Annotated in this window: 47 protein-coding genes and 3 tRNA genes (2 of these 50 running past the window's edge); 29 read left to right on the forward strand and 21 right to left on the reverse strand. The window is 40.1% G+C overall.

Annotated features, from left to right (window positions below):
- Both feoB and glnS read left to right on the forward strand, forming a co-directional pair.
- Window positions 1–1,707, forward strand: partial view of a Fe(2+) transporter permease subunit FeoB gene (gene feoB / locus L2735_RS00990; RefSeq protein WP_248982934.1) — the 3' portion only. 588 nt of this gene lie to the left of the window's left edge; 1,707 of the gene's 2,295 nt are visible here — the last part of the coding sequence; the start codon falls outside the window, past its left edge; the stop codon is at window positions 1,705–1,707.
- Window positions 1,708–1,863: 156 nt separating this feature from the next.
- Window positions 1,864–3,534 carry a glutamine--tRNA ligase gene (gene glnS, locus L2735_RS00995; RefSeq protein WP_248982935.1) on the forward strand — a complete coding sequence of 557 codons (1,671 nt, stop codon included), beginning with the start codon at window positions 1,864–1,866 and terminating at the stop codon, window positions 3,532–3,534.
- 94 nt (window positions 3,535–3,628) lie between these two features.
- Here the strand turns inward: glnS and L2735_RS01000 are convergent, their stop codons facing one another.
- Entirely contained in the window at window positions 3,629–4,612 is a 984-nt protein-coding gene (locus tag L2735_RS01000) for a glucosaminidase domain-containing protein (protein WP_248982936.1), read from the reverse strand.
- Between the two features lie 153 nt (window positions 4,613–4,765).
- Window positions 4,766–5,362: a Yip1 family protein gene (locus L2735_RS01005; RefSeq protein ID WP_248982937.1), complete on the reverse strand. Its 597-nt coding sequence runs from the start codon at window positions 5,360–5,362 to the stop codon at window positions 4,766–4,768.
- A gap of 325 nt (window positions 5,363–5,687) precedes the next feature.
- Here L2735_RS01005 and miaE point away from each other — a divergent pair, with 325 nt between their 5' ends.
- Window positions 5,688–6,440, forward strand: coding sequence for a tRNA isopentenyl-2-thiomethyl-A-37 hydroxylase MiaE (gene miaE / locus L2735_RS01010; RefSeq protein ID WP_248982938.1), 753 nt, complete (start codon window positions 5,688–5,690; stop codon window positions 6,438–6,440).
- Window positions 6,441–6,616: 176 nt separating this feature from the next.
- Here the strand turns inward: miaE and L2735_RS01015 are convergent, their stop codons facing one another.
- Both L2735_RS01015 and L2735_RS01020 read right to left on the reverse strand, forming a co-directional pair.
- On the reverse strand, window positions 6,617–7,339 hold the full coding sequence (locus L2735_RS01015; protein ID WP_248982939.1) for a UDP-2,3-diacylglucosamine diphosphatase: 723 nt from the start codon (window positions 7,337–7,339) through the stop codon (window positions 6,617–6,619).
- A gap of 6 nt (window positions 7,340–7,345) precedes the next feature.
- Window positions 7,346–7,840 carry a peptidylprolyl isomerase gene (locus L2735_RS01020; RefSeq protein ID WP_248982940.1) on the reverse strand — a complete coding sequence of 165 codons (495 nt, stop codon included), beginning with the start codon at window positions 7,838–7,840 and terminating at the stop codon, window positions 7,346–7,348.
- Between the two features lie 142 nt (window positions 7,841–7,982).
- Here L2735_RS01020 and cysS point away from each other — a divergent pair, with 142 nt between their 5' ends.
- Window positions 7,983–9,365 carry a cysteine--tRNA ligase gene (gene cysS, locus L2735_RS01025; protein WP_248982941.1) on the forward strand — a complete coding sequence of 461 codons (1,383 nt, stop codon included), beginning with the start codon at window positions 7,983–7,985 and terminating at the stop codon, window positions 9,363–9,365.
- Window positions 9,366–9,531: 166 nt separating this feature from the next.
- Here the strand turns inward: cysS and folD are convergent, their stop codons facing one another.
- On the reverse strand, window positions 9,532–10,386 hold the full coding sequence (gene folD / locus L2735_RS01030) for a bifunctional methylenetetrahydrofolate dehydrogenase/methenyltetrahydrofolate cyclohydrolase FolD (RefSeq protein ID WP_248982942.1): 855 nt from the start codon (window positions 10,384–10,386) through the stop codon (window positions 9,532–9,534).
- A 255-nt stretch (window positions 10,387–10,641) separates the two neighbouring features.
- Here folD and L2735_RS01035 point away from each other — a divergent pair.
- The 11 genes from L2735_RS01035 (at window position 10,642) to L2735_RS01085 (ending at window position 21,471) form a co-directional block, all read left to right on the forward strand.
- A tRNA-Pro gene (locus L2735_RS01035) sits at window positions 10,642–10,718 on the forward strand.
- 109 nt (window positions 10,719–10,827) lie between these two features.
- Window positions 10,828–10,904 (forward strand) — tRNA-Arg (locus tag L2735_RS01040).
- Between the two features lie 7 nt (window positions 10,905–10,911).
- Window positions 10,912–10,987: transfer RNA gene (locus L2735_RS01045), tRNA-His, on the forward strand.
- A 284-nt stretch (window positions 10,988–11,271) separates the two neighbouring features.
- Window positions 11,272–12,576 (forward strand): trigger factor, encoded by a 1,305-nt coding sequence (tig, locus tag L2735_RS01050; RefSeq protein WP_153916031.1) that lies wholly within the window; start codon window positions 11,272–11,274, stop codon window positions 12,574–12,576.
- Window positions 12,577–12,664: 88 nt separating this feature from the next.
- Window positions 12,665–13,276 (forward strand): ATP-dependent Clp endopeptidase proteolytic subunit ClpP, encoded by a 612-nt coding sequence (gene clpP, locus L2735_RS01055; RefSeq protein ID WP_153916032.1) that lies wholly within the window; start codon window positions 12,665–12,667, stop codon window positions 13,274–13,276.
- Window positions 13,277–13,405: 129 nt separating this feature from the next.
- Window positions 13,406–14,686: an ATP-dependent protease ATP-binding subunit ClpX gene (clpX, locus tag L2735_RS01060; RefSeq protein WP_153916033.1), complete on the forward strand. Its 1,281-nt coding sequence runs from the start codon at window positions 13,406–13,408 to the stop codon at window positions 14,684–14,686.
- A 130-nt stretch (window positions 14,687–14,816) separates the two neighbouring features.
- Window positions 14,817–17,168 (forward strand): endopeptidase La, encoded by a 2,352-nt coding sequence (gene lon, locus L2735_RS01065; RefSeq protein WP_248982943.1) that lies wholly within the window; start codon window positions 14,817–14,819, stop codon window positions 17,166–17,168.
- 265 nt (window positions 17,169–17,433) lie between these two features.
- Window positions 17,434–17,706: an HU family DNA-binding protein gene (locus L2735_RS01070; RefSeq protein WP_055023877.1), complete on the forward strand. Its 273-nt coding sequence runs from the start codon at window positions 17,434–17,436 to the stop codon at window positions 17,704–17,706.
- Window positions 17,707–17,927: 221 nt separating this feature from the next.
- Window positions 17,928–19,799 carry a SurA N-terminal domain-containing protein gene (locus L2735_RS01075; RefSeq protein ID WP_248982944.1) on the forward strand — a complete coding sequence of 624 codons (1,872 nt, stop codon included), beginning with the start codon at window positions 17,928–17,930 and terminating at the stop codon, window positions 19,797–19,799.
- Window positions 19,800–19,914: 115 nt separating this feature from the next.
- Window positions 19,915–20,508: an HAD-IB family hydrolase gene (locus L2735_RS01080; protein WP_248982945.1), complete on the forward strand. Its 594-nt coding sequence runs from the start codon at window positions 19,915–19,917 to the stop codon at window positions 20,506–20,508.
- Window positions 20,509–20,580: 72 nt separating this feature from the next.
- Complete coding sequence (locus L2735_RS01085) at window positions 20,581–21,471, forward strand: AraC family transcriptional regulator (protein WP_248982946.1); 891 nt, start codon at window positions 20,581–20,583, stop codon at window positions 21,469–21,471.
- Between the two features lie 48 nt (window positions 21,472–21,519).
- Here L2735_RS01085 and L2735_RS01090 read toward each other — a convergent pair whose 3' ends face one another.
- The 3 genes from L2735_RS01090 to L2735_RS01100 all read right to left on the reverse strand — a co-directional run bounded on the left by L2735_RS01090 (window position 21,520) and on the right by L2735_RS01100 (window position 24,927).
- Window positions 21,520–22,767 (reverse strand): DUF819 family protein, encoded by a 1,248-nt coding sequence (locus L2735_RS01090; RefSeq protein ID WP_248982947.1) that lies wholly within the window; start codon window positions 22,765–22,767, stop codon window positions 21,520–21,522.
- A gap of 39 nt (window positions 22,768–22,806) precedes the next feature.
- Window positions 22,807–23,682, reverse strand: a complete 876-nt coding sequence (locus L2735_RS01095; protein WP_248982948.1) for a LysR family transcriptional regulator — start codon at window positions 23,680–23,682, stop codon at window positions 22,807–22,809.
- 180 nt (window positions 23,683–23,862) lie between these two features.
- Window positions 23,863–24,927, reverse strand: a complete 1,065-nt coding sequence (locus L2735_RS01100; RefSeq protein WP_248982949.1) for a porin — start codon at window positions 24,925–24,927, stop codon at window positions 23,863–23,865.
- A 375-nt stretch (window positions 24,928–25,302) separates the two neighbouring features.
- On the opposite strand from L2735_RS01100, the gene L2735_RS01105 reads away from it, so the two are divergent.
- Window positions 25,303–27,078 (forward strand): flavocytochrome c, encoded by a 1,776-nt coding sequence (locus tag L2735_RS01105; protein WP_248982950.1) that lies wholly within the window; start codon window positions 25,303–25,305, stop codon window positions 27,076–27,078.
- 187 nt (window positions 27,079–27,265) lie between these two features.
- Here L2735_RS01105 and fabV read toward each other — a convergent pair whose 3' ends face one another.
- The 7 genes from fabV to pspF all read right to left on the reverse strand — a co-directional run bounded on the left by fabV (window position 27,266) and on the right by pspF (window position 35,055).
- Entirely contained in the window at window positions 27,266–28,468 is a 1,203-nt protein-coding gene (fabV, locus tag L2735_RS01110) for an enoyl-ACP reductase FabV (RefSeq protein WP_248982951.1), read from the reverse strand.
- A gap of 105 nt (window positions 28,469–28,573) precedes the next feature.
- Window positions 28,574–29,359, reverse strand: a complete 786-nt coding sequence (locus tag L2735_RS01115) for a peptide ABC transporter ATP-binding protein (RefSeq protein WP_248982952.1) — start codon at window positions 29,357–29,359, stop codon at window positions 28,574–28,576.
- On the reverse strand, window positions 29,340–30,347 hold the full coding sequence (locus L2735_RS01120; RefSeq protein ID WP_248982953.1) for an oligopeptide/dipeptide ABC transporter ATP-binding protein: 1,008 nt from the start codon (window positions 30,345–30,347) through the stop codon (window positions 29,340–29,342). Before L2735_RS01120 ends, L2735_RS01115 begins: the two co-directional genes overlap by 20 nt.
- Window positions 30,348–30,350: 3 nt before the next feature.
- Window positions 30,351–31,241 (reverse strand): ABC transporter permease subunit, encoded by an 891-nt coding sequence (locus L2735_RS01125; protein ID WP_248982954.1) that lies wholly within the window; start codon window positions 31,239–31,241, stop codon window positions 30,351–30,353.
- The gene (locus L2735_RS01130; RefSeq protein ID WP_248982955.1) at window positions 31,231–32,259 is read right to left on the reverse strand and encodes an ABC transporter permease; all 1,029 of its coding nucleotides are present in this window, start codon (window positions 32,257–32,259) and stop codon (window positions 31,231–31,233) included. The genes L2735_RS01125 and L2735_RS01130 overlap by 11 nt, the downstream gene beginning before the upstream one ends.
- On the reverse strand, window positions 32,259–33,887 hold the full coding sequence (locus L2735_RS01135; protein ID WP_248982956.1) for an ABC transporter substrate-binding protein: 1,629 nt from the start codon (window positions 33,885–33,887) through the stop codon (window positions 32,259–32,261). The genes L2735_RS01130 and L2735_RS01135 overlap by 1 nt, the downstream gene beginning before the upstream one ends.
- Before the next feature lie 73 nt (window positions 33,888–33,960).
- Complete coding sequence (pspF, locus tag L2735_RS01140) at window positions 33,961–35,055, reverse strand: phage shock protein operon transcriptional activator (RefSeq protein ID WP_248982957.1); 1,095 nt, start codon at window positions 35,053–35,055, stop codon at window positions 33,961–33,963.
- 178 nt (window positions 35,056–35,233) lie between these two features.
- On the opposite strand from pspF, the gene pspA reads away from it, so the two are divergent.
- The 6 genes from pspA to L2735_RS01170 all read left to right on the forward strand — a co-directional run bounded on the left by pspA (window position 35,234) and on the right by L2735_RS01170 (window position 39,806).
- Window positions 35,234–35,929: a phage shock protein PspA gene (gene pspA / locus L2735_RS01145; protein WP_248982958.1), complete on the forward strand. Its 696-nt coding sequence runs from the start codon at window positions 35,234–35,236 to the stop codon at window positions 35,927–35,929.
- A 19-nt stretch (window positions 35,930–35,948) separates the two neighbouring features.
- On the forward strand, window positions 35,949–36,188 hold the full coding sequence (pspB, locus tag L2735_RS01150) for an envelope stress response membrane protein PspB (protein WP_153916050.1): 240 nt from the start codon (window positions 35,949–35,951) through the stop codon (window positions 36,186–36,188).
- Window positions 36,175–36,570: an envelope stress response membrane protein PspC gene (gene pspC / locus L2735_RS01155; protein WP_248982959.1), complete on the forward strand. Its 396-nt coding sequence runs from the start codon at window positions 36,175–36,177 to the stop codon at window positions 36,568–36,570. Before pspB ends, pspC begins: the two co-directional genes overlap by 14 nt.
- Before the next feature lie 195 nt (window positions 36,571–36,765).
- A complete protein-coding gene (locus L2735_RS01160) occupies window positions 36,766–38,208 on the forward strand; it encodes a YcjX family GTP-binding protein (protein ID WP_248982960.1) in 1,443 nt (480 codons plus the stop codon).
- Entirely contained in the window at window positions 38,208–39,314 is a 1,107-nt protein-coding gene (locus L2735_RS01165) for a TIGR01620 family protein (protein ID WP_248982961.1), read from the forward strand. The genes L2735_RS01160 and L2735_RS01165 overlap by 1 nt, the downstream gene beginning before the upstream one ends.
- A gap of 150 nt (window positions 39,315–39,464) precedes the next feature.
- The gene (locus L2735_RS01170; protein ID WP_248982962.1) at window positions 39,465–39,806 is read left to right on the forward strand and encodes a ComEA family DNA-binding protein; all 342 of its coding nucleotides are present in this window, start codon (window positions 39,465–39,467) and stop codon (window positions 39,804–39,806) included.
- A 126-nt stretch (window positions 39,807–39,932) separates the two neighbouring features.
- Here the strand turns inward: L2735_RS01170 and L2735_RS01175 are convergent, their stop codons facing one another.
- Entirely contained in the window at window positions 39,933–40,670 is a 738-nt protein-coding gene (locus L2735_RS01175) for a YciK family oxidoreductase (RefSeq protein WP_248982963.1), read from the reverse strand.
- Window positions 40,671–40,929: 259 nt separating this feature from the next.
- On the opposite strand from L2735_RS01175, the gene L2735_RS01180 reads away from it, so the two are divergent.
- From L2735_RS01180 to L2735_RS01190, 3 genes are all read left to right on the forward strand, one after another.
- Window positions 40,930–43,428 (forward strand): VolA/Pla-1 family phospholipase, encoded by a 2,499-nt coding sequence (locus L2735_RS01180; protein ID WP_248982964.1) that lies wholly within the window; start codon window positions 40,930–40,932, stop codon window positions 43,426–43,428.
- Window positions 43,429–43,549: 121 nt separating this feature from the next.
- Window positions 43,550–44,563 (forward strand): protease SohB, encoded by a 1,014-nt coding sequence (gene sohB, locus L2735_RS01185; RefSeq protein WP_248982965.1) that lies wholly within the window; start codon window positions 43,550–43,552, stop codon window positions 44,561–44,563.
- 16 nt (window positions 44,564–44,579) lie between these two features.
- Window positions 44,580–45,605, forward strand: a complete 1,026-nt coding sequence (locus L2735_RS01190) for a helix-turn-helix transcriptional regulator (protein WP_248982966.1) — start codon at window positions 44,580–44,582, stop codon at window positions 45,603–45,605.
- Window positions 45,606–45,657: 52 nt separating this feature from the next.
- Here L2735_RS01190 and L2735_RS01195 read toward each other — a convergent pair whose 3' ends face one another.
- The 4 genes from L2735_RS01195 to L2735_RS01210 all read right to left on the reverse strand — a co-directional run bounded on the left by L2735_RS01195 (window position 45,658) and on the right by L2735_RS01210 (window position 51,939).
- The gene (locus L2735_RS01195) at window positions 45,658–46,824 is read right to left on the reverse strand and encodes an SO2930 family diheme c-type cytochrome (protein ID WP_248983030.1); all 1,167 of its coding nucleotides are present in this window, start codon (window positions 46,822–46,824) and stop codon (window positions 45,658–45,660) included.
- 377 nt (window positions 46,825–47,201) lie between these two features.
- A complete protein-coding gene (locus L2735_RS01200) occupies window positions 47,202–49,850 on the reverse strand; it encodes an SO2930 family diheme c-type cytochrome (protein ID WP_248982967.1) in 2,649 nt (882 codons plus the stop codon).
- Between the two features lie 240 nt (window positions 49,851–50,090).
- Entirely contained in the window at window positions 50,091–51,158 is a 1,068-nt protein-coding gene (locus L2735_RS01205) for a DUF3083 family protein (protein WP_248982968.1), read from the reverse strand.
- Window positions 51,159–51,375: 217 nt separating this feature from the next.
- Window positions 51,376–51,939: an arylesterase gene (locus L2735_RS01210; RefSeq protein ID WP_248983031.1), complete on the reverse strand. Its 564-nt coding sequence runs from the start codon at window positions 51,937–51,939 to the stop codon at window positions 51,376–51,378.
- Between the two features lie 67 nt (window positions 51,940–52,006).
- Here L2735_RS01210 and L2735_RS01215 point away from each other — a divergent pair, with 67 nt between their 5' ends.
- The 4 genes from L2735_RS01215 (at window position 52,007) to L2735_RS01230 (ending at window position 56,696) form a co-directional block, all read left to right on the forward strand.
- Window positions 52,007–52,759 (forward strand): ABC transporter ATP-binding protein, encoded by a 753-nt coding sequence (locus L2735_RS01215; RefSeq protein ID WP_248982969.1) that lies wholly within the window; start codon window positions 52,007–52,009, stop codon window positions 52,757–52,759.
- Window positions 52,759–55,242, forward strand: a complete 2,484-nt coding sequence (locus L2735_RS01220; protein ID WP_248982970.1) for an ABC transporter permease — start codon at window positions 52,759–52,761, stop codon at window positions 55,240–55,242. Before L2735_RS01215 ends, L2735_RS01220 begins: the two co-directional genes overlap by 1 nt.
- Before the next feature lie 101 nt (window positions 55,243–55,343).
- On the forward strand, window positions 55,344–55,637 hold the full coding sequence (locus L2735_RS01225) for an antibiotic biosynthesis monooxygenase family protein (RefSeq protein ID WP_248982971.1): 294 nt from the start codon (window positions 55,344–55,346) through the stop codon (window positions 55,635–55,637).
- A 180-nt stretch (window positions 55,638–55,817) separates the two neighbouring features.
- Window positions 55,818–56,696 carry a LysR family transcriptional regulator gene (locus L2735_RS01230; RefSeq protein ID WP_248982972.1) on the forward strand — a complete coding sequence of 293 codons (879 nt, stop codon included), beginning with the start codon at window positions 55,818–55,820 and terminating at the stop codon, window positions 56,694–56,696.
- Between the two features lie 144 nt (window positions 56,697–56,840).
- Here the strand turns inward: L2735_RS01230 and L2735_RS01235 are convergent, their stop codons facing one another.
- Window positions 56,841–57,671, reverse strand: partial view of a TIGR01777 family oxidoreductase gene (locus L2735_RS01235; RefSeq protein WP_248982973.1) — the 3' portion only. Its footprint extends 69 nt past the window's final position; the window shows 831 of its 900 coding nt (coding positions 70–900); its start codon lies off the right edge, out of view; it ends in the stop codon at window positions 56,841–56,843.

Consider the following 57,671-nt stretch of genomic DNA (forward strand, 5'->3'; position numbering starts at 1 on the left):
CACTCAGAAGATCTAAGCCGAGGTCGTGCACTCGCCATGTTAGGTAATGGCAATGGCTGTGGTCAGTGCGATAGTACAAGCTTAAAAGATGTTGTAAATAACTGCACTCAAATTGCAGAACAGTCAGGAACAGATATCGAAGTATTAGTTGCTACTACTCGTTTCGATTTTGTTCAGAAAGTATTTGATAGTTCGGTTAATGTTGCTGGTCATGAAAGTGCTAGTGATAAATTAGATAAAGTATTGCTTCACCCTGTACTCGGTATACCTGTATTCCTATTTGTTATGTACTTGATGTTTATGTTCAGTATCAATGTCGGTAGTTCATTCATCGACTTCTTTGATATTGCAGCAGGTGCGGTATTTGTTGAACAATTCGGTGCATTACTTGAGTCAATTGGCTCACCTGTTTGGCTAGTAACCATTCTAGCTGGCGGTATTGGACAAGGTATTCAAACTGTTGCTACCTTCATTCCTGTTATTGCTGCGCTATTTTTGGCTCTGTCAGTACTTGAAGCATCTGGGTATATGTCTCGAGCGGCTTTCGTTGTCGATGGATTGATGCGCCGTATAGGTTTACCTGGCAAAGCATTTGTTCCTATGATTGTTGGTTTCGGTTGTTCTGTACCTGCGATTATGGCGACAAGAACGCTAGGCAGTGAACGAGAAAGAATCGTTACAGGTATGATGGCGCCATTCATGTCTTGTGGTGCGCGTTTACCTGTGTATGCATTATTTGCAGCCGCTTTCTTCCCTGAGTCTGGTCAGAACTTAGTATTCCTGCTTTATATTATCGGTATTTTAGCCGCTGTTGGTACTGGCCTATTGTTACGTAGCACAGTATTACCTGGCAGTAGCAGTGCGGTTGTCATGGAACTTCCAAGCTATGAAATGCCTAAGCTAAAAGCGGTATTCTCTCGTACAACTAAACGTACTAAGAGTTTTATTATGGGCGCAGGTAAAACCATTGTCATTGTGGTTACCTTACTTAACTTTGTTAATGCGATTGGTACTGATGGTAGCTTTGGTCATGAAGACAGTAAAGAATCTGTGTTGAGTGTACTGAGCCAAAAAATAACACCGCTATTTTCACCAATGGGTGTTGAGCAAGAAAACTGGCCTGCGACAGTGGGTATTATTACCGGTATTTTTGCTAAAGAAGCGGTTGTTGGTACTTTAAACAGCCTTTATTCTGACCCAAGTGATGGTGATGAAGAATTAGCGAGTTTATCTGAAAGTTTCTCTGAGGCTTTAAGCACTATACCTGAGAATTTATTTGGTATTGCGCCGGAAGATCCTTTATCACTCGATGTCGGTAATGTTGAAAGCATTGAAGAAGCAGCCGAAGAGCAGGGCGTAGATAGCTCTACCTTTAGTGCACTTCAAGCAGGCTTTACAACTAAGGTTGCTGCTTTCTCTTATTTACTGTTTATTTTGTTGTACACACCATGTGTTGCAGCGATGGGCGCATTAGTGAATGAGTTTGGTAATAAGTGGGCACGATTTGCCGCATTATGGACTTTTGCATTAGCTTACGGTAGCGCAACAGTAGTTTATCAAGGTGCAAATATTGCTAAGCATCCAGTGCAATCTATCAGTTGGATTTCGTTCTTTACCATTGCACTAATGGGCTATTACCTGTGGCTTAAGAAGCAAGGTAAAAAGAACCAGCAAATTATACCAGGTGTAAGAGTAATCACTGAATAAGCGATTTTAATGTTCAAAATAAAACCAGCATTTTAATAAATGCTGGTTTTTTGTTTTTAGGCTACTATTTTTATCAAACAGGCATTGTAACTCGTGTAAAACTGTAGGATCATCGAAGGTCTGACAATTTTACCATCGTGCACTAAGAGGAACTCCATGAGTCAAGTGGACAACGAAGTACGTCCAAGTAACTTCATACGTAATATCATTGATGAAGACTTAAAAAGTGGCAAGCACAACAGTGTGCAAACCCGTTTCCCGCCAGAGCCAAATGGTTTTTTACACATTGGTCATGCGAAGTCTATTTGTTTAAATTTTGGTATTGCGAAAGATTACCAAGGTCAATGTAACTTACGCTTTGATGATACGAACCCTGAAAAAGAAGACATAGATTATGTTCATTCTATACAGGATGATGTTCGTTGGTTAGGTTTCGAGTGGTCTGGTGAAATTCGTTATTCGTCTAATTATTTTGACCAGCTGCATCAATATGCTGTTGAGCTGATCACTAAAGGATTGGCTTACGTTTGTTTCTTAAATGCAGAAGAAACTCGTGAATACCGTGGCACCTTAAAAGAGCCAGGTAAAAATAGCCCATATCGTGACACTTCGGTTGAAGAGAACCTAGCGTTATTTGAAAAGATGCGTAAGGGTGAATTCAAAGAAGGTGAATGTGCACTTCGTGCCAAAATAGACATGGCTTCACCGTTTATGTGTATGCGCGATCCAGTTATTTATCGTATTCGTTTTGCTCACCATCATCAAACCGGTGACAAATGGTGCATTTACCCAATGTACGATTTCACACATTGTATTTCTGATGCGATTGAAAACATTACTCACTCTTTATGTACATTAGAGTTCCAAGACAATCGTCGTTTATACGATTGGGTGCTTGATCATTTAGATGATTTCAATTTACCAAATCGCACAAGACAATATGAGTTTTCAAGACTAAATCTTGAATACACGATGATGTCGAAGCGTAAGCTGAATGATCTTGTAACTCGTAACTTGGTTAATGGGTGGGATGATCCTCGTATGCCTACGATTGCTGGCTTACGTCGTCGAGGTTATACACCTGCATCGATCCGTGAGTTTTGTCAGCGTATTGGTGTGACTAAGCAAGAAAACTTAATCGAAGGTGGCGTACTTGATGCGTGTATTCGTGAAGAATTAAACGAATTTGCACCTCGTGCTATGGCCGTTTTGAAGCCGATTAAAGTCGTTATTGAAAACTATCCTTCAGATACGCCTGAAATAATTAATGCACCAATGCATCCGAATAAACCTGAAATGGGTACTCGTGAATTAGCATTTGGCAAAGAGTTATTTATTGATGCTGAAGATTTCCGCGAATCAGCTAATAAACACTTCAAACGTTTAGTATTAGGCAAAGAAGTTCGTTTACGTAATGCTTATGTCATTAAAGCTGAGCGCTTTGACCAAGACGACGAAGGTAACGTCACTACTGTTTATTGTACCTATGACAATGAAACTTTAGGTAAGAATCCAAGCGATGGTCGTAAAGTTAAAGGTGTGATTCATTGGGTTGAAGCTTCAACAGCAAAACCAGCTGAATTCCGTCTTTACAATCGTTTATTTACCGAAGCGACACCTGCATCATTTGAAACAGTAGATGAAGTGCTAAATGATGAATCATTAGTCGTTCTAAACGGTGTAGCTGAAGCTGGTTTAGTTAATGCTGAGGTTGAAAAAGCTTATCAGTTTGAACGTGAAGGTTACTTCTGTGCGGACAGCAAAGATTCTTCAAAAGAACATTTAGTGTTTAACTTAACTGTGCCATTACGCGACTCTTTTGCATAAGACCGTGTTATAGCTTTTGTTTAGATAAAGAAATGCCAGAGCGAAAGCTCTGGCATTTTTGTTTTTAGTGGTAATCCATCACCTGATTATGAATTTATTGATTAGCTGATATTAAATGAATTGGTGCGTCGTCACTTAAATAAGCCTCATCAACTTGATCTAATTTATTGAAGCGGATCATCCCTTGGATACCATCAATATAAGCTTGACCACGCTCAGAGTATTTATCTAAGGTGTTAGCTAACTCTAATCCTGTTATTGGCTGTTTATCAGCTCTTAAGTCTCTTCTTAGCTCGCGTAACTTTATATAGGAAGCGTTTGTATTAATATTTAACATATAGCCTTCAACAGATGCTTGAGGTGTGTCAAATCTCGCTAAACCATAATTACCTAATTCTTTGCGCTGCTGTTTAGGTACCATGCCATTTCCACTAAAATCCCACTGCCCAAAGAATGCGTTCCCTTCAAGGGTAAATCGTGATGTTGCCCAGCCACTTTCTTCAGCTGCTTGAGCGAGAACAAGTGAAGGAGGCATGATATCGACTCGTTTTAATAATTGCTGACGTTGTTCATCAGTGATAGCGTCTACTGATTCATTTATCACTCGGTATTTTTGTGCAATTGCTATCAGCTCTTTATCATTCAACTGAGCTTGTTTTACAACTTTTCTTTCGATAGTGATATTTTCATTACTGATTAAAATTAACGGTGCCATCAATCTAAAGAAAACCATTTTTTTAAGCTGTACTGGTATTTCATTTGATGTTTGCTGCCATTTTTCACTAACACTTTCAAAGGTGAGTCTAGGTACTTCTCGCACACCCGCTTGCCAACTTTCTGTGTTGTAGTTGAGGGAATTAAACAGCTGGACAAGCTCATCTAAGGAGTTAAGGCTAATATATTTGGGTTCTAAAAGTGCTGATGAAGGTTTCTCAACTTCTGAAACTGTGATTTGTGCATCAGTGGAAGATTGAACCAAATCAGTTTGGTTAGAAGATTTAACCCAATGGTTTATTGCAAATAAGCCAACTAGCAACAAGATCACAAAGAGAAGTTTTTGATAAGTGTTTTTGGTCATATTTTATCCTAAAGACTGTTGCAAGTTTTTGTAAACGTTGAGCGTATTGTAAGTGCGACAAAATGAGTGGTTTTAATTAATGAATTTGGTAAAACGAAATGAAAACACATTAAAAAAGGCGCGTAAGCGCCTTTAATTATAGTCTAGAAAATATCATTGCATCATTGGGCCAAAACCTAAGCTCCATAAAATAACGCTGCTTCCCATTAATCCGACTAATAACACTAATCCAGCAGTAACCACTGAACTGGCATAGATAAAGCCTTTTTCTTCAGGAATATTCATAATAATAGGCACGCCTGCGTACAGTAAGTAAATCGAATAGGCTAAGCCAGCTAAACCAACGAGCATGATAAACCAAAGTACTGGGTACAATACAGCAATACCCACCATAAATAATGGTGTTGCTGTATAGGCTGCTAACTCTAACGCTTGAGTAAATGTTGGAGAAGCATCAAATGTTTTTGCCATCCAAAAAGATAAGTAAGCGAGAGCCATGACACCTGCAATAAGACCGAAATACATCCCTACAGACATAAACATCGCACTTTGTGGTGTGAGAAATAATGGTTCTCCGTTAGCAGGATGCCAACCGATATAAGCTGTTGCGATAAAGCTACATACTGCGGGAATTAATGCGATAAGTAAGATATGACTGAGACTGCTTTTAACTGCCTCGTGATTACGTTCAATTGTTTTCCACTCTTGTTTAGGATGAGTGTATAGCCCCATTAAGTGATTTAGTATCATTTTTATTATCCTTGTTTAGCATTCATACATAGCTCGCCAAACTTCAGACGAACTGATCATAGCCCCATATATCAATCGACTTAATCAGCCCTACACATACTCAACTCGCTTAACCACTAGCTCATTAAGTAATAACTTCATCCCTTTCGAAGTTTATCCATTTAAGAAGATTGAAATACAACTTTAGCAACTATTGTTACGAAGATGTATAGACTATTTATTGAACATAAGCATCGATTCGTCAAGGGTTAATCGTGTTTTATCTGTAGAAAAGTCCTTAACACAGGTAAAATACGTTCAAACCCTTATAAAAGTTTAGAACAAAATGCAGCAATTACTGGCGCCCATTTATCGTTTTTTAAAATGTGAAACCCCTGACAGTTGGATAGAAATGGCGAGTAATCCTGATAATTTATCGATAATTCTTCGAGACCATTTACTTTGCGAGCTTAAAGCGGCGCAAAGTGCCATGTTTTTGATACGAAAATATGCAGTAGATAAGGAAAGTGCGAGTCGATTAACTGAATGGGTGAAACCTTATGAAGAGTTTGCCTATAAAAGGGTTGGCGGTTTAACAAGCTTAAAAGGTAAAAGTAATATCACTAAACAGGTCACAGTTAGAGATAATTGCCCTTATGGACAGGATTTAGTAGATAAAATGGTGCTGCTGATAAAGGAAGAGTTACACCATTTTTATCAGGTCATGGAGTTAATGGATAAAAAGAATGTGCCTTATGAACTCTTAGAAGCTGGCCGTTATGCTAAAGGGATGATGAAACATGTTAAAACCTTCGAGCCTGATGCATTGGTTGATAAGCTTATTATCGGTGCATTTATTGAGGCAAGATCCTGTGAGCGTTTTGCCAAATTAGCGCCGCATCTTGATGCTGATTTAGAAAAGTTTTATATCTCTTTGCTCCGCTCTGAAGCTCGTCATTATCAAGATTATTTATCACTTGCAGAGTCAATCTCGAATAAAGATATCAGTGAGCGCGTCGCGCATTTTGCCAAAGTAGAAGCTGAATTGATTTTATCACCCGATGAAGACTTTAAATTTCACAGCGGTACCCCAGCTTAATAAAGTGATTTAATTATACATCAGGGGGGATGAAATACCTGCTTGACTAGTTACTAAATTTTAGTTGCTAAATTATTATCTAGGATTAGTTTTAGGGGTAGTTGTAAGGGTTGTATTTAGAATTAATTATTGATGCAGTTTGGATAATTGGTTTATTTAATTAACTACTCAGTTAATTACTTTTTAGCAGAGAAGGGCAGTTGCTGTAATTCAGCACTGTCTTTTTTTACAATCAAAATACTACCTTGCTCATACCAGTCGCCGACGACGATACGTTGCTTATTGTCATCTAATTCATGAATAGCTGGGCGATGAGTATGGCCGTGGATCATTCTTTGGCTATGGGTATCGTTTAATAAAGCATCAACGGCAGACTGTTCTACATCCATGATGACATAGCTTTTATCTTGATTTCCATTTTGGCTTTTATGCCTGATATCAGCAGCGATTTTTTGTCGAGTCGATTTTGGTAAGTGACAATAAATCCATTTAACGATTGCTGAGTTTCTAAAGCGGCGGAAGCGTTGGTAAGACTTATCTAAAGTGCATAAGCTGTCGCCATGAAGCACTACGGTTTTAACACCATATAAATCGAGAACTTTTATTTCAGGTAGCAATTGCATACCTGATTTAGCTGCAAACTCTTTACCTATCATAAAGTCACGATTGCCATGAATAAAGTAAATTGGCATTCGCTTTGAAACTTGTTTGATATGCGCAGCTATGTCGTCGGTAAAGGGGTCAGCGATATCATCACTGGTCCATACTTCAAACAAATCACCAATAATATACATAGCCTCAACGTCAGATAAATCCGAGTTGAGATAGTCTATAAAGGCTTGGGAGATATCAGGACGATCGGCACTTAAGTGCAAATCGCCCATAAATACAGTGTGCACTATTGCTTATTCAGCAATGCTAGCACTGTTGATTACCACAGCTTCCAGTGGTACATCTTGATGCATACCACGGTTACCCGTGCTTACCGCTTTAATTTTTTCAACAATATCGAAGCCTTCAACCACTTCAGCAAATACACAGTAACCCCAGCCTTGGCCAGTTTCAGCTTTGTGATCTAAGAAAGTATTGTCGCTAACGTTAATAAAAAATTGCGCCGTTGCTGAATGCGGATCAGAAGTACGCGCCATTGCTAATGTGCCAACTTTGTTTGATAAACCGTTGTTTGCTTCATTTTTAATAGCAGCATTAGGTGTTTTCTGAACCATATCTTCAGTAAAACCACCACCTTGAACCATGAATCCATCAATTACACGGTGAAAAACAGTGCCATCATAAAAACCGTCTTTAACGTACTTGATGAAGTTTTCAACAGTTAGAGGTGCTTTTTCAGCATTAAGAGCAATTTTGATATCGCCCATGTTTGTGTGCAAAGTGATCATATTAAAATACCTAGATAAAAATTGTTGCGCGATTCTAACTTATCTAACGTGAGGCTTAAAGTGCAGTGTTCAAAACAGTGTTGCTCATGGTAGACTTTGGCTCCATTATATTGGTATTAAAATGAGTAAAAGAGAACCATCGATGTTGAAAATTTACAATAGTATGAGTCGTGAAAAGCAAGAATTTAAGCCGATTAACCCTGGCAAGATAGATATGTATGTATGTGGTATTACCATATACGATTTATGTCATATTGGTCATGGTCGTACTTTTGTTTCTTTCGATATGATTGTTCGTTACTTGCGTTACCGTGGTTATGAAGTGAATTACCTGCGTAATATTACTGACGTCGATGACAAAATCATTAAACGTGCTGCTGAAAATAATGAAAGTTGTGATTCATTAACTGAGCGATTAATTGGCGAAATGCACAATGATTTTGACTCACTCAATATGATGCGTCCTGATTTTGAGCCAAGAGCAACATTGCACATTGAAGAAATCATCGAGATGGTGCAAACACTTATTGCTAAAGACCACGCTTATGTGTCAGAAAGCGGTGATGTATTGTTTAGTGTATCTTCATATGCTGAGTACGGACGTTTATCTGGTCAAAATCTTGAACAGCTCCAAGCTGGCGCACGTGTAGAAGTAGAAGATACGAAACGCGACCCGATGGACTTCGTATTGTGGAAAATGTCAAAGCCAGGAGAACCAACTTGGGAATCTCCATGGGGACCAGGCCGTCCAGGCTGGCACATTGAATGTTCAGCGATGAATAGCAAACATTTAGGTAATCACTTTGATATTCATGGCGGAGGTAGCGATTTACAGTTCCCACATCATGAAAATGAAATTGCGCAATCATGCTGCGCCCACGGCACACAATACGTTAACTATTGGATGCACACCGGTATGGTGATGGTTGATAAAGAGAAAATGTCTAAGTCGTTAGGTAACTTCTTTACGATTCGTGATGTTTTAGCTCACTACGATCCTGAAACAGTGCGTTATTTCTTATTATCTGGTCATTATCGTAGTCAACTGAACTATTCAGAGGATAATTTAAAGCAAGCAAAATCGGCTCTTGAGCGTATTTATACCTCTCTAAAAGGCTTAGATTTGACTGTCGCTGCTGCCCCTGCTGAAGAGTTTATTGCTAAATTTAAAACAGCAATGGATGATGATTTCAATACGCCTGAAGCCTATTCAGTGGTTTTTGAAATGGTACGTGAAATTAATCGTTTAAAACTAGTTGATATGGCACAAGCGAGTGCTTTAGGCGTTAGCTTAAAATCATTAACAGATGTTTTAGGTTTAATTAATCGTGATGTTGATGCTTACTTCCAAGGTGAGGGCAGTGATGACGAAGTGGCCGAAATCGAAGCGTTAATTGTTGAACGTAATCGCGCCCGTACTGAAAAAGACTGGCCAGCTGCTGATGCTGCTCGTGACAGACTTAATGCGTTAAATGTTGTCTTAGAAGACGGCGAAGAAGGCACGACTTGGCGTAAAAAGTCTTAAGACTTAATAAGGGAGCGATGAATTCAGCATCTTTATAAGTTGATTTAATAAGTCGCTAATTTAGCAAAATAAAAAGCCTGCAAATTTGCAGGCTTTTTTGTGTCAGTGACTGGTTTAGTAAAGCTTTATAAGGCTTAAATATTCATCATGACTCAATAGACTTTAATTAGTCGTGGTATTGCTCGGCTGCATACAGGGTATTTTCAAGCAGACTTGCAATGGTCATTGGACCCACGCCACCTGGTACAGGTGTGATAAATGCCGCTTTTTCAGCTGCGATATCAAACTCTACATCACCAACAAGCTTACCGCTTTCTAGTCGGTTGATACCCACATCAATCACAATAGCGCCAGGCTTAATCCAATCGCCAGGTATGAACCCTGGTTTACCTACTGCGACTACCAGCAAATCAGCTTGGCGAACTTTTTGTTCAAGGTTTTTAGTAAAACGATGACATGTAGTGGTTGTGCAACCAGCAAGCAATAACTCTAACGTCATTGGACGACCTACAATGTTTGATGCGCCAACAATAGTGGCATCCAGTCCGTAGGTATCAATTCCAGTAGATTTGATTAAAGTAATAATGCCTTTTGGCGTACATGAACGCAGCACTGGGATGCGCTGGGCTAATCTACCGACATTATATGGATGGAATCCGTCCACATCTTTATCTGGTCTAATGCGCTCGATGACTTTCGAGTCTTCAATGTGATCAGGTAAAGGTAACTGCACTAAAATACCATCGATTTTAGGGTCTTCATTACATTGATCAATTAACGCTAATAATTCTGTTTCAGTGGTTGTCGTCTCTAAATCATAAGAATATGACTCAAAGCCTACTTCTTCACATGCTCGGCGTTTGCTACCAACATATACCTGTGATGCAGCATCAGCGCCCACAAGAATCACCGCAAGACCTGGTACTCGCTTACCAGCTGCTTTACGTACCAACACTTTTTCTTTTAATGTGGTTCTAATAGATTGAGCTATCGCTTTGCCATCAATATTTTGGGCCGTCATGAGTGTATAGTTTCCTTTATATGGCGCGATTAAGATGAATTTTAACGAGGCGTATTCTACCAGTCAGCCATAGTCATGTCATGAATAATGCCTAAACGATTTATTAAAAACAGAATTTTTTGTTTGTAAAAACAGCAGCTGAACCAGAATGCAAAAAAAATCGTTGACGATAGTAAAGTGACTCGTTAATATGCGCTCCGTTCTCGCAGATAAGCCGCTAAGTATTAACTTAAACCTTATTTGTTACAGACATCTCGGTGATTAGCGCAGCCCGGTAGCGCATCTCGTTTGGGACGAGAGGGTCAGAGGTTCGAATCCTCTATCACCGACCAATTTTATATTTGTAAAGCTCAAGCTTTGCGAATAAGCTTGAAAGCATAAATTGAACACCAAATCAGTTTATCAAGCTAGCAGGTTATACAGATTAAATTTGTAAACCATGCGCCACTAGCTCAGCTGGATAGAGCAACGCCCTTCTAAGGCGTGGGTCTCAGGTTCGAATCCTGAGTGGCGTACCAAATTATGGTGATTGTAGCTCAGTTGGTAGAGCCCCGGATTGTGATTCCGGTTGTCGTGGGTTCGAGCCCCATCAGTCACCCCAATTTTTGCATTAAAAATGCACGATTGTAGAGAAAGCGACCTTAGGTCGCTTTTTTTATGCCTAAAATCCCGATTTTACCCCATTTTCACACTCGACTCCGCAGTAAACCGTCGCTATAATGTCGCGTCTTGATAAATATCTAATACGAATTACTACGGGTAATGGCGCTGAAAAGCTGCTGTATCGCACTTTTATTAGTAAACATTAAACATCAAGAAACGAATATTTAATAGTTGAGCTTTCGACTATTACAAAGGACGTCAGACATATTTCGAGGTAAAACAATGCAAGTTTCTGTTGAAACAACTCAAGGCCTAGAACGTCGCCTAACAATTTCTGTTCCTGCTGAACAAATTGAGAAATTAGTTAAAGACAACTTATTACGTGAAGCGAAACGTGCAAAGATTTCAGGTTTCCGTCCTGGTAAAGTACCAGTTTCAGTGATCAACCAACGTTACGGCGCTGCAATTCGTCAAGACGTAACTGGTGAAGTGATGCAACGCAACTTCATTGAAGCGATCATGGCTGAAAAATTAAACCCAGCTGGCGCGCCAGTTTTTGCTCCAGGCGAAACTGAAGGCGAAAACTTCGTATTCGTTGCCACTTTCGAAATCTACCCAGAAGTTGAATTAACTGGCTTAGATGCAATCGAAGTTGAGCAACCACAAGCTGAAGTTAATGACGCTGACGTTGACACTATGATTGAAACGCTTCGCAAGCAACACGCTACATTCGCTGTAGTTGAAACTGCTGCTGAAGAAGGCAATAAAGCTAAAATGAACTTCGTAGGTTCTGTAGACGGTGAAGAGTTTGAAGGCGGAAAAGCTGATGACTTCGAACTAGAACTTGGTAGCAACCGTATGATCCCAGGTTTTGAAGCGGGTGTTATCGGTCATAAAGCTGGCGACGAATTCGAAATCGAAGTGACGTTCCCAGAAGATTACCATGCAGAAAACTTAAAAGGTAAAGCGGCTAAGTTCGTTATTACGCTTACTGAAGTTCAAGCTGCAGAATTACCAGAAGTAAACGATGAGTTCGCTTCTTTATTCGGTATCGCTGAAGGTGGCCTAGAAGCACTTAAAGCTGAAATCCGTAAAAACATGACTCGTGAACTTGAGCAAGCGCTTAAAGCAAATGTGAAAGAACAAGTTATCGAAGGCTTATTATCAGCTAACGAAATCACTATTCCTTCAGCATTAGTTGATGGTGAAGTTAATGTACTTCGTCAACAAGCTATGCAACGTTTTGGTGGTCAAACTGAAAACATGCCTGAGCTACCTGCTGATTTATTCACAGAACAAGCTGAGCGTCGTGTTAAAGTTGGTTTACTTCTTGGTGAAGTTATCAAAACTAACGAACTTCAAGCTGAAGACGAACGTGTTCAAGGTCTTATCGCTTCAATGGCTTCTGCATACGAAGATCCAAGTGAAGTTGTTGAATACTACAATGGCAACAAAGAGCTTATGCAAAACATGCGCAACGTAGCGCTTGAAGAGCAAGCTGTTGAAGTTTTATTAAAATCTGCAAAAGTGACACTAAAAGATGTCGAATTTGAAGAATTTATGAACAAGGCAACAGGTAAAGCGTAACCATCGCTTGACTTGATTGGCGGTTCGCCATTTAATGGCTCGTATGAGGTTCCTCATACGAGCCATTTTTATTTTAGGGAAGCATAAAATGCATAAAGCGCCAGAATCTGTACTCAATGCTCTTGTACCTATGGTTGTTGAACAAACGGCTAAAGGTGAGCGTTCATATGATATTTACTCTCGTTTATTAAAAGAGCGAGTAATTTTCTTGGTTGGCCAAGTGGAAGAGCACATGGCTAACTTGATCGTGGCGCAACTATTGTTCCTAGAATCAGAAAGCCCAGATAAAGATATTTCTATCTACATCAACTCGCCAGGTGGTTCAGTCACTGCGGGTATGGCAATTTACGATACCATGCAATTTATTAAGCCAAATGTCAGTACTGTTTGTATTGGTCAAGCATGTAGCATGGGAGCATTCTTATTAGCAGGTGGTGCAGAAGGTAAGCGTCATTGTTTACCGAATTCACGTGTGATGATCCATCAACCACTTGGTGGTTTCCAAGGCCAAGCATCTGACATCGCAATTCATGCTCAAGAAATCTTAGGCATTAAGAATAAATTAAACGAAATGTTAGCTGAACATACTGGCCAACCATTAGACGTTATCGAGCGTGATACTGACCGAGATAACTTTATGAGTGCGCAAGAAGCAGCTGATTATGGTTTAGTTGATTCAGTTTTTGAAAAGCGTAGCTGATCTTTAGGCCTGAGTACGCTATTCTGTGATGAATAGCGTATAAAAAATATTTGACTGTTCCTGTGTTGCACAATAAATGCACAGGTGTTTTTTTGAAAACAGTGAACAGGCTGTAACAGAGGTAGGGTAATGGGCGATAACAAAAGTACCGGTGACAGTGGCAAACTACTGTACTGCTCTTTTTGCGGAAAAAGCCAACATGAAGTTAGAAAGCTAATCGCTGGACCTTCAGTATATGTTTGTGACGAGTGTGTCGAGCTATGCAATGACATTATTCGCGAAGAAATCAAAGAAATATCGCCTAAGCGCGATCAAGATAAGTTACCGTCGCCACATGAATTACGTACGCATTTAGATGATTACGTAATTGGCCAAAATCAGGCCAAAAAAGTGTTGTCGGTAGCGGTTTATAACCATTATAAACGATTACGTAATGGCACGCCCATTGAAGGCGTCGAGTTAGGTAAAAGTAATATTTTGCTTATCGGTCCAACAGGTAGTGGTAAAACGTTATTAGCTGAAACGCTAGCACGTTCTTTAGATGTACCATTCACCATGGCTGACGCTACAACATTAACCGAAGCGGGTTATGTTGGTGAAGATGTAGAAAACATCATTCAAAAGCTACTTCAGAAATGTGATTACGACGTTGAGAAAGCTGAACGTGGTATTGTTTACATTGATGAGATCGATAAGATTAGCCGTAAATCTGATAACCCTTCAATTACACGTGATGTGTCTGGTGAAGGTGTTCAGCAGGCGTTATTGAAACTGATTGAAGGCACAGTGGCTTCAGTTCCTCCGCAAGGTGGCCGTAAGCATCCTCAGCAAGAGTTTTTACAGGTAGATACCTCTAAAATCTTATTTATCTGTGGTGGTGCGTTCGCTGGGCTTGAAAAAGTGATTGAACAACGTGGCTTAACGGGTACTGGTATCGGTTTCGGTGCAGAAGTTAAAGGTGAAGCTGACAAAACAACGATTTCACAAACGCTTGGTAAAGTTGAACCAGAAGATTTAATTAAGTTTGGTTTAATCCCTGAGTTTATTGGTCGTTTACCTGTTGTGGCTACGCTGACTGAGTTAGATGAATCTGCTTTAGTACAAATTTTATCTCAGCCTAAAAATGCACTGACTAAACAGTACGGTGCTTTGTTTGAGATGGAAGGTGTTGAGTTAGAGTTCCGTGAAGATGCGCTTAAAGCCATTGCTCACAAAGCAATGACACGCAAAACCGGTGCTCGTGGTTTACGCTCTATCATCGAAGATATCTTATTAGATACCATGTATGACATTCCTTCTGAGGAAGGTGTGATTAAAGCTGTTGTTGATGAATCAGTTGTTAAAGGTGAGTCTGCGCCTATCCTGATTTATGAAAACACTGACAGCCAAGTCGCTGGTGGTGAACAATAAATAGACGCTTTTAGCTGTTTATGAAAAATAAGGAGTCCATTGGGCTCCTTTTTTCGTATTAGCCATTGAAAGATCAAGAAACATCCCAATATACTGATTATAAAATCCATTCATCAAACGGAATCGAACTATGACCCAAGAGCGTGAAGCGCATATCGAACTCCCCGTGCTACCACTTCGAGATGTAGTGGTTTATCCCCATATGGTAATTCCGTTATTCGTCGGACGAGAGAAATCAATTCGATGTTTAGAATCGGCAATGGAACAAGATAAACAAATTTTATTGGTCGCACAGAAAGAAGCTGATTTAGACGAGCCAACAAAAGACGATATTTTCGAAATTGGTACAGTGGCGTCAATTCTGCAATTACTTAAATTGCCAGACGGAACAGTAAAAGTATTAGTCGAAGGTGGTCAGCGTGCAAAAGTTGACAAGTACACCCAAGAAGAAGAATTCTTCGTCGCAACTGCACAATACTTAGAGTCTGAACAACTTGCTGAGAAAGAAGAAGAAGTACTCGTTCGTAGTGCTATCAGCCAGTTTGAAGGTTACATCAAGCTTAATAAAAAGATCCCACCAGAAGTACTGACTTCATTAACCGGTATTGAAGAAGCTGCGCGTCTTGCTGACACTATGGCTGCCCATATGCCGCTTAAGTTAGAAGACAAGCAATCTGTACTTGAAATGATCAACGTTGGCGAACGTCTTGAATACTTAATGGCGATGATGGAAGGCGAAATTGACTTGTTACAAGTTGAAAAACGCATCCGAGGCCGCGTTAAAAAGCAGATGGAAAAAAGTCAGCGTGAGTACTATTTGAATGAGCAAATGAAAGCCATTCAAAAAGAACTTGGCGATCTTGATGAAGGTCAAGACGAGTTTGAAGTACTCGGTCGCAAGATTGAAGAAGCTAAAATGCCAGCTGAAGCGAAAGAAAAAGCTGAAGCTGAGCTTAATAAGTTAAAAATGATGTCACCAATGTCTGCCGAAGCAACAGTGGTGAGAAGCTATGTTGATTGGATGACGTCAGTGCCTTGGAGCCAACGTTCTAAAATTAAGCGTGACTTATCTAAAGCTGAAGAAATTTTAGATACCGACCATCATGGTTTAGAAAAAGTTAAAGAACGTATTCTTGAATACCTTGCTGTTCAAAGCCGCGTTAAGCAGCTTAAGGGACCAATCCTGTGTTTAGTTGGTCCACCGGGTGTAGGTAAAACTTCATTAGGTCAGTCTATTGCTAAAGCAACAGGGCGTAAGTATGTTCGTGTTGCCTTAGGTGGAGTGCGTGATGAAGCGGAAATCCGTGGGCACCGTCGTACTTACATTGGTTCAATGCCAGGTAAAGTGATTCAAAAAATGGCGAAAGTGGGCGTGAAAAACCCATTATTCTTATTAGATGAAATTGATAAGATGAGCTCTGATATGCGTGGTGATCCATCATCAGCATTGCTTGAGGTACTTGACCCAGAGCAAAATTCAGCGTTTAACGACCATTATTTAGAAGTCGATTACGATTTATCTGATGTGATGTTTGTTGCGACGTCTAATTCAATGGATATTCCAGGACCGTTATTAGACCGTATGGAAGTGATTCGTTTATCGGGTTATACCGAAGATGAAAAACTGAATATAGCTAAGAAGCATTTGTTGACTAAGCAAGTTGAGCGCAATGGTCTAAAACCTAAAGAAATTAATATCGATGATAGTGCCATTATCGGCATGATCCGTTATTACACTCGTGAAGCTGGTGTTCGTTCATTAGAGCGTGAACTATCTAAGGTATGTCGTAAAGTCGTTAAAATGATTTTATTGGACAAGTCCGTTAAGACTGTAGAGGTGAATCAAGACAACTTGAAGTCATTCCTTGGAGTGCAGCGTTTTGATTACGGTAAAGCAGAGTCAAATAACCAAATTGGTCAAGTGACTGGTCTTGCATGGACTCAAGTTGGTGGTGATCTGTTAACCATTGAAGCAACATCAGTGTCAGGTAAAGGTAAGCTTGCGTATACCGGTTCACTTGGTGATGTGATGCAAGAGTCGATTCAAGCTGCTATGACAGTAGTAAGAGCACGTGCGGAGCAATTAGGTATTAACGCTGACTTTTACGAGAAACGTGATATTCACGTCCACGTACCTGAAGGGGCAACACCTAAAGATGGCCCATCAGCAGGTGCCGCAATGTGTACAGCACTTGTTTCAAGTTTAACGGGTAACCCTGTTAAAAGTGATGTGGCAATGACCGGTGAAATTACCCTTCGCGGTGAAGTACTTCCTATTGGTGGTTTAAAAGAAAAGTTACTTGCGGCACATCGTGGTGGTATAAAAGTTGTTCTTATTCCTAAAGAAAATGAACGTGACTTGGAAGAAATTCCAGCGAATGTTATTGCAGATCTTAAAATTCACCCAGTAAGATGGGTTGATGAAGTGCTTGAACTAGCACTAGAAAGGCCTGTAAAGGGCTTTGAAGTGGTTAAAAAGTAGCTAAACAACAAAAAAAGTTGCTTTGAACCTAAAAAAAGTGAAAAAAGGGGCTTAACAAACGCTAAAGCTGTGGTAGCCTAGATAAGTGGAGAGTCAGTTAGCACCAAACCCTTGGCGCAACTGACTTTGAGCTGTATCCAAGTACATTTTTTTTGGTTTTCCAATTAAGTTTGGTGTGGTATCAAACTTATAACAAAAAGCCTCCGCAGACCGCTCTAAAGACGGATTTGGTTGCGGCGCGAAAATAAACATTCAAGGGGATGACATGAACAAATCTGAACTAATCGAGAAAATCGCTTCTGGTGCTGACATTTCTAAAGCTGGCGCTGGCCGTGCATTAGATTCTTTCATTGGTGCTGTTACTGAAGCACTTAAAGAAGGCGATAAAATTTCTCTAGTTGGTTTTGGTACTTTTGAAGTACGTCAACGTGCAGAACGTACTGGCCGTAACCCACAAACTGGTGCGGAAATCAAAATTGCAGCAGCAAACATTCCAGCATTCAAAGCTGGTAAAGCTCTAAAAGACGCTGTTAACTAAATAGTTAATATCGTTGCCTTTTGTAAGGCATTTGTAGAAAGCACTGTTTTGACAGTGCTTTTTGCGAAAGAAATATCAGAAAAAACTTAGTTAGTTTTGATATTCGGAGGAATTGGGTCATACCCGAGGTAGCGTCTGATAACTCCACATAAATTACAAGAAGGCGCATCCCCAAGTGGTGCGCCTTTTTATTTTTTTAATCGCAACAAGCGAGAATTCAGATGTTAGAAAAAATTCGCGAAGGTTCACAAGGCGTTATTGCTAAAAGTATTTTAGTGCTAGTGATTCTTTCGTTCGCATTTGCAGGTGTAAGTAGTTACCTAGGCACTTCAACAGAAGTTGCTGTCGCTGTAGTTAATGGTGACGACATTACTGCAAATGAACTAGAACAAGCTTATCAAAACGAACGTGGCCGCTTAGAGCAACAACTAGGTGAAATGTTTGATGCATTATCTGCTGATGATAACTACATGAATGGTATCAAGCAAAATGTATTAGACCGTCTGATTGCTGACAAACTAATGACTCAAGCAGCAGAAGATTTAGGCTTACGTGTTTCTGATGACCAAATTAGACAAGCGATTGTTAATGAACCTGCTTTCCAAACGGATGGCGTGTTTGATAATGATCGTTATTTAGCGGTACTACGTCAGTTAGGCTACCAAACGACTAGCTTCAGAAATATGATGCGTACTGACATGACTCGTCGTCAGTTGTTGACTGCGTTAGTGGGGACTGAGTTTGTATTAGACGGTGAAGCTAAGCAATTAGCCGAAGTTCAAGGTCAAACTCGTGATATTCGCTACTTAGTTGTAGATTCAGCGCCTTACTTAGCTTCTGCTTCAATCTCTGATGAAGAGATTAAAAACTACTATGACAGCAACTTGATGCAGTTTATGGATCAAGAAAAAGTGAGTTTAGAATACGTTGAGTTAAATGTAGCTAAAATCGCTGAAGGTATTGATGCTAGTGTTGAAGACGCTCGTGCTTACTACGAAGAAAACAAGCAACAGTACCAGACGCCTGAAAAGCGCTTAGCTGCACATATCTTATTTGCTTCTGGTGATGATAGCGATGATGAAGCAAAAGCGACTGCAAGTTTAGCGAAGTTACAAGCGGGTGAAGACTTTGCTGAAGTGGCTAAAACGGATTCTGATGATCAATTCAGTGCTGAGCAAGGCGGTCAACTTGACTGGTTTGAGCAAGGTGTAATGGACCCTGCATTTGATGCGGCTTTATTTGAGCTTGATCAAGGTGACTATTCAGACGTTGTTAAGAGTGAGTTTGGTTACCATATTATCAAGCTACTTGATGTTCAGTCTGGCGCGGCAGCACCATTTGATGACGTTCAAGATAAGATTGTTGCTGATCTTAAAAACAAGAAAGCCGTTGATGAATTCTATAGCTTACAAAGCATCTTAGCTGATACAAGTTACGAAGTACCTGACACGTTAGATGAAACAGCGCAAGCGTTAAACGTTGAAGTGCAATCTACTTCGTTATTCTCTCGTGATAATGCACCTGCAAACTTGAATAAGCCTGCTTTAGTCCGTGCAGCATTTTCTGATGATGTTATCGGTAGTGGCATGAACAGTGAAGTGATTGAGCTTGAGCCAAATCACGTTGTTGTTATTCGTCTGCTTAAGCATCAAGATGCAGGCACTTTACCTCTAAGTGAGGTAAAAGCAGGTATCGAGGCTCGCTTAGTTCAAGATAAAGCTAACCTTCAAGCAAGCGAAAAAGCGAACGATTACTTAGCAGAGCTTAAAGCGGGTAACGAGATCTCTGAAGTCACTATTCAGACTAAAGCACAATTGGCGCGCTTTAGCCAAGATATTGATCAAGCAATCACCACTAAAGCGTTCCAAATGCCAGCTCCTGAAGCAAGTGGCGTTTCGTTTGACACAGCTGCTTTAGCAAATGGTTTTGCAGTGATTGCCTTAGATAAGGTTAATGCCGCAGAAGGTATTGATAGCAACGTGCTTGATAGCATCAAGCAACGTCTAGCTCCTCAATTCAGCGAAGCTGATTACCGCTCTGTAATTGATGCATTAAAAGCACAAGCAAAAATTGAGTATCCTGTCGCTGAATAATTTCTCAGTTAACTAGATATCAGTATAAAGCCAAGGGAAACCTTGGCTTTTTTATATTTCATTTTTAGATATATCGTAAATAAGCTTATTACGTTACTCATGTAGAAGGAACTTCATGAATATTGCGCTATTTGATTTTGATGGCACCATTACTGAAATCGATACCTACACGCCATTTATTCATTTCAGTGTGCCTAAATGGCGCATCATTATTTGTTATCCCTTTTTACTGCCTCTCATTTTACTTTATAAACGTAAGTTGATGGGTGGCTCAACCATTCGCACTATTATAAGCCGTTTAGGTTTTTATCGTCGAAAGCAAAGTGAAGTGTTTATCCAAGGACAAAAATACGCAGCGACATTAAATGCTGTTATAAAACCTGAAGCTAAAAAGCGCTTAGAGTGGCATAAGCAACAAGGTGATTTAATCGTCGTTGTGTCTGCATCACTTGATGCTTATTTAATACCTTGGTGCACTGAGCACAATGTTGAGCTTATTTGTGCTCAATTAGAGTCCCGTGATGGGCTGTTAACTGGGCGATATATCAATGGTGATTGCAGTGCTCACGAAAAAGCGCACAGAGTAAAGCAACGATATCGATTAAGCAGCTTTGATAAAGTTTATGCTTACGGTGATACTGAAGAAGATTCTCAATTACTGGCATTAGCAGATGAAGCCTATTTTTGCTGGAATAAAATGACTGCTTAAATCAGCTATGCAGTGCGGCCGCTCAGTTCAATTAGTTCAATTTAAACAGGCACAATAGAAGGTGAGGTGTAAGTGGAAAATATAAATCAACGTTTTGAGCAGGTGTTAACTCATATCGATAATAACTTATCAACGAGCTTAGATATGGGATTGTTGGCTAGTATCGCTCAAGTACCTCAGTATCATTTTGATTTTATTTTTCATAGCTTATTTCATACCAATATTGATGATTATATTGCGTTACTAAGAAACTTAGAGGTTGCCCAGCAACTTGGTTTTGATAAATCAATATCAATCGCAAAAGTCGCACAATCTGCCGGTTATCAATCAGAGATAGCTTTTGTAAAAGCATTCAGCAAAAGTATTGGCCAAAGTCCGCAGCAGTTCCAACAATCACCAGACTGGGGAAATTTTTTTGCAAAGCAGCAGCCGTTAAAAACCCTTTCAGAAGGCCATGAAGAACTATCAGCCAGCGACGTTAATATTGAAATTGTAGATCTAGATAGCATTGCATTAATTGTGATTAAACACCGAACGCTTGCTGAGTATTTACCGCAAACTATCCAAGCTATGCGAGCTTTTAGGCAAGCCCATCAACTCACGGCAGCTACCAGTCAAACCTTTAACTTTATTTACCAATCAACCGCAGCAGCAAATGAACAATACAATATTGATATTGCAGTGAGTATTAATGACACTCAAAAAACGGCTTTAAAGTCTTTAATCGAGTCTTCTGAGTTCTTTTATTTTGATGAGATACCAAAGGGTAGGTTTGCATCCTTCATCCATACAGGCTCTGATGAAGCATTGCATAAAAAACTGAAGTATTTATATGGGACCTGGTTAATTGCGCAAAATAAAAAAGAAAGCGTTGAATTAAAAGACATTCCGTTAATTTTTGAGAAGGTAAATATAACTGAACCCGATAAGCAACAAACAAGGGTCTATTTAGCCTTAGTTTGATGGGGAAAGTTAGCTCTATTTTATTTATGAGTTTATGGCAGTCGCGGCTTACTGCGAAGTCATTCGCATCATCTCTGCACAAATCCACGCCATATAGGTTGCCCAAGCATATCCGAATACGGAAAACATGATGGCAACTGGCGCCAAAGAGCGATGAAAAGCCATTGCCACAACAGGCGAGGAGGCTGCACCACCAATACAGCACTGGCTGGCTAAGGCCATGTAAGCCACTGGTGCTTTCATCAACAGCCCTGCAATAATTACAAAGATGGCATGAATTGATAACCACACAAATCCAATTGCAAAATAAATTGGGAAGTCATCAATCATCGTGAGATCCATTTGTAATCCCATATTGCCTATCAAGCAGTACAGCATCACAGTCGATACTTTTGATGCTCCAGCGGATTCTAGTTCACGGGCTTTGGTATTGGATAGAATAATACTCATGGTAGTCACTATGATCACAATCCAAAAGAATTTAGACGTAAAACTGTATTTTGCTGTTGATGGGTAATGTTCTGTAAAAAATGGTGCCAGCAGATCTGCACCGAAATGAGCTAAGCCTGTCACGCCAAAAGCCACACTAAACATCATCATGTAAGTATTCAGGCTCGGTGCAGTTTGCTTGTTAGTGATATTGTGCTCACTGACTTCACGATCAGTGATAGAGATAAGCTTATTGAATTGGCTTGCATCAGAGCCAAGTTTTTTATCAATAGTTTTGGCGTTATTGGCACAGATAAGTAAAAATGACATCCATATCGCTGAATAAATCACATTGACCGATATCATTATCGCAAACAAGCTTTCTTCAACTTGATAGATTTCCTTCATGGCAATTTGATTTGCAGTACCACCGACCCAATTAGCGGCGAGTGTTGCCATTCCTTTCCATGCTGCACCATCTCCGACCCAGTTAATCGTTTCTGGTGCTACTTTTGCGAATATTAGCAGCGTTAACGGACCACCAATAATGACACCAAGGCTGCCGACTAAAAATAAAATAATAATTTTCGGGCCCAGCAAAAGCATTGATTTAATATCAACACTAATGATCAATAGGGCTAAACATGCTGGCATTAAATACATTGAGGTGACGGTATTTAAGTCACTATGGCTGGCATCAACAATATTGAAGGTATTGAGAAGTGAAGGAAGGACATAGCACATCACCATAACAGGTACAAAACGGTATATTTGTTGCCATATAGGGTGAGAGGATTTACTGGTATAAAAAATTAACCCAATAATGGTCGTCAGTAAGCCAAATATTACTGGATCTTGGTTGATCATAAGTTCTTTGGCTACCTTAATTTTTATATAGTGATGAAACTAAGCGTTACAAAAACTAATAAATTCTTCTAATAGAGGTGACAAGGATTCGTCATTTCGACTAATTGACCAATATTTACGACTGAAATCCCAATCAGCGAGTTGCAGTTCAATAATTTCACCGCGTTTTATCTCTTCTTTTACCGCTAAATAAGGCAGTACGCTAACGCCAATACCTGTGCCTATAGCACGCTTAATCGCACCCATAGTATTCATTGATAATTCATTATTAATGGTGATTTTAGCACTTCTTAATAATTGAGTATTACGAAGCCTTGAAACAGACAATGTTGAATCCATAACCCATAATTGTTTTGATAATAACTCTGCTGTAATAGGTTCATCTAAAATTGGATTGTCGCAGCTAGTTACTAGACATATTTTATCTTGTAACCACTGGTCATATTTAAGATTGTTAAGCCCGGGTTTTGCATCAACAAAGCCTAAATCTAACTCCTTCTCTGAAACCATTTTCTCAATTGTGAGACTATTATTAATAACCAGTTTGATATCGACTAATGGGTGCAACTTTTTAAATTGTGGGATCTTACGTGATAAAATGTAGTTTCCAGCCGTTTTGCTGCTACCTACCTTGATGGTGCCGCCTACGGCATTTCGCTCAGCAAACATTTGTTCTAATTGAGTGCCTTTTGATAGCATTTCATTGGCGTAGGGAAGGATAACTTCACCATTATCATTAATCGTTAGACCATTACATCCACGCTCAAACAGCCTTGTTCCTAACGAATTTTCTAACTCTTTTAGTGCCATACTCACTGCGGGTACAGACATATGCAGTTGTTGCGCAGCTTTTGAAATCTGGCCATTATCGTGAATGGCTTTAAAGATGGTGAGCTGTTTAAGCGTTATTTTCATAAGGTGAAGGTTACTTTAATCATGATGTTTGAGATTATAGCGAAATATTAATTAACAACTTTAAAATCAGGCTTTAGGTTTCGTTTTTTGGAACTCTGCTCATGTTTTTATTAAAACTTTTAACTGGGTAAAGTGAGCGTTAATTAGGATTGACTGACTAACGCTCAGAATGTGTATTTTTTAGAAATCGTACCGAACACCAAGGGTGAAGATGTTGTCTTCATCTAAATTAATTATTGGGCCCGTATTTTCAACTCTGTATTCACCTTCATATTTGGCATAATGGGCAAATACCATTGTAGATTTAGATATACGGTAATCAGCGCCTATCACGAATGAACTAATGTCAACATCAGTGGCTCGTTGATATTCACTTGATGATGTTGCACTGTTCTTAAAGTATCTACCAAAGCCGGCTTCATCTTTACCGATTTCCGCTTTTAAATTAACGCCGTTTAAATTATAAATGGCGCTGACAAAATAGGAATTACCTTCTTTATAACTGTATTCTTGGCTTTCGGTATTTTGAAATAATCCACCTAATTTTAAATTACCGATTTTGAACTGTGCCACACCACGATAAGCATCGACTCCGCCAATAGTGTTATAAGCAGCTGCTAAATAATAAGGTTGGACTTTTAGTTTTTTATCACCAACAATAATACTTAATGCATATTGCTGCTTGTTGTAATCTGTACGCTCGCCATTGTCATCATATTCAGCATAATTATCATCCATCAAATAAGTCGCATTAAAAGTGATTAAATCCGCTATTTGGGGTGAGTAATAGGTAATGCCGTCAGCTTTGCGATCTTGCCCGGCAATCATTCTGTTATATGCCGCATTAGTTAATGCAAAGGCTTCAGCAGTCCCCTTTGAAGTTTTCATCACTGTGTCATTACGGCCTACTAGAACAGTACCAAAATTAGTTTTTAGTCCTAAATAGGTATTTCTGGGTTTGAAGACATCATTATTACCTTCGTTTGTTGCAGAATTGACTTGTAACTCGACGCGATAAAGCAATTCAATATCATTTGAAATTAACTCACTGCCGTGAACGCCTAATCTTGAAAAGTTATTTTCTAATACAGTGCCTGACTTTCCATTTTGCGTTGTTGAACCATTGTCTGAATTAGTTACAGCCATTTCTAATCGACCGTAAAATTGAGGTGATTCGGCTAACGCTGAATAAGAGTTAGCTGATAGAAGCGTTATTGTTGATAATGAAAATAATGATTTTTTCATGTTTAGTCCATGTTTTTACATAACAAATTAAATTAGTGTCTTTTTATTTTTATAGGATTTTTAATGGTTAATTTTTATTGGTTTAAAAAATAAAGATTATTAATAACGAGATACAAAATTCATAAAATTTATTATTTATAAACATGTATATGTATTTAGGTTTCACGTTTTATATCGTAGTGATTTTATTTTTTTAGAAAATGAATATGAGTCACAGCTGTTTGTTTTTTGCTGCTAGTTAAGGAGAATTGAACAGGTTTTCATAAAAACTTAACAGAATCTTAAATTTGATAGAGATCTAAGTTTGTGTACCTCTTAGTGAGTAATCTTGTTTCCAGAAAGAGTCATAAGAAAAACTAATAAAGGATCGAGTACATGAAAATTAAATATTTAGCTTCGGCAGTCGCACTGATGATGCTGACTTCTGGCAGCGCAATGGCAAAAAATGATTTGGCTTCATTTCATACTGAAATGGGTGACTGCCAAACTTGTCATGTGACAGGCAAAATAAAAGACATCAAAAAATCGATGACAGATAGTGAAACACATGAGAATGCTCAATGTCAGGATTGTCACGGTGGCTATGCAGATTTAGTTAACGACAAGTTAGAGTTTGATCCTCATGCATCTCATTTAGGCGAAATCAATTGTACCTCTTGCCACACCGCACATGCTAAACCTCAACTGACTTGTAATAATTGTCATAACTTCGAAATGGAAATGCCTTTTGCAGATGCGAAAGAAAAGAAAAAGTGGGACGGCGATTGGAACCAAGACAAGATTCAAAAAGCCATTGCTAAAGGGCCAGTAGAAACGGTTGATGTCATTGTTGTGGGTGGCGGTTCTGCAGGTTTTAATGCTGCTATTGCTGCAGATATGACTGGCGCTAATGTGGTGTTATTCGAAAAAGCGCCATATACCGGTGGTAATTCAATGCTTGCTGCTGGTGGCATGAATGCCGTAGGCACCCCACAACAAAAAGCAAAAGGAATCGAAGATAAAGAAGAATGGTATATCGAAGATGCCATGAAAGGTGGACGTTACCAGAACGACCCGAAGCTTGTTCAGATACTTGCAGAAGAGTCTGCTGATGCTGTTAAGTGGCTAGGTGAACTGGGTGCTGATATGAGTGAATTAAAACGCTCAGGTGGTCAACAGGCTGAACGTACTCATGCTCCATCTGGTGGACGTTCAGTAGGTCCATACTTGATTGATACTTTAAGAAAAGTTTCAGTTGACCGTAAAATGGATGTACGTGTTAACTCACGTGTTGAAAAACTTGTATTAAACGATGATCAATCAATAGCAGGCGTAGTAGTTCATGGACGTCATACTGGTTATAACATGGTTGCTGCTAAGTCTGTTGTGCTATCAACTGGTGGTTACGGTTTGAATAAAGAAATGGTGTCATACTACCGTCCTACTATGAGAGATATGACAAGTTCAAACAATGTCACAGCGACAGGTGATGGTGTATTACTTGCGAAGGAAATTGGCGCATCGATGACTGATATTGATTGGGTTCAAGCTCATCCAACAATTGGTAAAGATAGTCGCATATTGATTTCAGAGACCGTCCGCGGCGTTGGTGCAATCATGGTGAACAAAGATGGTGATCGTTTTATTAATGAATTGACTACCCGAGATCGCGCATCTGATGCTATTTTGAAGCAACCTGAGCAGTTTGCTTGGTTAGTATTTGACGAGCAATTGGTAGCGAAAAAAGAAATGGTTCGTGGATATGAGCATTTAAACATGCTTAGCAAAGCCAATACTGTTGAAGAATTAGCTCAAATCACCGGAATGAGCGATTTGCCGAATACTGTCAAAGCGTATAATGACTATCAAGTTTCAGGAAAAGATACAGATTTCGAGCGTCCTGACATGCCGCTTAATCTGACTAAAGCACCATTTTATGCAGTAAAAGTTGCTCCGGGTATTCACCACACTATGGGCGGTATTGCGATTGACACTGATACAAATGTTTTAAACCTACAAAGCTGGAAAATGGAAGGTTTGTTCGCAGCAGGTGAGGTAACTGGTGGTGTTCATGGTTACAATCGTCTAGGCGGTAATGCAATTGCCGATACAGTAGTATTTGGTCGCATAGCAGGTGAAAATGCGGCTAAGCATGCACTTGAAAAGAAATAAGCTTTAACATAATTCATCATCCCTGATATTCCTCAAAGACCAAGTCTCATCAACTTGGTCTTTTTTTGCTTGTTAGTATTCATAACTAATTAGCCAATTAACGCTAGCTTGAAAAGCAGAACAAGGATCAACAGGCATAAAAAAACCAAGCACTTGGCTTGGTTTTTATTCGTTTAAAATTTAGCCGTTATAAACTGACAACATCAAAAGTTACGTTAGGGTTAACGTCTGCATCATAATCAATACCGTCAATTCCGAAACCAAATAGTTTCAAGAATTCTTCTTTATATTCATTATAATCAGTTAATTCCGTTAAATTTTCTGTAGTGACATCAGCCCAAAGCTCACGACAATGCTTTTGAATTTCTTCACGTAATTCCCAGTCATCTAAACGTAGACGATTGTCAGCATCTGTTTCTGGCGCAGCGCCGTCTTCACGGAATAAACGTTCACTGAACATGCGGTAAATTTGATCCATACAGCCTTCATGAACACCTTCTTCACGCATTTTCTTAAATACCATTGCGATATAAAGTGGCATTACAGGGATTGCTGAGCTTGCTTGAGTAACGACACTCTTAAGTACCGCTACATTTGCAGAGCCACCTGTTGCTGATAACTTTTCATTTAATGCATGTGCTGCACGGTCTAGGTCCATCTTGGCTTTACCTAGCGCACCGTGCCAGTAGATAGGCCAAGTGATTTCTGTGCCGATGTAGCTGTAAGCCACTGTTTTACAGTTGTCTGTTAACACTCCAGCTTCACTTAGCGCACTCATCCATAATTCCCAATCTTCGCCGCCCATGACCGTTACAGTATCGGCAATTTCTTGCTCTGTAGCAGGTTCGACTGAGGTTTCGATGATAGTATTTTTATTGGTGTCTACAGCTGTTGCTGTATATGTGTCACCTATAGGCTTAAGGCTTGAGCGGATCACTTCACCCGTATCTGGTAGCTTACGTACTGGAGAGGCTAAAGAGTAAACAACCATATCGATTTGACCAAGGTCTTCCTTAATCATTTCAATGACTTTTTGTTTTGCTTCATGGCTAAAGGCATCACAGTTGATACTTTTAGAATATAAGCCTTCAGCTTTGGCAAACTTGTCAAAGTAGGCTGAATTATACCAGCCAGCAGTACCAGGCTTTGTTTCAGTGCTTGGCTTTTCGAAGAAAACACCAATTGTCGCGGCATCGCTACCAAAAGCTGACGCTATGCGCGAAGATAAGCCGTAACCACTAGAAGAACCGACAACGAGGACCTTTTTAGGTCCGTTTTTAATTTTGCCTTTCGCTTTGGTTAATTCAATTTGCTCTTTTACGTTAGCTTCACAGCCGATTGGGTGTGTTGTGGTACAAATAAAGCCACGTGTTTTTGGTTTAATAATCATAATTTCGTATCTTCCTTTAACAATGGCTCTAGGATAATTAGTTAGCCGTAGAAATGGCACTCATTTTTACTAAAAATGGTCAATTAACTCAGTGGTTGGAGCAGTTTAGCGTTTTGCTGCGAGCTGTGTTTGCTCTGCAATCAGTCTGCGGGTGTAATCATGTTGTGGGTTTTCAAATAATTCCTCAGTTGTATTTTTCTCAACCATAACGCCTTTATTGAGTACCATCACTTTATCACTGAAGTGTCGAACCACATTCAAATTGTGGGTCACAAAGATATAGGAGAGACCCATTTCTTTTTGTAGCTTGAGCAACAAATTTAGAATTTGAGAACGTACCGACAAATCTAAAGACGTTAGCGCTTCATCGGCAATAATAATTTTAGGGTTAAGCATTAAAGCACGCGCTACTGCAACACGCTGTTTTTGTCCCTCTGACACCATATGCGGGTAAAAACTAGCATGCTCTGGTAACAGGCCCACTTTACGTAAGGTGTCAGTGACTTGTGCCTTACGTTCATGACTAGTCATATCGGTATTAAAACGCAATGGCTCTTCCAGTAATGCACCAATGGTTAATCTTGGATTAAGCGATGTATTAGGGTCTTGAAAAATCATTCTAATTAATCGGCAGCGTTGTTTTAAGTTACGCGCCTCGAGTGTTTCGCCTTCAAACTCAATAGTGCCTGTTGTGCGAGGCTCAGCACCTACTAACATTCTTGCTAAGGTACTTTTACCTGAACTCACCTGACCGACAATCGCTAAGGTTTGACCGCGCTCAAGCTCAAATGACACAGGCGAGAGCGCTTGATTATATTGCGCCCTAAAGCGTTTATAACCGATAAAATACCGCTTACTGAGATCGGTTACGTTAAGTAATGGCGTTGTCATCTTCTGTCTCATTGTTATATGGGAAGTGGCAAGCAAAATAGCGATCTTTTTCGTGAGCTAAATTGGGCTGAATAACGCATTGTCGTTGTGCATCTGGGCACCGAGGGCCTAATCGGCAACCCGCGGGTAAATGTTGTAATGAAGGTGACGAACCCTGCAATGTCGGTAAATAAGATTTATGGCGCATTTTACCCGTGTGCTCAGGTAAGTTTTTAAATAGCGCTTTGGTGTATGGGTGGTAAGGTTTTTTAAGTAATTCACTCACTGGCCCTGATTCCATAATTTGACCACTGTATAAAATACTAATGCGATCACACCATTTTACTAAGGTTTCTAATTCATGACTCACAAGCAAAATTGACACGTTTTGTAATTGATTAAGCTGTGAAAGTAGTCTGAAAATTTGCGCCTGAGTACTGAGTTCCATCGAATTAGTGGGTTCATCAGCAATTAACAATTTAGGATGGTTAGCCACAGCCATCGCGATCATGACTTTTTGGCACTGGCCTTCTGATAATTCCCATGGGTAGCTTTTCATAATGGCTTTAGGCTGCTTAATTCCCACTTTGTGCAGCCATTTTTGCGCAGTTAAATTGGTGTCTTTGGAGCGGCGCCAAAAAGGAACTGCCTTATTCGGCGTTAATGACTCAATAAGTTGGCTACCAATAGTTTTGACGGGATCTAAACTGCCTGAGGGATCTTGAAAAATCATGGTCATATCAGTGCCCATTAGATTACGGCGCTGTTTTGAAGTCATTTCAAGAAGGTTTTGACCATCCCACATCATGCGATCGGCAATGATATTCCAGTTAGGACCCAGTACCCCAAGCACTGCTTTTGCAAGTAAACTCCGACCAGAGCCTGACTCACCCACTAAACCATGCACTTCTCCGGGATTGATGGTTAGGCTGACTTTTTCAAGTACTTTAACCTTGCCTTGAGGTGTATCAAGCTCAATGGTGAGGTTTCTGACATCAAGTAATGGCATAAGTTAGTTTCTTATCGGCGCTAATGCCGAGCGTAATCCGTCACCCACCAAATTGATGGATAAAACTGTAAATAAAATAGCAAGCCCTGGGATAGTAATGGTCCATGGTGCTATTAGTAGGCTATTTAAGCCTTGGAAAATCATTGAACCCCATTCAGAGCTTGGTGCTTGTGCACCTAAATTTAAAAAGCCAAGCGCAGCAATATCCAAGATAGCTACTGAAATAGCGATGGTGGTTTGAATGATGACCACATCCCAAACATTTGGCATGATTACATACCAGAAAATTTGAATTTGACTGGCTCCATCAATTTTAGCGGCGGTCACATATTCTTTTTGCAGTTCTTCATGAACAGCTTGATGAATCGCGCGAACAAACTGTGGGGTTAACGCGATACCTACGGCCCAAAATACATTAGTAAGTCCAGGCCCCGTGACAGCAACCACTAAGATAGCGAGTAGCAAGGACGGAATAGACAGTAAAGCATCTAATAAATGCCCTAGAATACTCGACTTTAATCCACGCATCATTCCTGAAAGTGAACCAATAACAAATCCAACCACCAGCGCGCTAATGACGACAATTAGCGACATACCAAAGGTGAGCCTAACACCATGAAGGATCCGGCTAAATAAATCACGACCTAAATCGTCAGTGCCTAAAAAGTGGGAGACATGACCTGCTTGATCCCAAGATGGGGGCAATAATATAGCATCAGGATTTTGCATTTCTGGCTGAAATGGTGCTAAAAGCGGACCAAGTACCACCAAAATCAAAAGGAATATGATTGCCCATAAACCAGCAACTGCAAAAGGGTTGCTAGCAAATGAATGCCACAACTGGCCTAATGGTGAGTCTATTTGTTCCTCTTGGTAGAGTTTCTTAATTGGCATACAGTTCTTTCCTATTAATTGGGTTAATAGTGGTATGCACTAAATCAATCATAATGCTCAAAAATATAATCAATAATGAAACAGACAAAATACCTGCTTGAATGACAGTGTAATCGCGCTGGTAAATACCATTTATCAACCATAAACCTACACCAGGCCAAGAAAAGATGACTTCTACTAGAATGCCATAACTTGCAAAAGACCCCAGCATTAAACCAAACGCTTTAAGGACGGGTATAAGCGCATTGGGAAGGGCATGTCTAATTAATATTCGGAAAGTATTCAGGCCTCTTGCTTCTGCAGCACGAATATAAGTTTGTGTCATTACAGTCATCATAGCTTGACGGGTTATTCGAATGACCACTGTAAAAGGTAATACTGCTAGGGTAACAGCAGGTAAAATAATGTGTAGTAATGCATCTTTAAAAGCCGAGATAGCATATGGGCGCTCTGATAGCAGTGTATCGATTAACATGAATCCAGTTACAGGTTCAATTTCATATAAAAGATTAATCTGTCCAGATATCGGTAACCACTCAAGGTGAACACCAAACCAAAGGGCAAGAGTGAGCCCTAGCCAAAAAACAGGTATTGAATAGCCTGTCAAGGTAATGGCTAAAATGCTGCGCTGTATTGTTTTACTCGCACTTAGGGAGGCGATAACTCCTAAAGGCACCCCAAAAAAAACCGCAATACAACCTGCAAATAACGATAGTTCAAAGGACGCCGGCAATACTGCACTGAGTTCATCTGCCACACTCTGTTGCGAGTTGACTGAAATGCCCAAATTTCCTGATAATCGTTGGGTTACATAGGCAATAAATTGATTGAGCTGATTATCTTCTAAATTATAGTCTTCAACTGTTTGGGCTTGTTGTTCGACGGTTGGAAACTGGATGCCCGAGAGCGCGTAACCTTTTTCTACTGGGAACATGCCAGTTGCAAAAAATATTACTGAAATCATTACTATAGAGGTTACAAAAAAGAGGTTGATTCGCCTTACAAAATATCGCCACATTAGGGTTGAACCTCCTCTTTTATAAGTTCAACATCGGAAAAAGACATTCCGCCATATGGATTGACATTTGTAATATTGATGTCGGTATTTTTTAACAGTAGTTTTTGAGCATGAGCAATATTAACCAAAGGTACTTGCTCATGAATAATTTTTTCCGCTTGTTGATAAAGCGCTTTTCGCTCCGGCTTTGAAAGAGTTTCTTTTGCTTGAGCTAAAACAGAGTCTAGCTCGTTTGAACACCAACGAGAGCGATTATTATTCGACTCTAGCGCACTACAACTCAGCAGTGGGGTAAAAAAGTTATCTGGATCAGTGTTATCAGCATTCCAACCAATCAGCACAGAATCGTAATCACTAGAAATGAGTTTTTGAGTAAATACACTCCAGTCGTAGCTGACAATATTTACTGTTACGCCAATATTAGCTAAGTCTGATTGGATCAGTTCAGCTGTTTTCTGGGCGTTTGGATTATAAATTCTGACAACAGGCATCGCCCATATATCAAAAGATAGATTGGTCACTCCAGCTTCTTTTAACAAGCGTTTTGCTTCTTCTGGATCATAATGGTTCACATCTTCTGTTTCTGAGTATGCCCAAGATGCAGGAGGTAGCATGCCTGATGCGGCAATAGCGGTATCATGATAAACCACATCGAGGATATTTTGCTTATCAACAGCATGCGCTAATGCGTGGCGAACTCGCGCATCATCTAAAGGAGGTTTTTGCGTATTGAAAGCCCAAAAAGCGACGTTTAAACCTGGTTTTGTGCGGACTTCAAGGTGTTTATGTTTTTTGATAACAGTAAGCTCATTGGCTTTAGGCAGAGCTGAAACTTGGCAGTCTTTAGTAATGATTTTAGCCAGCCTTGCTTCACTTTTACGAGTTATATCAAAAACTAACATGTCAATTTTCGCTTCGTCTCCCCAGTAATACGGGTTCCGCTTAAAGCGTATATACTCATTTTTGACGTATTCGGATAAATAGAAAGGGCCTGTGCCGATGGCAAAATAGTCGACGTTCTCAGGCGTTCCTGCTGCAAGTTGTTGCATCGCATATTCTGCAGATAGAATGACGGCAAAATCGGTTGCTAGGTTAGATAAAAATGACGCATCTTTATGCGCTAAATGAAAAACAATTTCATAGTCATTCACTTTCTCGATGTTAGTCACCAAGTTAGCAAAATCAATGCTCTGAAAGAATGGGTAACCTGTGCGGCTGACTAAATGATAAGAATGATTAACATCAATAATCCGCCCGAAAGAAAAGATGACGTCGTCAGCGTTAAAATTACGTGATGGGCTGAACAAATCGTTATATTGAAATTGTACACCTTGGCGCAAGGTAAAATGATATTGAAGTCCGTCATCAGATACTTTCCAGTCAGTAGCCAGAGCAGGGGTGTAGTCTGATGAATCATCGTTATAATCAATTAGGCGATTATAGAGCTGATTTGAAGTCGCATCGATGGTGGTGCCCGATGTGATTAATTGCGGATTAAATGTTTCAGGGTTACCCTCTGAGCAATAAACAATCCCAGATGGGACATTTAACTCACCACAAGCTGTTACTAAAAAAGATAGTAAGCAGAGTAATGCTAAGGGATTCCAGCGTTCTCTTTTCACACGCATTTTATCATCATTTAATTTTTAGGCTGTAAACGACTATTTTAGCAGTGTTAATAACTTAGGAGCAAATATCATCTTAAGCCTTCTCCAATAAGTTGTATTTTTTTAAAATACCACGTAGTTGGTGATAACTTAAACCAAGCAACTCCGCGGTTTTCTTTTGGTTGTACTGACTTTCTGCCAACGCTTTTTTAAGCAGTTCAACCTCATAGTTTTCAGTGTGCTCTTTAAAGTTAATTGGAAAGCTAAACTGATTATTTAACTGACTCGCATGAGGTAGCTGACTTTCTTCGCTCGCCTCGGTATCTGCTGTAGGAGCTGACTCCTCAAAATTCACACTCTCTGTTGTTTGCTGCCTTTCGCGGGTTTTAACTCGACTTGTTGGACGATAAGGCGAGGCAAATGGGTCAAGGATAATATGGTCAATTTCATCACCATCAGAACCACGGCGATAAACACTTCGTTCGACCACGTTTTTAAGTTCACGAATATTACCTGGCCAGCGATGAGACATTAACTGCTCTATTGCCACAGGACTAAAGCCGCCAAAAAAGTCTAAATTTAGTTGTCTTGCCATACTGATTGCAAAATACTCTGCCAGTGGCATGATGTCTTCAGTTCTGCATCTTAATGGCGGCAGTGTAATAACATCGAACGCCAGACGGTCGAGTAAATCAGCGCGGAATTCACCATTTTCAGCCAGAGTAGGTAAGTCTTCATTAGCCGCACACACCAATCTGACATTGGTTTGGACTGTTTTACTGCCGCCAACACGTTCAAATTCGCCATATTCAATAACACGTAGAAGCTTTTCTTGTATTAAGCCAGAAGTGTTAGCGAGTTCATCTAAAAATAGTGTGCCATCATCAGCCCGTTCAAAGCGACCTTCATGTTTACCTTTAGCGCCAGTAAAGGCACCAGACTCATGTCCAAACAGCTCACTTTCAAGTAAAGACTCACTTAAAGAAGAGCAATTAAGCTTAATAAACTCTTGATCCCAACGTGCAGATAGAAAATGTAGCCGTTCTGCGATAAGTTCTTTACCAGTTCCACGTTCACCAATGATTAACACTGGCTTTGAAAGTGGGGCAACTTTAGAGACATGTTCCAATACTTCTAATAAAGCATTGGATTGTCCGATAAGATTGTCTTGCTCAAATTGTCTAGTCACTGTAATTTTTAGTCTATTACGCTAACAAGTGGTGAAAATCATAATAGTTGGCTAGCGCTTTAAAATAAAGAAAAAGTTAATAATTTGGTTAACTCATTGAAAATTAATATTTATGTATACTTGGCACGGCTTGTGAATAGTAATATTCGATTTTAACAAAATATTTGAGGGACACATTATGGGAATCTTCTCACGCTTTGCAGATATCATTAATTCGAACATCAGTGCTTTATTAGATAAAGCAGAAGATCCAGAAAAAATGGTTCGTCTGATTATTCAGGAAATGGAAGATACGTTAGTAGAAGTACGTTCAACCTCTGCGAAAGTGTTAGCAGAAAAGAAAGAACTACTGCGTCGTATTAGCCGAGTACAAGAACAAGTTATCGATTGGCAGGCAAAAGCTGAATTGGCTTTATCGAAAGATAGAGAAGACTTAGCAAAAGCGGCGCTAGTTGAAAAACAAAAAACAGTGACCATTTTAGAAACGCTAGAAATGGAACTACAAGTTGTTGAAGAGCACATAGCACGCCTTAAGCATGAAGTTGAACAGCTTCAAGAAAAACTTAACGATGCACGCGCTCGTCAAAAAACTATTATCATGCGCAAACAAACTGCAACTTCACGTTTAGAAGTGAAAAAGCAGTTAGATTCAAGCAAAATTGATGATGCAATGGTTAAGTTCGAAAACTACGAACGCCGTGTTGAAGGTTTAGAGTCTCAAGTTGAAGCTTATGACCTAGGCAAAAAAGGTAACCTTGCTGATGAGTTCGCAGCATTAGAAGCTGAAGATTCAGTCAATGAAGAGCTAGAAGCTTTAAAAGCGAAAGTAAAAGCGAAATCAGCACCAAAAACGCAAACTAAAACAAACAAGTAAACTTTTTCAGAGGTGAGTTATGGATATGGATCTTCTTATTGCCCCAATTATTATTTTTCTAGTGATTGTGGCGCCTATCTGGTTGGTTCTTCATTATCGCAGTAAGCGACAAGTGAGCCAGGGGCTCACTGAGGCAGAGTTTTCACAATTGAATGAATTGATCGCCCAAGCGGATAAAATGGGACAACGCATTGAAACGTTGGAAGCCATTTTAGACACGGAAGCACCTGAATGGAGGGGGAAACATGAGCAAAGCTAACGGTCGTACATTATACCGTATCCCCCAATCGGGTAAAATTTCAGGAGTATGTGCAGGGATTGCTGACTACTTTAATTTTGAAACATGGTTAGTACGTGTTATTGCGGTATCAATCTTTTTAGTTGGCGGTTCTGGGCCCATTTTAATCATCTATATCGCTTTATGGTTAATTTTGGATAGCAAAACATTAGAGGAGAGTGCTAAACAGAATCATAAAGATATCGAAGTGAAGAAAAAAGTATGGCAAGCAGGCGAGCCTGCAAAACGTGCTCTTCATGATGTTAATAGCCAGTTCTACGCGCTTGAAATTAGATTACAACGTTTAGAACGTCATGTAACTTCAGATAACTTTGATTTAAAACATGAAATTAATAACCTATAAAATTGCGCCAGCTGCTTTAACTTAGCTCTACACTAAGCTATTAGAAATCCAATGGGCGGTACACCGCCCTTGAATTTTTCCTTTCTACCTAGATGTTATAGTCATCAAAGTGCTAAATTAATCTCGATATGAATGAGAGTTGTTAGCCGAAATCTTAATGACCCATCCCTGCTTTAAACCGACTTGAGATAAATTATGAGTTTTTTTGATCGTTCAATGAGTAAAATTTCCAAAAAAACGAGTCAATTAGTACATCGAAGCACTGATAGACATGTCCGTTTAGCGGTGACGGGTTTATCTGGCGCCGGTAAAACTGCTTTTATCACAGGGCTTGTGAATCAAATGCTTCATGCTGGAAGTAACGTCAAACATAACCCGTTACCACTTTGGCAAGTGTCGAGAGAGAATCGTCTTATTGGTATAAAACGAGCGATGCAGCCTGATTTAGCTATCGCGAGCTTTGACTATCAAGGTGGAATGAGTGCGTTAACGTCATCACCAGCAACTTGGCCTGCTTCAACAAGGAATATTTCTGAGCTTCGTTTAGCGATTAAATATCGTCCAAGAAAAGGCATTTTGGCAAAGATTTCTGATACCGCCACTTTATATGTCGATATTGTTGATTACCCAGGTGAATGGTTACTTGATTTACCTATGCTAAAACAAAATTATTCAGAATGGGTGACTGGTCAGATAGCTGTTAAAAACAGGCTAAAACATTCAGCTTGTTATCCGGCTTTTGAATCAGCGATAAATGAAATCAAATTCTCAGATAGTGCAGATGAGCACAAGCTTAAACACGCTGCTGACCTATACCAAGCTTTGTTAATTGACCTCGTTAATAAAGAAGGTTTTTATCTTGCTCAACCGGGCAGAATGTTATTACCAGGCGAATTTGCCGACACGCCGTTGCTGGCGTTTTTCCCCTTGGTCAATTTATCTTTAGAGCAACTTGCCGAACTTGAAACAACAGCAGAAGACAGTTATTACCATATATTAAAAAAACGCTATCAAGAGTACGTCTCTGTTGTGGTTAAACCGTTTTATCGTGATTACTTTGCGAGTTTTGACCGTCAGTTAGTGCTGGTGGACTGCTTTAATGGCCTGAATAATGGTAAAGCTCAGTTTGAAGATATGGGTAATGCGTTAAATAGCATTGTGGAAAGCTTTCATTTTGGTCAATCAAGTTTATTGAGACGTTTATTCTCACCTAAAATTGATAAGTTATTATTCGCTGCGAGTAAAGTTGATAGGGTTACACGTGATCAGCAAAGCCATGTGTTAAGTTTGCTCACCGATATGCTTAAACACAGTCAATATTTTGCTAATTATGAAGGTTGCGAAGTTGAAACTATGGCCATCAGTGCCATTAAAGCAACCCAGCATGGCATGGTTAACACCTCATCGGGCGAGCAAGAAGTGGTAAGAGGTATAGATGAAAATCATAATATGTTGACAATTTTCCCGGGTGAAGTACCGCAAACACTACCAGAAAATGACTTTTGGCAAAAACAGGGCTTTAATTTTGTGTCATTTAACCCGCCAAAGTTACCACCGTCAGCAAGTTCGGATCCGCGTTTTGACCATATCCGTTTAGACCATTTACTGCAGTTTTTACTCGGGGATAAATTACAGTAATGAACTCATCAAATATGAATAGCAGCCAATCACAGCAATCTACACAACAGACTGTTCTAAAAAAACAGCAAGTTTTTGAGTCTGAAACCCTGGATGAGCCTCAAGTTAAAGCTGGGCAATCTTATGCAGAAGTCGAGTTCATTTGTGAAACAGCGTTAGCTGAAATAACAGAAGACATTGAGGTTATCGAATCCAGTACATCGCCTAAAGGCTGGTCTAAATTGGCTAAGTTCTCATGTGTTGGAATTGTTTTAGCGGTTATTGTACAAACTCTTTTAGGCTTGCATAGTGCGTTTTTACAAAGCCCGTGGTTATTTGGCTTTTATGCCACAGTGACGGGAGTCGTTGTGGCATGGGTCTCTTCAATGACCATTTCAGAGTGGCGAAAACTGGTTAAGCTTAAACACGTTGCCGATACTCAAGTGACAGGCGAGCGGTTGTCACAAAGCATGCAACGTGGTGAGGCAGAAAAGTTTATTGCGCCATTGATGCAGCATTATCCAGTAAGTAAAGGAAAACAGCAATTTACTGCGATTAACAGTAGCGAACATAATGATGCGGAAATGGTACTGTTATTTGATGATTTAGTGGTAAGTGAGCGTGATGAGAAAGCAAAACAAATCGTCAGCCGCTTTGCTGCTGAGTCAGCATTATTACTGGCGGCGAGTCCGTTAGCAGTATTAGATATGGCGATTATTTTGTGGCGTAACCAGCGCATGATTAATGCAATTGCAGATATTTACGGCATTGAATTAGGTTACTGGAGCAGAATAAAACTAATAAAAAGCATTATTGTAAATATTGTTTATGCGGGCACAACTGAAGTTGTCGCTGATTTAGGTACCCAATTATTATCTGTCGAAATGACAGGTAAATTATCAGCAAGGTTAGCGCAAGGGCTAGGTGGTGGTTTGCTTACTGCAAGGCTCGGTTATCAAGCTATGGGTTTATGTCGTCCTCTAAGCTTTAAAGAAGACAATCGTCCTAAACTCGGCCAAATTCATCAGCAATTGTTAACTGAGTTGAAATCTTTTTCAGCATCTATGCTGCAAAAAAGCAAAGTAAAACAGACTACTGACAAAAATACAAATCAAGAAAAGAAATAGTTTTAGATTAAAGTTTGAACTATTAGTATTGTTGACTACAGTTTTATGACAGCTATTTTCTGTTAAATCTGTTGATGAAGAAATAGCTTAAACAGCCGATCAAGGATAGGGAAGCAGATCGGTTTTAAATAGGACTTAAAGGAGTTAACAATGAAACATCCATTTCTAATGGGCGTTATATACGCCTGCGCTTTATCATCAGTATTTACTCAATCTATTCAAGCTAAAGAAATTGCTGCAATAGACTCAAAACAGCCTCAAGCCCAAATGCAGTCCAATTCGGCTAAAGATACCAAACAGGTTAAAGTGAATATTAACAAGGCCAGTACAGCTGAATTACAGCAGTTAAAAGGTATTGGAGAATCTAAAGCCAAAGCGATTGTTGAATATCGAACGAAGAATGGCAAGTTCAGTAATCTGGAGCAACTTAGCCAAGTATCAGGAGTAGGGGAAAAGCTGATAGAGAAAAACGCAAATCAAATTAGTTTTTAGTTAAGTGATAACTAAAGTGAGTTGGTTATTCAACTTTTGTATCAACACCGCTTAAATAAAAGTATCAACACCGCTTAAATAAAAGGAGCCATTGGCTCCTTTTATTATTACTGTATTGCTCGATGTTTATTGAGCGTTTAATTGTTGACCATTAACCTCAACAGACTCATCACCCATAAGGTAAAGGTAGGTCGGCATAATGTCTTCAGCTGTTTTTAATGTTGCTGGATCTTCACCCGGATAGGCTTTAGCGCGCATTTCTGTACGAGTTGCACCAGGATTAATACTATTAACACGTACACTTGTGCCTTCACATTCGTGAGCTAATACTTGCATCATGCCTTCAGTGGCAAATTTAGAGAAAGCGTAAGGTCCCCAATATGCGCGGCCTTGTCTGCCAACACTGCTTGAGGTGAAAATTAAAGAGGCTGACGGCGCAGTGCGCATAATAGGTAATAGCGCTTTGGTCAAAATAACTTGAGCAGTGACGTTAATTTTCATCACATCTTCCAGTGACTCTAAATCAATGTGTTCAAATGGCCCCAAAGCGCCTAGTAAGCTGGCATTATGTAAAACGCCATCTAAATGACCAAACTGTTCAGCAATGGTATCTGCCATATCCTTATAGTTTTGTTCTGTGGCACCTTTTAAATCAAGTGGAACAATAGCAGGTTTTGCGTAACCAGCTTGTTCTATTTCATCGTAAACGGCTTCTAATTTCTTGACTGTTTTACCGAGTAAAATCACTGTAGCACCATGTTTTGCAAAGTTAATTGCTGCAACACGACCGATGCCAGCACCTGCGCCAGTAACAAGAATTGTTTTATTTTTTAGTAAATCTTTTTTAGCTTGATATTCCAACATGGTTCAATTTTTCCTTCGGCTGCAAAAGCACGTCAAATCTAGATTCGAACAAAAGATAAACGTTCGTTTTAAACAAATGACTGATAAATGTTAACGTGTAGTACTTTTGCATGTAACAAATATGTAGCTAACTCAATAGTTTTACGTTAACTTGAGATGAGTTAAGGACAAAAATATGTCCTTATGGTCATGCGTTTACGCTATTGTGACCAATTTTTGGGGAAATTAAAATTATTACAACAAGATTTGGGGAAAAAAGATGAAAAGACTCATATTGGGTGTTGCTATTGCATCTGCTCTTGGGCTTAGCGGCTGTAGTGAAGATAGTACAAATGAAGCAAAAGATTCTGTGGAACCACTCATTCCATTCTCTCAAGTGGTATTCGACCCTGCTGCTGGTGATGTGCCATTGCCAAATGACCTTTTATTTAACGGCACCACTGACGGTACGTTAGCTATACCGGGTGAAGACGGTGTCGATTATGTCGATCCAACCTTAGCTTTAGGTGCATTAGATGGGTGGTCAACGACGTCTCCAATTTCTATTACTGTGGATCTTGCTGTCGACAACTCTGGCGAAATGCTAACACTCGACGCTGCATCAGTTTTCCAACCAGGCGCTGTGCGTTTGTTTGAAGCAACGGTTGGCGGTGCATTATCAAGCGATCCTGAATGTACTGATGAGTTATCGCTTTCAGCATGTAAGATTGGAGAAGAACTCCAATTTGGGGTTGATTTTGTCGCCCAAGCTTCTGGCAATACCATTGCTGTCGTTCCACTAAAAGCATTGAAGCCGAATCAATCATATATCTACGCAACGACTAGCTTAATTCAAGATTCTGCTGGTCGCGCTATTGAGCCCTCAACGACTTATAATCTTCTTAAATTAGATATCGACACTAAGCCGCTTGAAACTGATGAGCAGCTTTTACTTCAAAGTTTAGTGAATAGCTACGAGAAAGGATTAGCTGCGGCACATGGTGTTGATGCTGAAACGGTTTCTTATTCTGGTTTATTCACCACTCAGTCGGTAGCAGATGTTTACGAAACAACAAAACTGTTAATGGCTGCAGACCCTAATTACCAACCGTCATTTGAGCAATTCCCGACTTCGGCAGGTTACACTGTAGCCCAAGCAGCAGGCCTTACTCCTGAAGACGGTGCAGCATATGTAGTATCAGACTTAGCTGATGTTTACACTGCAGCAATTAAATTGCCTGTTTACGGAAATTGTTCATCAGTTACTTGTGACTTTCCAATTGTAGATGGTGCACCTAGTGCGCCGAATGGACGTTGGTTTGCCCAAGGTGATAGCCCAGTTTCGGTGTTGTTAGCGCTTGAGTCAGGCACTATGAGTTTTGCTAATTTCAGTGCGCAAGCCGATAAACATGGTGTGGATCCAGCAGCAGCATTGCAAAACCCTGCGTTAATGGCTGGTAAAATTTGGAATTTAGATGATGGTACTGCAGCAGATCCTGCAAAACATCTGACAAAACTGAATCCAATTCCAAAGATAATGAGCTATGAAACAGTACCTGTATTAATTGCAATGCCAAATGAAGCTAAAGTGAAGGCTTTTCAAGAGTCTCAAGGGTTACCCTTCACACCTCCAACACATGGGTGGCCGACAAATATTGCTCTACACGGTTTAGGCGGCGGTAAAGAGATGGCGCTTGCTTATGCTGGCTCTTATGCTGCATTAGGTATTGCGACAATTGCGATTGATATGCCTTTACATGGTGCCCGCTCATTCGGTAACGATGGTGCTGGCTCGTATATTATATCTGCAACCGATCCATCATATGGAGCAGTCGTTGGCCAGCCAGAGGCGTTCAAATACGGCAACCCATTAGTGTTTGTAAACATAGGAAGTACGCTCACGGTTAGAGATAATTTCCGTCAGGCTACGATGGATCATCTAGCGCTTCGTTTATTATTGACTGGTTTATATACGAATATCGAAGATGCTAAAGGGCAGTTAGGAACACAACTTTTTGATATCAGCAAAATTAGCGCTCAAGGCTTAAGTTTAGGCGGCATCGTTGGAACGACTTTAGCCACTTATGCTTCAACAGGTTTAGTCGACCCAACATCTGGAACTGAATTACCTAATGCTTACGGTATTAATGCCGCATCGTTAGTGGCTCCCTCTGGTGGCTTAGCGGGTTCATTTGCCGGCTCTGCGACTTTTGGCCCTGTGTTATTTAAGACAGTGACTGCAACTGATGACTTTATGGCTTTAGTTAAAGAAGCAAACGAAGCAGGTTATGAGCCAGAAACGCCTGAATATGCTGCATTAGTTAAAGCTGTTTATGCTGGCTTTATTCCAACATTTGCCTTTGCGGTGCAAACAGCAGTTGATTCAGCTGACCCTATTAACCATGCAGCAATGTTAGCGGATACTCAATTACCAGTGCATTTAATTGAAATTGCAGGTGATGGCGCAGGTAATTTATCTGACCGCGTATTGCCTAATCAGGTGGAAGGCTTCCCATTATCAGGCACTGAACCATTAATTGCGGGCTTAGGTCTTGGTTGTGTTAGTTCCAATAGCGCGGGTTCTGGAGTGGTAAGATTCTCGAAGGGGCATCATAGTTCTATCGTTAGTCCTAGTGAAGTCGAGGGTGTAACAGACGGTATGGCAGCACAAGCAACGGTTGAAATGCAATCTCAAGTCGCCACATTTGCTAAAACTGCGGGCTTAGGTGCAGCAACGATTCTTGTTGATAATGCAGAAGTTATCGTACCTTGTAGCTAAATAATGATGTTTAATTGTTAATTGACTAAAAACCCAGCAAATGCTGGGTTTTTTATTGTCTACAATGTTTAACTTCCTGCTAAGATAAGCCGTAATAACGTAATTCTTTATGGAGTGTATTTTGGAGTTTTTATCTGAGTACGGCATGTTTCTAGCTAAGGCTGTCACTATTGTCGTCGCAATTCTTGCGGTAGTGATTGTTGTTCTTGCTAGCAGCATGAAACAAAAAGCAGAGAAAGGTGAACTTAAGCTAACTGATGTTACTGATGAGCTAAAACAACTTGAGAAAGAGTTGAAAGAGGAGTTGCTAACCAAAAAGCAATTTAAGGCTTACGAGAAGCAGTTAAAAGCTGATGATAAAGCGGCTGAAAAAGAAGAAACAGCACCTTCAAAAGTATTTGTAATCGATTTTAAAGGCAGTATTGATGCAGGTGAAGTGGCTTCGTTAAGAGAAGAGATTACCGCGATTTTAACAGTGGCTGATAAAGATGATCAGGTTTTGGTTAATGTAGAGAGTGGCGGTGGTATGGTACATGGTTATGGACTAGCCTCAAGCCAATTAGACAGATTAAAACAAGCAAAAATACCTTTAACTATTTGTATCGATAAGGTAGCAGCCAGTGGCGGTTATATGATGGCTTGTGTGGCCGATAAAGTGTACGCGGCGCCTTTTGCCATTGTTGGCTCGATTGGTGTTGTTGCACAGTTACCTAACTTTAGCCGTTTACTGAAAAAACACGACATTGATTATGAACAACATACAGCAGGTGACTTCAAACGTACCTTAACTGTGTTCGGTGAAAATACTGATGAAGGTCGTGAGAAGTTTCAAGAAGAGCTTGAAGAAACCCACGTGCTATTTAAAGAATTTGTCAGTAAATATCGCCCAGATATGGACATTGCTAAAGTGGCTACCGGTGAACATTGGTACGGTCAACAAGCCATTGAACTTGGTTTAGTCGATGCTATTTCTACCAGTGATGATGTTATTTTAGGTCTAGCGAAAGAACATCAAGTGATCAAGATTAAATATCAAATGAAGAAAAAATTAGCAGACAAAATTGCTCATGGTGCTTCGATGTCAGTTGATGGTGTTTTGAATCGTTTAATGGAGCGTGAAAACGCCGTTAAATAATAAGATAAGGATATCAATGCAGCAAGAGTCGGGTTACAAAGCGAATATGATGGTTGGGGATCAATGTTACCCAGCTTTTGAATTACGTAATTTGCTCAATTTTATCGAAGATCACCTTGGTGAAACTGTTGCTGCAGATATCTATTGTAAATTGGGCTTAGGACCATTAGAACTGAATGCCATGCAGTTTGTTTATGTATGGCAAGTTGAGTTTGCAATGGAGCAATTACGTTTACTGAGCCCTGATAAAGAAATTGGTGCACGTTTAGGTACCAGTTATCAAGTTGAATCCCTCGATGTACTACTGCCTTTTTTTGACCAGTTCACTACCTTAGGTCAGTGCCTTAAATTCGTCATTCAAAATCCTGATTTAGCAGGCAGTTTTGCAGATACCTTAGTGCGGATTGAAGATGATAAGTTGTGGGTGCGATGGCTTAATACTGGCAAAGTTTCAGCTGATAAATTTGCCTTTCAGTTTCAGCACAGTGTGTGCGCTTTATTAGGCGCTGCAAGACAGTTAGTTGATAATCCAGTATTTATTGATCAAATTCATTTAGCCTCACCAAGTTGCAATACTGACTACCTGACTCAAGAAACTGGCGCAACAATCACCTTTGATTGTGATTTTTTTGAGTGGGGACTAAATATCGGGGTATTAGATTTTCCGTTAGCCTATCAATTTGAGCAAGTTAACAGCGAAAAAGCGGCACCTGACAGTATTTCGTTTATTGATAATGTGCTGACTGCTATTCGCCACAGCATGCCAAACCCACCGAAATTAGAACAGTTTGCCTTAACGATACATATGAGCGATCGAAGTTTTCGGCGTAAGTTATCTGCAGCAGGGACAAGCTATCAAAAGTTAGTCGACCAAGTTCGTTGCCAAGCGGCAATCAATTTAATCTTGGCCGATAAAATGTCTGTTGAAGATATTGCTGAAACACTTGGTTATGGAGATGTGAGCCATTTCAGACAAAGCTTTAAGCATTGGTTAGGTTACCCTCCTGGTCACTTTTTACGGCTTAACCAATTGGCAAATTAATAAACTAAATAGTTAGCTTGAAAATATTCCTCTAAAGTCTAAAGTCTAAAGCTTATTCGCACACTCCAATGCTAGGGGACATGCTATCTATCCATTGCTTAACTAATTCGGTTCCTTCCGTATGGATAATCTCACGGCCTATTGGTGGCATTTTGTCTTTTGGAGACGATAATATCTGTCGATAATGTAATATCGAGCGTTCAGCATTTCCTGGCACTATGTCATATGACAACCCATTAGGGCCACCATCCCATCCTGGAGGCTGCTTACAAATGCCGTACTCAAAGCTTGTGTGATCAATAAAATAGCTTAATCGTAAACCTGAAATACTCGCAAAACCCTGTTTATTATGACAATGAGCACAATTTATATCTAAATATCCTTTAGCACGATTGGTTAAGCTGGCTTGATTATTTTCAAGCGTATGTGATTTATCAACGGTATTTAAATCCGGCAGTAAACTAAGCATGTTTTCATCTGCCCAAAAAGTCAGTTGGTTAGTTTTATTGCCATTACTTAGGGTTATTTCTCGATTCAGTAAGTGTGCTTTTACACCTATGGGGTTAATACGGCTGATGTCATTTTCATTAATTTGATGACAGATCTTACATTCAACCTTGCTGGGAATATGATAATCGAAAGTGATGGAATCACCTTGATTATTTAATGTATGAGTTACATCCGCTCCTGCAATAATGAGTGATGCGTTTTCTTGCTGCCATTGGTAGGTTAATGCTGTCCAGCCTGCTTCTCGGCGGATCATTAACCGTGTTTCAATCAACTTTTCGTTATTTGCACCACTTAATTGAGTATCGAATGGTAACGCAAAGGTTTTAGCTAAAACACTGCCGACAGGCAAGGTAAATACTTGCTGTGGATTAAACACCATTGATTGATTATCAGGTAGAAAAATAAACCGATATTTACTGGCATAATTTGAGAAGAGCTCAGTGGACAGTTGATAGTTGATGCCGGGTGTCGTTGGAGAATGAGTCGGCAAGCTTGGATCGGTAAATAAACCGTAGTCGCTTAAGTTAGGGCAGTCTTTAGACATCAAAGCGGTCCAATTCACTTCTGAACTCGATTGCTGACAAACATCATCTGAGGTATCAGGTTGCTCTGGTGTCGTTGGTGTTGCAGGCGTAGAGGGCGTAGAAGGAACTTCAGTATTCGAACTACCACTCTCAGAACTATCACTTCCAGAACCGCCACATGCCATTAATATTGAAGTTAGAGAAATGATTAATAGATTCTTTTTCCATATGCTCTCTTTCCATACACTCTTTGTCCATAAAGTCTGGCCCAAACCTCTTTGATTCAAACCTCTTTGATTCAAATCTCTTCGATTTAAAACACTTCTATTCAATGATTTCTGACTCAATAGAGTCTGTTTCAAAAAACTGGCTTCGATATGGATGGAATAAAACATTGGCGTTATCCTGCTTTCATTTTGAAAAAGAACAAATAAAAAGAACAAATAAAAAGAACTGGGGAAAGAATTAACAATAATAAAAACGACAATAAAAACGGGTAAGTGTTTTAAATTAGAGAAACAAAAGAGGATGAACCTAAGTTCATCCTCTTTTTAAAGGCATACTAAGAACAAGACGCCGCTGGTAATCGCTTAATCCATTCGTTGATTAAGGCTACACCTTCATCATGAGACAAACTGCGACCAATTTCAGGCATTCTATCGCCTGGATCGTTACTTTCCATGCGGAAGTGTAAAATCGACTCCTCAGGGTTACCTGGCACAACATCATAACCTAAGGTGCCACCACCATAAGCCACAGGTGACTTACACGTACCATGAGAAAACCCAGCATCCTCAGCATAGCTGCGCCAATACTCAAGTTTTAAGCCCGTGTTTGATGCATTGCCTTCTGGTCGATGACAATGTGCACAGTTAATATCCAAGTAACCTTTAGCTGCTGCCATTAATTCTGTATCTGACATTGATGCAATACTATCTTCATCTCCGTCTTGATACTCTGGTACCATATCGACATCAGTCAATGTCGGTAGGCCTTGTAATATGCCTGCTGATTGCCACTTAGTTAATTGATTCATGCTGCCATCACTGTAAGCATAATCTCGATTTAAGTGACGTGCTTTTGGCCCAATAGGCATAAACACCGCATTGCTATCAGCATCAGCTTTAAATTGATGACATTGCTTACACTGATTCATGCTAGGAACAACATAATCAAAACTGAGCATTTCACCTTTATGAGTGACTTGTTTACCCTGAATCGCCCCAGCTTTTGCCAATACGGCATCGGATTTATCGGCTTTCCAAACATAAGGGAGTGCACTCCAACCCGTTTCACGGTGGATTAGCAGTCGAGTCTCAATTAAGTCTTCATTTGCAAAACCGCGCATGTTGGTATCTTCAGGAAGTGCAAATGTTTTACTGATCACTGTGCCCACAGGGAAATCAAATGATTCATTTTCACTGTAATCGGCTATTGTGCCGTCGGGTAAATACACAAAGCGATATTTAGTGGCGTGATCAGTAAATAATGGCGTATTGAGATCGTAAGGTAGGCCATTAGAGTTGGGTGCTGCGGTGGGGTTAGCCATGTCGGCAAACAGATTATAATCTGACAGGTTAGGGCAGTTGGCTTTGAGTAGCGCATCCCAGCTGACATTGCTGCCAGTAGCTTCACATAAACTTAAATCGCCATCACCTTCAAGGCCTCCTTCGCCTTCGCCAATCGAACCACCGCCACCGATTAAGATGCCGCCATCACAACCTTCTGTTTCATCATCAACACCACAGCCGAAGATTTCATCGCCAAAAGTAACGGTATGAACCGGTAAGCTAATTTGTGAACAAGCTAAAAGGTCTTCTTGAGGAGCTTGAAACAATGCTTCTGGCAAGTTTTGATCTGTATTTGAATTCGCATATAAGCGACCCACACTGACATCGCCATTGTTGATGATACAAGTGTTATCACTGCCGTCTTCTGCGAAAGGTAATTCTTGTAAACCGAGATAAGCCGCTGTGCCATTATTGGATAATGCTTCACCTAAACCATCGTAAATAATACCTGGCATTTTCCCATGAGTGAGTACGTAAGCTTTAATAATGTCATCAATCAAATGACCATTAGGTTTTTGGCCGTAATCACTGATGTTATTGTCATGCACATGAATATTTCTTGGGGTTGCACGCCAGCCATCACTAATGGCCTGTCCAGGCTGAGCATAGTTAGCAACAAACGTGCTGATATCTCTTTCTGCCACGAAGAAACTGGTTACGGCAACGGCTAAGCTGTCATGGTTACTAATGTCATTGTTGAATACTTCAACATCATCCGTAGAAAGAATAATAACGCCTGTCCCAGGGGGAACAATGTGGACACCACCAGGGTTAGATGAACCATTGGCGAAGTTTTTGGTGTTGTTACTATGAATTTTATTATTAAACACACGAACACTTGAACCATATCTTTGGTTATTAATTGGTAAATCGAATACTAATACGCCACCTGTATTCCCTACAGCCTCGTTGTCATATACGTCAGCATATTTAGAGTTTTCGATTTCGATACCAGCGACGTTCTCTTTGGCAATATTACGACGTACAACAATGTACTCTGACTGGCCGACATAAATACCTGCGTCTGCGCTACCGCGAACATAGGTATCTTCAATGAGGATATTTTCACATTCAACAGGATAAAGGCCGTAAGCCCCATTATCTTTATCTAGTTCACCCTCCCAAATGGTTGCCAGCCTTCTTAAGATAATACCGTTGGTATTTTTAAGTTTAATACCGTTATTCTTCGCTTCATTAACGGATAAATCTTGAATAATTATATTCACTGCGTTTTGAACGAAGATACCATCGCCAGAGTTTGCTTCTGAAAAATCCAGCACAGTTTCATCTTGCCCGTAGCCCATAATGGTGACGTTTTTAGAAAACACACCATCGCCGTCAACATCCCCATCAAACAATAATGTCGACTCGATTTTAAAGTTACCCTTAGGAAGTACAATGACATCATTACTTTGAGCATTGATTAAGGCTTCTTGAATACTGATAGTGAGGTTGTCGCCAGCTTCGACCATGATTGCACCTTCAGGGAAGGTTGGGCCGGTTTCTGCAGGCGGTTGAACGACTGGAGGGGTTTCGGTGATTGTGGGTTCATCGTCATCTGAACCACAACCCGACAAACTCATGGTGACTGCTGTTGCTACTATGGTAGGCACCAGCCATGGCATCTTCTTGTTAAACATAGCATCTCCTGCTTTTTATTATTTATTTCCTACTCCTAAAGTTCCGCTAGAGGAGTGGATACGATTTATTTCGTATGTTCTCCAACATGCCTTGTTTGATATGTTAATCAATGTGAGATCTGGCCACATTTATTTAACATGTGGTTTTGATGTTTATTACAGAGAGGAAAAATGGTTTGGAATAAAAAGTAGGAGAATATAAACGGCAGCGAGGCTACCGTTTATAAATAATAGAGATAGTTATACTTTGTAGCTAAGGTGTTGATGGAAACCTATCGTTAAATTAACATGTTCTTTATCAAAGTCGATGTCGCTGATAAATTTGCGCATCGCATCTTCAACTTGGTTCATAAAACGGCCATAGCCACCATCTGAAATATTGCTATCATCAGCAACAATCACAAAGCGTATTGCTTCTGCGATGACGTTACCATCCCAATGACATATTGGACTTGCATCGATGGAGTTTGGGTCAAAACCAATCATTTGTAATTCATTGGTACTTTGTAAATCGTCGAACTTACTGTTACGCACTAAAGGGTATTTACCATTAGCAACTACTGCCAATTTATTGAGTTGTTTAGACTGAGCTGCTTCAATAAAGTTTTGGCAAACTTTTTGGTAGCTATCATTATAGTTTTCGTGCTTTTCTGCTAGAAGCTGATTTTTAATTCGGCGACCTATTGGCATAGTGATCATAGCGTAAGAAAGGGCGCTGGCTTCTTCAGGTAATGGACAGTCACGATGTTGGTAACGACTGTTTAGTGCTCTTAACTTGTAGCCATAGGTTTCTTTGTGACCTTTATTTTTGGCATATAGGTCATAGGAAATATGTTGGTGATCGCGTATTTTAGTCGCTAGGCCTTGGACTGGTAATTGAGGCAATAAAGCTTGAGTAAACTCTCGGATCCGAGCGTGGAAGTTTGCAGCATTACTACGTATTTCATCTCCTGTCGCTAAAAATACTACCTTGAGTTTTTTAGCGCGATAATCGGCCACCATGTGTAAACTATTTGCTTCATGATATTCAGGGTTGTAGAAAAAGCGTAGCTGTTCTTGAGTTGAAAAACAGTAAACTTCGTTATGAAAACGAACAACAGGAAGCTTATCTGTCGCAACAACGTGAACATTATAAAGTTCAAATTTATCAGCAGTTTCAAAAACAAGCTTACTAAACTCTTGGTAACAGCTTTCTAAGCTTTCATAATTTGCGATAAACTCATCAGTAAGTGGGAAACCAACGGTAATATATTGATTTTTTCTGGTCGTTGTAGGTAAGTAAACTTTCTTTTGACGACTGACGGACATAAGTTTTCCTTTTAGCCATAGTGTATTACCAATTAAAATTCGAAAAAGTGCATTTGAATTAGCACTTCTCATCATTGGTATGAGTCATTGTTATTATAATTGAAATGATAGTAACGTTTTAAACAAATCCATTTTGTTTAGTTTAATCTTTAAAGCTTAAAATAAAATTACTTTTTTGCTTTAATCGCTTACTTTAGTTGAAAAGTTTTAACCTTGATTACTTTTTTAACGCATCTTTGATCCACGGCTGCATCCATTGCGTAATTTGAGGTTGAGCCTCAACATTTGGGTGAATGCCGTCACGTTGCATTAAGTCGGGATTTGGGGCTATTTCCAACATAAAAAATGGGATCAAAGTAACATCGAACTCATCGGCAAGTTGATGGTATACGCCATTAAACATTGATGTGTATCTCGGACCATAATTTGGTGGCACCATGATCTCAGTGAGTAGAACATCAGCGCCGCTCTCTTGAGACAAGCTAATGATTTTTGTAAGATTTGATTTCAGCTTGTTAGGCGGAAAACCGCGAAGGCCATCATTGCCACCCAGCTCTACAACAACGAGGTCAAAGTCAGTGGAAGCCAGTAGATTCGGGAGTCTTCGCAAACCACCAGCGGTGGTTTCACCACTGACTGAACCATTAATTATGTTGTATTCAGGGTGTTCATCACGTAACAATTGTACCCAACCTTGCTCTTCTGACATACCGTAACCTGCACTTAGACTATCACCTAAGATTAAAATCGTGGCAGCATAGCTAGAAGTAGAAATAAACATTGTTGATGCAACAAACAGAAATGCCGCAGTAAGCAGGCGTTTAGCTGGTAAATATAAGAAGGATCGTATGTCGACTAATTTTGCAAATAATTCAAGTGCCATTAATGTTACTAACCTCAATAAAACTGTAGTGACCCAAGAGGGAGAGCTTACTATCCTCAATGGCATTTATATGGATGTCAAGCAGGGTGACAGTATTGCGATCCTTGGTCCATCAGGTTCTGGTAAATCGACCTTACTCGGACTATTAGCAGCACTCGATACACCAACCTCAGGTGAAATCTTGCTTGATGGTCAGGCATTATCAGGACTGAACGAAGAACAAAAAGCGGCGCTACGTAAGCAAAAAGTCAGCTTTATTTTCCAATCCTTTATGCTCGTTGACACCTTAACCGCCCTTGAAAACGTAATGCTGCCTGCAGAACTTGCAGGTGTCGCTAATGCACGTGAGAAAGCGGAAAACATGCTTGAGCGTGTTGGTTTATCACATCGTTTAACCCATTTACCTAAACAATTATCTGGTGGTGAGCAACAACGTGTTGCTATTGCACGTGCATTTATCTGTGAACCTAAAGTGCTATTTGCTGATGAACCAACAGGTAACTTGGACAGCGCCAACGGCGATAAAATTGCCGATATGCTGTTTGCTTTAAACCAAGAAAGCGACACAACCTTGGTACTGGTGACTCATGATTTAGAGCTCGCCAAGCGCTGTAAAAGACAATTAGTCATGGACAATGGCCACTTGTCAGAGCCAAATGCAGAGCAAAGCACTACTGAACATAATACTACAAAGGCTGCGAATGAGGAGGCCTGCTAATGGAGTTGCAATTAGCGTGGCGTTTATTCAAAAGAGAGCTCATGCAAGGGCAGTTATTACTCATTGTATTAGCGATTACATTAGCTGTGTTGTCGGTGAGTGGACTTGCCAGAGTCAGTGAGCGTTTACAAGTTGCTATTAATGGCGAGGCCGCAAACTTTATTGCCGCTGATAGGATCATTGATTCGCCAGTTGAACTTGATACAAACGTGCTTGAGCTGGCTGAGTCATTAGATATTGCCCATGTAACCAACATGACCTTTAACTCTATGGTTTATGCCGGAGATAACTTTCAATTAGTCACAATTAAAGCCGTTGCTGATGGATATCCGCTTCGAGGCGAAATCGAGTTATCTTCAGGTGTTACCCAAGCTTTACCTAAAACGGGTGAAGCTTGGTACGAAAATAGACTCGGTGGTTTACTGGGTTATCCAACGACTTTGGAGCTAGGTAACACTGAATTAAATCTATCCGCTGAAATAAGCCGATTACCCGATGCTGGTTTTAATCCATTTGCATCGTCACCTGTTTTACTAATGCGTTTGGATGACGTTGCAACAACGGGGATTATTCAACCCGGTAGTCGCGTTAATTATATTTATCAGTTTGCAGGAGAAGCTGCAGCGTTAACTGAATTTGAAACTCAAGCAAAACCATTACTGAATAACAGCCAACGCTGGACAGATGTTCAATCTGGGGATTCTCCTATTGCCTCTGCGGTGAAACGTGCAGAGCGCTTTTTATTGTTGGCAAGTTTATTGGGGATCGCTTTAGCGTGTGCAGCTATTGGTATTGCAGCACAGCGTTACTGCCAACGACATTATGATGTCGTGGCGATGCTAAAAACATTTGGTGCATCTTCAAAACAAATTCGAACCTTGTTTGGCATTCATTTAATGCTGGTGACTTTAGTGGGCATCGTTTTAGGTTTGATAGGTGGATTGCTGCTAGATCTAGGGATTAATCAATTCTTACCTGCAGAAATTGCCGCATATTCTCCACCTTATTCAAGACCATTGCTGTTAGGTGTGAGTACCGGTTTAATCAGTGCCTTTATGTTCTCGGCTTATCCTTTGATGCGCTTACTGGCTATTCCACCATTAAGAGTATTGCAAAGGCAGTTAGAAGGCCTGCAGTTTGGCATGTGGTTGCACCTATTACTGAGTTTGTGCGCAATGGCTTTACTGGGTTATTTATATTCTCGCAGTATCGCATTGACCATGACAGTGGTATTAGCAGTATTACTGTTAGGCGTGCTGTTAAGTATTTTAGGTTTCGCTATGATCCGTTTAGGTCATAGTGTCGGCATGAAAACCACGAACCCATTGCAGTTAGCTTTAGCAGGGCTTCGACGCCGTGCAAGGCAAAATGCCGTTCAGCTTGTTGGCTTCAGTAGTGCACTTGTTTTATTGCTAACGATTCTGGCTCTTAGACAAGACTTATTGAATGAATGGCAAAAGCAGTTACCAGAAGATGCGCCCAATTACTTCTTGGTGAACATTGCCCCAGAAGACACTAAACCTCTTAATGACTTTCTTGATAGTAATAAGATTATTGCAACCGATATCTATCCAGTGATCCGTGGCCGCTTAACCCATATTAACGATGAAGAACTGATTTCACGTCGAGAAGAGAAAGATGGTATTGAAGGCCGAGTTGGGATATCTCGTGAATTAAATCTAACTTATCGAGAAACATTACCGCCAAACAATGAAATCACCTCGGGCACCTTTAATCAGGCCGATGATGAGGTTTCTGTTGAAGCGGAAGTCGCTGAGCGACTTGGTTTATCACTAAACGATACGATGACGTTTAATATTGATAACCAAAGCTTTAGCGTTAAAGTCACTAGCTTTAGACAAGTGCAATGGGAAACCCTACAACCCAACTTTTTCATGATCTTTAAACCCAAAGCGCTAGAGCCATTTTCTTACACCTCTATGGCGAGTTTTCATTTAAATGATGAAGATTTAAAAGCGAATGGCAGTGACTTAACGGCAAATGCAGTGGTATTGCAGCTTATTCAGCAGTTCCCGACTATTTCAGTTATTGATGTTGGGGCGATGGTGGGGCAGTTACGCCAAATCATTGAACAAGTCTCTCTGTCGCTTTCTTTGGTTTTAGCCTTAGTGTTGCTAGCGAGTGCTTTAGTCTTGATAGCACAAACTGAAGCGGGCATGGCAACCAGACAACGTGAGTTAGCGGTACTGCGTACCTTTGGCGCTTCAGGTTGGTTACTGCGCTCTGCTACTGGACTTGAGTTTGCATTACTTGGCGCTATAGCAGGTATTCTGGCGGTTATTGTAGCGGAATTTGCACTTTATATGCTTAAAACTCAAGTATTCGAGTTGGTCGTTTACATGCATTGGCCTTGGTGGGGGATTTCACCTTTAGCTGGCGCTGCAGTGGTGGCATTTTTAGGAATGTGGCGCTGTCGCCAATTGCTTAACCAGTCTTGTAGTGACTTGTTAAAAGCGGGCTAAATTGGCGAGCATACTATCGCAACATAATTACGATGCTTTCAGGGACAGTTTTGGGATTTTATTATGGGATTTGATTTCGAAAATGAATAAAGGAATGAGTTATGTTTGCGGTAATTTTTAAAGCTAAAGTTGGCGCTCAAGATCAGCATTATATTGATACCGTCGCGATTATGCGCGACTTAGCATTTGAACAATATAACTGCATAGACTTTCTTGCTGTGTCAGAAGGCGAGCAAGAAATTGCGATATCTTATTGGCACAGTGAAGATGATATCAAGCGTTGGCATGATGATTCAAAGCATGCGGTTGCTCAGAAGTTAGGCCAACAAAAATGGTATGAATCTTACTCAGTAGAAGTGGTGGAAATTAAAAGAAAGTATAGTTTTGGTGAGTAACAAACTGACTTAGCTGTTTGTTCATTTAATTACTTTTGTGTCAATAATGCCGTTAAGTTCCCTTAACGGCATTATTTTTTCTGTGATTTTTCCTTAACTACAAGTTATTAAAATCTAATAGTTGAATAATTTTTTGTTATAGTATTTAAATCGTTAACGTTCGTATTGAGCAATGAATTTATGATAAATCAAAAATGGTTATCGACTTTTCTTAAGCTTGCAGAAGTAGGGCATTTTACCCAGACTGCTGAGCAATTATTTATGACTCAACCAGGCGTTAGCCAACATGTGCAAAAGTTAGAACAACAGTTAAACGTGCAGTTAATACAACGTTTTGGTAAGCGTTTTGAATTAACCGATGCGGGAATACAACTGCAGCAATATGGAGAGCAACTCTTAAAGCAGCAAGAGCAACTGGTAAGTGACATACAACTTGATTCCCCCTATGTCGGCGACTGTCGTTTTGCATGTTCTGGCTCCTTGGCTATGTGGTTGTTTCCACACTTTATCGACTACCAAATATTGCACCCTGAATTGTCTGTATCAATAGAAGCTGCGCCAAATAAAAGAGTGATAGAGCAAGTTATCAATAATGATATTGATATCGGAATAGTAACGCAATTTGTCTCTAACCCTGAGCTTGAGGTGACAGCGATTGGTGATGATAATTTATGCTTAATTGTGCCAGCAGCGTTGAAAAACGAGGAGATTAACTTCGATAAATTAATCTCACTGGGTGTTATTTCGCATCCTGATGCAATGCATTACCTGCAGCAATTGATCAGCAGTAACTATAGTGATGAACAAGTTGGTTCGATCCCAATCGCCAGTTATGTAAACCAGCTAAGCCAGATATTACTACCTGTCTCAAAAGGCCTTGGGTTTACCGTGTTACCTGAGTTTGCTGTTAATAGCTTTGAACAACAAGAGCTGATTTCGGTAGTAAAACTTAAACATCAGGTCAAAGAACCGCTTTACATGATCCGTAAAAAGTTTCGTCCTTTACCAAAGCGATATGAGTGGTTCATTGAAACAACTACTGGGCTTATCAATCAATAACGACATTTGGTAGCGTTGGGAGTTATTCAGGTTAAATGCCAAAAGTAACTTACCAATAGAAAATAACTAATATTAAACTGCGGATAAAAAGGCTAATGAGGTGAAGCTATCTCATTAGCCTTTAGAGCCTTTTATTTTAATCTCTTACGCTTTGAGAATAGAATCTAAAGCTGGGCTGATATCTGGATATTTGAAATTAAAGCCTGAAGCAAGTGTGCGTTTCGGCAATACAAATTGACCTTCAACAATCAAATCGGCCATCTCTCCCATAGCCAGTTTTAGGGCTATGACAGGTGTGGGGATGAGTGCAGGGCGATTTAGACTAGCGCCAATAGATTCAGCAAACAATTTGTGATTAACCGGATTTGGTGCAGTTGCATTAAATACGCCTTGAGCATCATCAGTGACTAATAAGTGCTGAATTAAATGGGTTAAATCGTCGATATGTATCCAACTCACGCCGTGTAGACCTTTTCCTATAGGGCCACCGAGCCCTAATTTGAATGGTGGTAACATTTTGGCTAATGCGCCGCCATTTTTACCCAATACAATTCCAATTCTGAGTACGCATACTCTTGTGTTTTCTGATTGAGCTTTTAGGGCTAAATGTTCCCACTCACTGCATACTTGGTGACTAAACTCATTGTGGGCTTGGCTGTGTTCATCAACTGGCGTGCTACCTTGGCGGCCATAAAAACCAATCGCAGATGCGCTAATAAAGCTTGCTGGTGGCATATCACTTTGTTTAATTAATTGAGTTAACATCGCTGTCATGTTCCAGCGGCTGTCACAAATGCGTTGTTTTTGTTGGTTGCTCCAACGTTTCCCAACAATGGGTTCGCCAGCAAGATTAATGACAGTGTCATAATCGTTGAGATTATTCAGTTGTTCTAGCTTGTCTAGGTACTTATGTTGGGCACCAAGTGTTGATGTAGCGTGTGAGATATTTCGAGTCACAATCGTGAGCTGGTGAGA

The sequence above is a fragment of the Shewanella olleyana genome (assembly GCF_023283825.1).
GTDB lineage: Bacteria > Pseudomonadota > Gammaproteobacteria > Enterobacterales > Shewanellaceae > Shewanella > Shewanella olleyana.

Coding starts and splice junctions, on each gene's coding strand:
- glnS (WP_248982935.1), top strand. CDS start 1,864: ATGAGTCAAGTGGACAACGAAGTACGTCCAAGTAACTTCATACGTAAT.
- L2735_RS01000 (WP_248982936.1), bottom strand. CDS start 4,612: ATGACCAAAAACACTTATCAAAAACTTCTCTTTGTGATCTTGTTGCTA.
- L2735_RS01005 (WP_248982937.1), bottom strand. CDS start 5,362: ATGATACTAAATCACTTAATGGGGCTATACACTCATCCTAAACAAGAG.
- miaE (WP_248982938.1), top strand. CDS start 5,688: ATGCAGCAATTACTGGCGCCCATTTATCGTTTTTTAAAATGTGAAACC.
- L2735_RS01020 (WP_248982940.1), bottom strand. CDS start 7,840: ATGATCACTTTGCACACAAACATGGGCGATATCAAAATTGCTCTTAAT.
- cysS (WP_248982941.1), top strand. CDS start 7,983: ATGTTGAAAATTTACAATAGTATGAGTCGTGAAAAGCAAGAATTTAAG.
- folD (WP_248982942.1), bottom strand. CDS start 10,386: ATGACGGCCCAAAATATTGATGGCAAAGCGATAGCTCAATCTATTAGA.
- tig (WP_153916031.1), top strand. CDS start 11,272: ATGCAAGTTTCTGTTGAAACAACTCAAGGCCTAGAACGTCGCCTAACA.
- clpP (WP_153916032.1), top strand. CDS start 12,665: ATGCATAAAGCGCCAGAATCTGTACTCAATGCTCTTGTACCTATGGTT.
- clpX (WP_153916033.1), top strand. CDS start 13,406: ATGGGCGATAACAAAAGTACCGGTGACAGTGGCAAACTACTGTACTGC.
- lon (WP_248982943.1), top strand. CDS start 14,817: ATGACCCAAGAGCGTGAAGCGCATATCGAACTCCCCGTGCTACCACTT.
- L2735_RS01070 (WP_055023877.1), top strand. CDS start 17,434: ATGAACAAATCTGAACTAATCGAGAAAATCGCTTCTGGTGCTGACATT.
- L2735_RS01075 (WP_248982944.1), top strand. CDS start 17,928: ATGTTAGAAAAAATTCGCGAAGGTTCACAAGGCGTTATTGCTAAAAGT.
- L2735_RS01080 (WP_248982945.1), top strand. CDS start 19,915: ATGAATATTGCGCTATTTGATTTTGATGGCACCATTACTGAAATCGAT.
- L2735_RS01090 (WP_248982947.1), bottom strand. CDS start 22,767: ATGATCAACCAAGATCCAGTAATATTTGGCTTACTGACGACCATTATT.
- L2735_RS01095 (WP_248982948.1), bottom strand. CDS start 23,682: ATGAAAATAACGCTTAAACAGCTCACCATCTTTAAAGCCATTCACGAT.
- L2735_RS01100 (WP_248982949.1), bottom strand. CDS start 24,927: ATGAAAAAATCATTATTTTCATTATCAACAATAACGCTTCTATCAGCT.
- L2735_RS01105 (WP_248982950.1), top strand. CDS start 25,303: ATGAAAATTAAATATTTAGCTTCGGCAGTCGCACTGATGATGCTGACT.
- fabV (WP_248982951.1), bottom strand. CDS start 28,468: ATGATTATTAAACCAAAAACACGTGGCTTTATTTGTACCACAACACAC.
- L2735_RS01115 (WP_248982952.1), bottom strand. CDS start 29,359: ATGACAACGCCATTACTTAACGTAACCGATCTCAGTAAGCGGTATTTT.
- L2735_RS01120 (WP_248982953.1), bottom strand. CDS start 30,347: ATGCCATTACTTGATGTCAGAAACCTCACCATTGAGCTTGATACACCT.
- L2735_RS01125 (WP_248982954.1), bottom strand. CDS start 31,241: ATGCCAATTAAGAAACTCTACCAAGAGGAACAAATAGACTCACCATTA.
- L2735_RS01130 (WP_248982955.1), bottom strand. CDS start 32,259: ATGTGGCGATATTTTGTAAGGCGAATCAACCTCTTTTTTGTAACCTCT.
- L2735_RS01135 (WP_248982956.1), bottom strand. CDS start 33,887: ATGCGTGTGAAAAGAGAACGCTGGAATCCCTTAGCATTACTCTGCTTA.
- pspA (WP_248982958.1), top strand. CDS start 35,234: ATGGGAATCTTCTCACGCTTTGCAGATATCATTAATTCGAACATCAGT.
- pspB (WP_153916050.1), top strand. CDS start 35,949: ATGGATATGGATCTTCTTATTGCCCCAATTATTATTTTTCTAGTGATT.
- pspC (WP_248982959.1), top strand. CDS start 36,175: ATGAGCAAAGCTAACGGTCGTACATTATACCGTATCCCCCAATCGGGT.
- L2735_RS01160 (WP_248982960.1), top strand. CDS start 36,766: ATGAGTTTTTTTGATCGTTCAATGAGTAAAATTTCCAAAAAAACGAGT.
- L2735_RS01165 (WP_248982961.1), top strand. CDS start 38,208: ATGAACTCATCAAATATGAATAGCAGCCAATCACAGCAATCTACACAA.
- L2735_RS01170 (WP_248982962.1), top strand. CDS start 39,465: ATGAAACATCCATTTCTAATGGGCGTTATATACGCCTGCGCTTTATCA.
- L2735_RS01175 (WP_248982963.1), bottom strand. CDS start 40,670: ATGTTGGAATATCAAGCTAAAAAAGATTTACTAAAAAATAAAACAATT.
- L2735_RS01180 (WP_248982964.1), top strand. CDS start 40,930: ATGAAAAGACTCATATTGGGTGTTGCTATTGCATCTGCTCTTGGGCTT.
- L2735_RS01190 (WP_248982966.1), top strand. CDS start 44,580: ATGCAGCAAGAGTCGGGTTACAAAGCGAATATGATGGTTGGGGATCAA.
- L2735_RS01195 (WP_248983030.1), bottom strand. CDS start 46,824: ATGGCATGTGGCGGTTCTGGAAGTGATAGTTCTGAGAGTGGTAGTTCG.
- L2735_RS01200 (WP_248982967.1), bottom strand. CDS start 49,850: ATGTTTAACAAGAAGATGCCATGGCTGGTGCCTACCATAGTAGCAACA.
- L2735_RS01205 (WP_248982968.1), bottom strand. CDS start 51,158: ATGTCCGTCAGTCGTCAAAAGAAAGTTTACTTACCTACAACGACCAGA.
- L2735_RS01210 (WP_248983031.1), bottom strand. CDS start 51,939: ATGTTTATTTCTACTTCTAGCTATGCTGCCACGATTTTAATCTTAGGT.
- L2735_RS01215 (WP_248982969.1), top strand. CDS start 52,007: ATGTCGACTAATTTTGCAAATAATTCAAGTGCCATTAATGTTACTAAC.
- L2735_RS01220 (WP_248982970.1), top strand. CDS start 52,759: ATGGAGTTGCAATTAGCGTGGCGTTTATTCAAAAGAGAGCTCATGCAA.
- L2735_RS01225 (WP_248982971.1), top strand. CDS start 55,344: ATGTTTGCGGTAATTTTTAAAGCTAAAGTTGGCGCTCAAGATCAGCAT.
- L2735_RS01230 (WP_248982972.1), top strand. CDS start 55,818: ATGATAAATCAAAAATGGTTATCGACTTTTCTTAAGCTTGCAGAAGTA.